The sequence below is a fragment of the Rheinheimera sp. EpRS3 genome (assembly GCF_001513785.1).
Taxonomy (GTDB): domain Bacteria; phylum Pseudomonadota; class Gammaproteobacteria; order Enterobacterales; family Alteromonadaceae; genus Alishewanella.
Window position 1 is genome coordinate 1 of record NZ_LNQS01000013.1, and the last position, 57671, is coordinate 57671.

46 protein-coding genes, 1 tRNA gene, 1 pseudogene and 1 riboswitch (1 of these 49 running past the window's edge) are annotated in these 57671 nt (G+C 49.6%); of the genes and pseudogenes, 27 read left to right on the top strand and 21 right to left on the bottom strand.

Going from position 1 to position 57671, the window contains the following annotated elements:
• Positions 1 to 340 precede the first annotated feature (340 nt).
• The 9 genes and pseudogenes from thiH to AR688_RS19330 form a co-directional block, all read right to left on the bottom strand.
• Entirely contained in the window at positions 341 to 1453 is a 1113-nt protein-coding gene (gene thiH / locus AR688_RS19295) for a 2-iminoacetate synthase ThiH (RefSeq protein ID WP_068238109.1), read from the bottom strand.
• On the bottom strand, positions 1450 to 2217 hold the full coding sequence (locus AR688_RS19300) for a thiazole synthase (RefSeq protein WP_068238113.1): 768 nt from the start codon (positions 2215 to 2217) through the stop codon (positions 1450 to 1452). The genes thiH and AR688_RS19300 overlap by 4 nt, the downstream gene beginning before the upstream one ends.
• A gap of 2 nt (positions 2218 to 2219) precedes the next feature.
• On the bottom strand, positions 2220 to 2420 hold the full coding sequence (gene thiS / locus AR688_RS19305; protein ID WP_068238115.1) for a sulfur carrier protein ThiS: 201 nt from the start codon (positions 2418 to 2420) through the stop codon (positions 2220 to 2222).
• Positions 2404 to 3903: a thiamine phosphate synthase gene (thiE, locus tag AR688_RS19310; protein ID WP_068238117.1), complete on the bottom strand. Its 1500-nt coding sequence runs from the start codon at positions 3901 to 3903 to the stop codon at positions 2404 to 2406. The genes thiS and thiE overlap by 17 nt, the downstream gene beginning before the upstream one ends.
• A gap of 16 nt (positions 3904 to 3919) precedes the next feature.
• Positions 3920 to 5671 (bottom strand): annotated as a pseudogene (gene thiC / locus AR688_RS19315) (phosphomethylpyrimidine synthase ThiC); the annotation flags it as partial.
• 97 nt (positions 5672 to 5768) lie between these two features.
• A riboswitch (TPP riboswitch) is annotated at positions 5769 to 5879 on the bottom strand.
• A gap of 157 nt (positions 5880 to 6036) precedes the next feature.
• Positions 6037 to 7470 carry an exodeoxyribonuclease I gene (gene sbcB, locus AR688_RS19320; RefSeq protein WP_068238119.1) on the bottom strand — a complete coding sequence of 478 codons (1434 nt, stop codon included), beginning with the start codon at positions 7468 to 7470 and terminating at the stop codon, positions 6037 to 6039.
• A gap of 72 nt (positions 7471 to 7542) precedes the next feature.
• Positions 7543 to 7716, bottom strand: coding sequence for a hypothetical protein (locus AR688_RS20300; RefSeq protein WP_156420364.1), 174 nt, complete (start codon positions 7714 to 7716; stop codon positions 7543 to 7545).
• 96 nt (positions 7717 to 7812) lie between these two features.
• Positions 7813 to 10323 (bottom strand): EAL domain-containing protein, encoded by a 2511-nt coding sequence (locus AR688_RS19325; RefSeq protein ID WP_068238122.1) that lies wholly within the window; start codon positions 10321 to 10323, stop codon positions 7813 to 7815.
• A 100-nt stretch (positions 10324 to 10423) separates the two neighbouring features.
• A complete protein-coding gene (locus tag AR688_RS19330; RefSeq protein ID WP_068238125.1) occupies positions 10424 to 11257 on the bottom strand; it encodes a LysR family transcriptional regulator in 834 nt (277 codons plus the stop codon).
• 109 nt (positions 11258 to 11366) lie between these two features.
• On the opposite strand from AR688_RS19330, the gene AR688_RS19335 reads away from it, so the two are divergent.
• Genes AR688_RS19335 through AR688_RS19345 form a run of 3 tightly spaced genes read left to right on the top strand, consistent with a single transcriptional unit; the run spans position 11367 to position 15807 of the window.
• Positions 11367 to 12545 (top strand): acyl-CoA dehydrogenase, encoded by a 1179-nt coding sequence (locus AR688_RS19335; RefSeq protein ID WP_068238127.1) that lies wholly within the window; start codon positions 11367 to 11369, stop codon positions 12543 to 12545.
• Between the two features lie 35 nt (positions 12546 to 12580).
• Positions 12581 to 14791, top strand: a complete 2211-nt coding sequence (locus AR688_RS19340; protein WP_068238130.1) for a thiamine pyrophosphate-dependent enzyme — start codon at positions 12581 to 12583, stop codon at positions 14789 to 14791.
• Positions 14788 to 15807, top strand: coding sequence for a malonyl CoA-ACP transacylase (locus tag AR688_RS19345; protein WP_068238132.1), 1020 nt, complete (start codon positions 14788 to 14790; stop codon positions 15805 to 15807). Before AR688_RS19340 ends, AR688_RS19345 begins: the two co-directional genes overlap by 4 nt.
• A 4-nt stretch (positions 15808 to 15811) precedes the next feature.
• On the opposite strand, the gene AR688_RS19350 is transcribed toward AR688_RS19345, so the two are convergent.
• Positions 15812 to 16915 carry a tetratricopeptide repeat protein gene (locus AR688_RS19350; protein WP_197412293.1) on the bottom strand — a complete coding sequence of 368 codons (1104 nt, stop codon included), beginning with the start codon at positions 16913 to 16915 and terminating at the stop codon, positions 15812 to 15814.
• Positions 16916 to 17164: 249 nt separating this feature from the next.
• On the opposite strand from AR688_RS19350, the gene AR688_RS19355 reads away from it, so the two are divergent.
• The 4 genes from AR688_RS19355 to AR688_RS19370 all read left to right on the top strand — a co-directional run bounded on the left by AR688_RS19355 (position 17165) and on the right by AR688_RS19370 (position 22998).
• Entirely contained in the window at positions 17165 to 18166 is a 1002-nt protein-coding gene (locus AR688_RS19355) for an isoaspartyl peptidase/L-asparaginase family protein (protein ID WP_068238147.1), read from the top strand.
• A 75-nt stretch (positions 18167 to 18241) separates the two neighbouring features.
• A complete protein-coding gene (locus AR688_RS19360) occupies positions 18242 to 18661 on the top strand; it encodes a CBS domain-containing protein (RefSeq protein WP_068238149.1) in 420 nt (139 codons plus the stop codon).
• Between the two features lie 68 nt (positions 18662 to 18729).
• On the top strand, positions 18730 to 22617 hold the full coding sequence (hrpA, locus tag AR688_RS19365; protein WP_231732197.1) for an ATP-dependent RNA helicase HrpA: 3888 nt from the start codon (positions 18730 to 18732) through the stop codon (positions 22615 to 22617).
• Positions 22618 to 22698: 81 nt separating this feature from the next.
• Positions 22699 to 22998 carry a PilZ domain-containing protein gene (locus AR688_RS19370; protein WP_068238154.1) on the top strand — a complete coding sequence of 100 codons (300 nt, stop codon included), beginning with the start codon at positions 22699 to 22701 and terminating at the stop codon, positions 22996 to 22998.
• 65 nt (positions 22999 to 23063) lie between these two features.
• Here AR688_RS19370 and AR688_RS19375 read toward each other — a convergent pair whose 3' ends face one another.
• Positions 23064 to 23633, bottom strand: a complete 570-nt coding sequence (locus AR688_RS19375) for a YceI family protein (RefSeq protein WP_068238157.1) — start codon at positions 23631 to 23633, stop codon at positions 23064 to 23066.
• Between the two features lie 70 nt (positions 23634 to 23703).
• Positions 23704 to 24918, bottom strand: a complete 1215-nt coding sequence (locus tag AR688_RS19380) for a class I SAM-dependent rRNA methyltransferase (protein ID WP_068238160.1) — start codon at positions 24916 to 24918, stop codon at positions 23704 to 23706.
• A 106-nt stretch (positions 24919 to 25024) separates the two neighbouring features.
• On the opposite strand from AR688_RS19380, the gene AR688_RS19385 reads away from it, so the two are divergent.
• Positions 25025 to 26020 (top strand): NAD(P)H-quinone oxidoreductase, encoded by a 996-nt coding sequence (locus tag AR688_RS19385; RefSeq protein ID WP_156420365.1) that lies wholly within the window; start codon positions 25025 to 25027, stop codon positions 26018 to 26020.
• A gap of 83 nt (positions 26021 to 26103) precedes the next feature.
• Positions 26104 to 27573 carry a hypothetical protein gene (locus tag AR688_RS19390; protein ID WP_068238166.1) on the top strand — a complete coding sequence of 490 codons (1470 nt, stop codon included), beginning with the start codon at positions 26104 to 26106 and terminating at the stop codon, positions 27571 to 27573.
• A gap of 42 nt (positions 27574 to 27615) precedes the next feature.
• Here the strand turns inward: AR688_RS19390 and AR688_RS19395 are convergent, their stop codons facing one another.
• Together AR688_RS19395 and metG are read right to left on the bottom strand one after the other, a co-directional pair.
• Positions 27616 to 29034 carry an MFS transporter gene (locus tag AR688_RS19395; protein WP_068238169.1) on the bottom strand — a complete coding sequence of 473 codons (1419 nt, stop codon included), beginning with the start codon at positions 29032 to 29034 and terminating at the stop codon, positions 27616 to 27618.
• Positions 29035 to 29082: 48 nt separating this feature from the next.
• On the bottom strand, positions 29083 to 31131 hold the full coding sequence (gene metG, locus AR688_RS19400) for a methionine--tRNA ligase (RefSeq protein ID WP_068238271.1): 2049 nt from the start codon (positions 31129 to 31131) through the stop codon (positions 29083 to 29085).
• A 131-nt stretch (positions 31132 to 31262) separates the two neighbouring features.
• Here metG and apbC point away from each other — a divergent pair, with 131 nt between their 5' ends.
• The 5 genes from apbC (at position 31263) to AR688_RS19425 (ending at position 36852) form a co-directional block, all read left to right on the top strand.
• Positions 31263 to 32327: an iron-sulfur cluster carrier protein ApbC gene (gene apbC / locus AR688_RS19405; RefSeq protein WP_068238171.1), complete on the top strand. Its 1065-nt coding sequence runs from the start codon at positions 31263 to 31265 to the stop codon at positions 32325 to 32327.
• Position 32328: 1 nt separating this feature from the next.
• Positions 32329 to 32919, top strand: coding sequence for a dCTP deaminase (dcd, locus tag AR688_RS19410; RefSeq protein ID WP_068238172.1), 591 nt, complete (start codon positions 32329 to 32331; stop codon positions 32917 to 32919).
• 283 nt (positions 32920 to 33202) lie between these two features.
• On the top strand, positions 33203 to 35320 hold the full coding sequence (locus AR688_RS19415) for a hypothetical protein (protein WP_156420366.1): 2118 nt from the start codon (positions 33203 to 33205) through the stop codon (positions 35318 to 35320).
• Between the two features lie 60 nt (positions 35321 to 35380).
• Positions 35381 to 36274 (top strand): DMT family transporter, encoded by an 894-nt coding sequence (locus AR688_RS19420; RefSeq protein WP_068238175.1) that lies wholly within the window; start codon positions 35381 to 35383, stop codon positions 36272 to 36274.
• Positions 36275 to 36276: 2 nt separating this feature from the next.
• Entirely contained in the window at positions 36277 to 36852 is a 576-nt protein-coding gene (locus AR688_RS19425) for a glutathione S-transferase family protein (RefSeq protein ID WP_068238176.1), read from the top strand.
• Positions 36853 to 36869: 17 nt separating this feature from the next.
• Here AR688_RS19425 and AR688_RS19430 read toward each other — a convergent pair whose 3' ends face one another.
• The gene (locus AR688_RS19430) at positions 36870 to 37418 is read right to left on the bottom strand and encodes a YaeQ family protein (protein ID WP_068238276.1); all 549 of its coding nucleotides are present in this window, start codon (positions 37416 to 37418) and stop codon (positions 36870 to 36872) included.
• A 169-nt stretch (positions 37419 to 37587) separates the two neighbouring features.
• Between AR688_RS19430 and AR688_RS19435 the strand changes: the two genes are divergently transcribed.
• The 3 genes from AR688_RS19435 (at position 37588) to AR688_RS19445 (ending at position 40415) form a co-directional block, all read left to right on the top strand.
• The gene (locus AR688_RS19435; RefSeq protein ID WP_068238177.1) at positions 37588 to 38868 is read left to right on the top strand and encodes an MgtC/SapB family protein; all 1281 of its coding nucleotides are present in this window, start codon (positions 37588 to 37590) and stop codon (positions 38866 to 38868) included.
• 97 nt (positions 38869 to 38965) lie between these two features.
• Positions 38966 to 39535 (top strand): hypothetical protein, encoded by a 570-nt coding sequence (locus AR688_RS19440; protein ID WP_068238180.1) that lies wholly within the window; start codon positions 38966 to 38968, stop codon positions 39533 to 39535.
• Between the two features lie 127 nt (positions 39536 to 39662).
• Positions 39663 to 40415, top strand: coding sequence for a MipA/OmpV family protein (locus AR688_RS19445; protein WP_068238183.1), 753 nt, complete (start codon positions 39663 to 39665; stop codon positions 40413 to 40415).
• A gap of 1 nt (position 40416) precedes the next feature.
• Here the strand turns inward: AR688_RS19445 and AR688_RS19450 are convergent, their stop codons facing one another.
• Positions 40417 to 41457: an extracellular catalytic domain type 2 short-chain-length polyhydroxyalkanoate depolymerase gene (locus AR688_RS19450; protein ID WP_231732198.1), complete on the bottom strand. Its 1041-nt coding sequence runs from the start codon at positions 41455 to 41457 to the stop codon at positions 40417 to 40419.
• 90 nt (positions 41458 to 41547) lie between these two features.
• Positions 41548 to 43224: a gamma-glutamyltransferase gene (ggt, locus tag AR688_RS19455; protein WP_068238186.1), complete on the bottom strand. Its 1677-nt coding sequence runs from the start codon at positions 43222 to 43224 to the stop codon at positions 41548 to 41550.
• A 175-nt stretch (positions 43225 to 43399) separates the two neighbouring features.
• Between ggt and AR688_RS19460 the strand changes: the two genes are divergently transcribed.
• On the top strand, positions 43400 to 45103 hold the full coding sequence (locus tag AR688_RS19460) for a methyl-accepting chemotaxis protein (protein ID WP_068238189.1): 1704 nt from the start codon (positions 43400 to 43402) through the stop codon (positions 45101 to 45103).
• 90 nt (positions 45104 to 45193) lie between these two features.
• Entirely contained in the window at positions 45194 to 45901 is a 708-nt protein-coding gene (locus AR688_RS19465; protein ID WP_068238192.1) for a hypothetical protein, read from the top strand.
• A gap of 114 nt (positions 45902 to 46015) precedes the next feature.
• On the opposite strand, the gene AR688_RS19470 is transcribed toward AR688_RS19465, so the two are convergent.
• A tRNA-Pro gene (locus AR688_RS19470) sits at positions 46016 to 46092 on the bottom strand.
• 156 nt (positions 46093 to 46248) lie between these two features.
• Here AR688_RS19470 and AR688_RS19475 point away from each other — a divergent pair.
• Both AR688_RS19475 and AR688_RS19480 read left to right on the top strand, forming a co-directional pair.
• Positions 46249 to 47223 (top strand): DUF4382 domain-containing protein, encoded by a 975-nt coding sequence (locus AR688_RS19475; RefSeq protein ID WP_068238195.1) that lies wholly within the window; start codon positions 46249 to 46251, stop codon positions 47221 to 47223.
• A 103-nt stretch (positions 47224 to 47326) separates the two neighbouring features.
• Entirely contained in the window at positions 47327 to 48199 is an 873-nt protein-coding gene (locus AR688_RS19480) for a DMT family transporter (protein WP_068238198.1), read from the top strand.
• A 27-nt stretch (positions 48200 to 48226) separates the two neighbouring features.
• Here the strand turns inward: AR688_RS19480 and AR688_RS19485 are convergent, their stop codons facing one another.
• Positions 48227 to 49741 carry a leucyl aminopeptidase gene (locus AR688_RS19485; protein WP_068238200.1) on the bottom strand — a complete coding sequence of 505 codons (1515 nt, stop codon included), beginning with the start codon at positions 49739 to 49741 and terminating at the stop codon, positions 48227 to 48229.
• A 176-nt stretch (positions 49742 to 49917) separates the two neighbouring features.
• Here AR688_RS19485 and AR688_RS19490 point away from each other — a divergent pair, with 176 nt between their 5' ends.
• The 3 genes from AR688_RS19490 to AR688_RS19500 are packed head-to-tail and all read left to right on the top strand — an operon-like array spanning position 49918 to position 52149.
• Positions 49918 to 51048: a 1-acyl-sn-glycerol-3-phosphate acyltransferase gene (locus AR688_RS19490; protein ID WP_082694852.1), complete on the top strand. Its 1131-nt coding sequence runs from the start codon at positions 49918 to 49920 to the stop codon at positions 51046 to 51048.
• Positions 51045 to 51920: a hypothetical protein gene (locus tag AR688_RS19495; protein WP_068238201.1), complete on the top strand. Its 876-nt coding sequence runs from the start codon at positions 51045 to 51047 to the stop codon at positions 51918 to 51920. Before AR688_RS19490 ends, AR688_RS19495 begins: the two co-directional genes overlap by 4 nt.
• On the top strand, positions 51904 to 52149 hold the full coding sequence (locus AR688_RS19500) for a DUF2960 domain-containing protein (protein WP_068238202.1): 246 nt from the start codon (positions 51904 to 51906) through the stop codon (positions 52147 to 52149). The genes AR688_RS19495 and AR688_RS19500 overlap by 17 nt, the downstream gene beginning before the upstream one ends.
• Positions 52150 to 52266: 117 nt before the next feature.
• On the opposite strand, the gene cspE is transcribed toward AR688_RS19500, so the two are convergent.
• The gene (gene cspE, locus AR688_RS19505) at positions 52267 to 52476 is read right to left on the bottom strand and encodes a transcription antiterminator/RNA stability regulator CspE (protein WP_027670166.1); all 210 of its coding nucleotides are present in this window, start codon (positions 52474 to 52476) and stop codon (positions 52267 to 52269) included.
• Between the two features lie 309 nt (positions 52477 to 52785).
• On the bottom strand, positions 52786 to 53904 hold the full coding sequence (gene ald, locus AR688_RS19510; RefSeq protein WP_068238206.1) for an alanine dehydrogenase: 1119 nt from the start codon (positions 53902 to 53904) through the stop codon (positions 52786 to 52788).
• A 148-nt stretch (positions 53905 to 54052) separates the two neighbouring features.
• Here ald and lrp point away from each other — a divergent pair, with 148 nt between their 5' ends.
• The 3 genes from lrp to lolA all read left to right on the top strand — a co-directional run.
• Positions 54053 to 54550 (top strand): leucine-responsive transcriptional regulator Lrp, encoded by a 498-nt coding sequence (gene lrp, locus AR688_RS19515; RefSeq protein WP_068238207.1) that lies wholly within the window; start codon positions 54053 to 54055, stop codon positions 54548 to 54550.
• Positions 54551 to 54671: 121 nt separating this feature from the next.
• Positions 54672 to 57128, top strand: a complete 2457-nt coding sequence (locus AR688_RS19520) for a DNA translocase FtsK (protein ID WP_068238208.1) — start codon at positions 54672 to 54674, stop codon at positions 57126 to 57128.
• Positions 57129 to 57671, top strand: the 5' portion of a protein-coding gene (gene lolA, locus AR688_RS19525; protein ID WP_068238209.1) for an outer membrane lipoprotein chaperone LolA. The gene runs 69 nt beyond the window's last position; only the first 543 of its 612 coding nucleotides appear in the window; its start codon is at positions 57129 to 57131; the stop codon falls past the right edge of the window. It begins immediately after the preceding gene.

The following is a 57671-nucleotide window of genomic DNA, read 5'->3' on the forward strand; positions in this document are numbered from 1 at the left end:
GACGATGGTAGTGTAGCATTCGCTATGCGAGAGTAGTTCACCGCCAGGCTCCCAAATAAACAGACCCTTCGTGAAAACGAAGGGTTTTTTTATTTGTATTGCCGATGGGTTATCTGCCCGAGCGAGCGAAAAGCTATGCGACAAAAATGTCCGGAACGTTTTACACTCGCAACATTCATGTCGCTCGCCTTCGGCAGCATAGCTGTGCAAAACGGCTATCGTGCCGTTTTGTGAGACAGCTTCAGCTGGCCGCGAAGCGGCGAACCCCATGGAGGGGGTGAGCAATGTAGTTCACCGCTATTCGACAGAGTTGGCCTTTTTGCTTTTTATCTGCTTACCTTCATCGACCTAAAAAGCTGTCCCAATCTTTCCACACTGGCTGCAAACCTTGTTGTATCAACGCCTTGGCAACCTGTTTAGGTGAACGAGTGTCGTCTATGCTGAACTGCTCGAGGTTTTCCGGTTCAACACTGTAACCGCCGGGTTGGGTTTTTGAACCGGCGCTGACACTGGTGATAGCCAGTGGTACCACGTGCTGGCGGAGCACGGCAGACTCGCGGGTAGACAAACTGATTTCCAGCTCGGGTGCAAATAAGCGAAAGGCACAAATCAGCTGGATCAGTTCTTTGTCACTGATTGGATTTATTACCTCGTTACCAACACTGCAAGGGCGTATTCTGGGCACGGATAAGCTAAAACGGCATTGCCAGTACTGTTTTTGTAAAAACTGCAGATGCTGCGCCAGCAAGATGGCATCGGTACGCCAATCGCTAAGGCCAAGTAAAATACCCAGGCCGATTTTATCTATACCAGCCTGACCAACCCTGTCCGGTGCATCCAGGCGCCAGTGGATATCGCTTTTCTTGCCCTTTAGATGATATTGCTGATACGCCGTAGCATTATAGGTTTCCTGATACAGCATTACCGCATCTACGCCAAGGTTTTTCAGCCTGGCATATTCTGCGGTGGTTAGTGGCTGCACTTCTAACTGCACACTGCTGAAGTAACGCCTTATCAATGGCAGCACATCGCAAAAATAGTCGATACCAACCTTGCGCTCATGCTCACCGGTTACCAGCAGCACCTGATCTATTCCCATTGCTTTAATAGCCCGGCATTCCTGTTCTATTTCGGCAGAGTTTAAGGTGCGCCGTTTTACTTTTTGGCTCAGGGAAAAGCCGCAGTAGGTGCATTCGTTAGCGCAAAGGTTAGAGAGATACAAAGGCGCATAAAACTGTACGCTGTGGCCAAACCTTTGTCGGGTCAGCTGCTGAGCTTTGGCTGCCAGCACAGGTAGCAAAGGTAAAGCGGCCGGAGACAGTAGCGCTTGTAAGTCACTGAGTATTAAGCGAGGTTTATGCAGTGCCGCTTGCACCTGAGCCGTTGAAAAATTGCGGCTTTGCAGCTGGAATGCTTGCCAGCTTTGTTGCTGCCAATAGGCACTAAAGCTCATAGTGCCGCCAAGAAATCAGTGAGCGGGCTTGAAGATGCTGCGTGTGACTGTGCTGCCGATAAACCGGCGTTATAAGCCATACGCCCGGCGCTTACTGCTTGTGCAAAGGCACCGGCCATAGCAACCGGATCATAGCTGGCAGCAATGGCGGTATTAACCAATACGGCAGCAGCGCCCAGCTCCATTGCAGCGGCAGCATGTGAAGGTGCACCCAGGCCGGCGTCGATAATTACCGGCACTTTGGCCTGTTCGATAATAATTTCCAGCATAGCGCGGGTTTGCAAGCCCTGATTAGAGCCAATGGCGGCACCCAGCGGCATTACCGCGGCGCAGCCGGCTTGCTCCAGCCGTTTACATAAAACAGGGTCGGCGCTGCAATAGGGCAGTACGACAAAACCCAATTTAACCAGTTGCTCAGCTGCCAATAAGGTTTCGATAGGGTCCGGCATTAAATAACGCGGATCAGGGTGGATCTCCAATTTCAGCCAGTTGGTTTGCAGCGCTTCATGTGCCAGCTGTGCAGCAAAAATAGCTTCTTTAGCTGTTTTAGCACCAGAGGTATTAGGCAGCAATTGAATATTCATTTCACGCAGTGGGCTGAGTAAATCATCTTGCGGCTGCTCCAACTGCAGGCGCTTAAGTGCCAGGGTAATCAACTGACAACCGCTGGCTTGTATTGCTTGCTGCATAAGGTTGGGGTTGGCAAATTTACCACTGCCCAGCAGTAAGCGGCTGCTAAAGCTTTTGTTAGCTATGTGAAGCATGGTCAACCTCCGGTTACTATCTGAAACAGTTGCACCTGAGCATTATTTTGCAACTGATGCTTGCTCCAGTGTTGTTTAGCGATGACGACATTATTTATTGCCACTGCCAGGCCTTCAGTTTTTAGCTGTTGCTGCTGCACAAGCTCCGCTACGGTACAATTTGTGGCAAGCTGAATAGGGGTGTCGTTAAGCATGATGCGCATAATAGTGCTCCACTCGATGTTTAAGCAGTAAAAATGCCTGCTCCGGTTCAGCTTGTGCCGTGATGGCAGACACAACGGCAACACCGGAGACACCACATTGCATTACAGCCTCAAGTCGTTGGGTATTAATACCGCCAATTGCAACAGTCGGAATGTCGTCGCAAAGCGCAGCATAGTATTTCAGGCGTGTTAAACCTTGCGGCTGCGATGGCATCTGTTTGGTTTGTGTAGCAAAGATATGCCCCAGCGCAATGTAAGAGGGGCGCAATTGATATGCCCGCAGCAGTTCTTTATAACTATGGGTAGAGATACCAAGACGTAAACCCGCTGCTGCTATTGCATTAAGATCAGCCTGTGCTAAATCTTCCTGCCCAAGGTGAACACCATAAGCACCGTATTTAATGGCCAGCTGCCAGTGATCATTAATAAATAGCCGTAGTTTATAATCACGGCTAAGCAACACTGCTTCTGCTATCTGCAGTTCAATCTCATCTGGCGTGCCTTGTTTTAGGCGCAATTGAATTACATCGGGTTCAAGTGGCAGCAAACGCTTTAACCACTGCACGCTGTTAATCACCGGATAAAAGCCGACAGGTGTACTGATGCCGGCAAAGCTCAGCGCTCCGTACTGTGTATCCTGCGGCAGTTTTAACTGGGGGAAATAGCACCGTTTTGTTGGCCAGCTATGGTGTTGCAGGCAACCCGCACCTTTGCCCGTGGCATAACTATGGTTTAAAGCCTGTTGCAAATAAGCACGGGCAACGATGATGCTATCAGCAAGTTCATAGCCATAAGCGTATGCCGCAGCGATAGCGCTGGACAAAACACAACCGGTGCCATGGCTATGCAGTGTATTAAGCCGGGGCTGTTGCAAGCTAAAGTGCTGCTCTGGGCTGAAGTAATGGTCGGTTACCGTGTCTGTCTCTGCAGAGTGACCGCCTTTAACCAATACGGCTTTTACACCGCACTGCAACAGTTGATTTGCCTGTTCATTGCTGCTTGTGAGGGGCATGTCACTGAGTAATGCCAGCTCTGGCAGATTTGGCGTGATGAGGTCAAGCAGCGGCAGTAGTTGCTGTCGCCAGATGCTCAGTATGCTTTGGCTGATAAAGTTATAACCGCTACTGCTACTTAACACCGGATCGGCTATCAGCAGAAATTCATGCTCAGCTTTGTGCTGCATCAGCCAGATTGCTAATTGTTCCAGTAAGCCTGCATCTGGAATAAGACCGATTTTAATCACTTTGGGCGACATATCCTGCAATAGGCAATTTAGCTGAGTGACAAACAGCGCTGGGCTGACGGTTTCATAGCCGACGACTTCCGTGCTGTTTTGTGCTGTTACGGCGGCAATAACACTGCAGCCATGACAACCCAGTGCAGCAAAGGTATGCAAATCAGCCTGTATACCGGCACCGCCGCCACTGTCTGAGCTGGCAATAGTCCAGACGATGGGTTTAGTTTCAGTTGTTGATTCATGCATCGGTTGCTGCCTCTTGCTGCTGAATTTGCTGGTTAAGCCGCATTGAGCAAAACTTGGGGCCGCACATGGAACAAAATGGCTCGGCATCGGCGCCTTCATGGCTTAGCGTTTCATCGTGATAAGCTTTGGCGGTGAATGGGTCTAGTGCCAGGTTGTACTGATCCTGCCAGCGAAACTCGTAGCGGGCTTTAGACAATGCATTGTCTCTTTGTTGCGCTGCCGGATGGCCTTTGGCCAGATCTGCGGCATGGGCAGCAATTTTGTATGCAATAAGGCCTTGTTTTACATCTTCTTTATTTGGCAGGCCTAAATGCTCTTTCGGGGTGACATAGCACAACATGGCACAGCCAAACCAACCAATCATTGCAGCACCGATGCCGGAGGTAATATGATCATAGCCAGGTGCGATATCGGTAGTGAGAGGGCCTAAGGTATAAAACGGTGCTTCATGGCAGTGTTTTAGCTGCTCAGTCATATTCTGCTGAATCAGCTGCATTGGTACATGGCCCGGGCCTTCAATCATTACCTGTACATCATAACGCCAGGCAATTTTAGTCAGCTCACCTAAGGTACGCAGCTCGGCAAATTGCGCTTCGTCATTGGCATCGGCAATACTGCCAGGGCGCAGGCCGTCACCCAAGGAAAGTGAAATATCGTAGGCAGCACAGAGCTGACAAATCTGTTCAAAGTGCTGATATAAAAAACTTTCCTGATTATACAGTCTGGTCCACTGCGCCATAATAGCGCCGCCGCGTGAGACGATACCGGTAATGCGGTTAGCGGTTAAGGCCACATAGTCTTTTAATACACCTGCATGAATAGTGAAGTAATCGACACCTTGTTCGGCTTGCTCTACCAGGGTGTCGTAAAACACCTGCCAGTTAAGCTGGCTGACATCACCTTTTACTTTCTCCAGTGCCTGATAAATCGGTACTGTACCAATCGGCACCGGGCTGTTACGTAAGATCCAATCCCGCGTTTGATGAATACGCCGGCCGGTGGATAAATCCATCACGGTATCGGCGCCCCAACGGGTCGCCCACACCAGCTTTTCCACTTCTTCTTCAATACTGGAGCTGACCGAAGAGTTGCCGATATTGGCATTCACTTTTACTTTAAAATTACGGCCGATAATCATCGGCTCCGCTTCCGGGTGGTTAATATTGGCCGGAATAATAGCGCGGCCGGCCGCGACTTCCTGGCGCACAAACTCCGCGGTGATTTGTTTGGGTATAGCAGCACCAAAGCTTTCGCCCCGATGGCTTCTGACGCCATCATTACCGGCCGCCATATTTTCCCTCAGCGCGATAAAGTGCATCTCCGGTGTAATAATACCGGCGCGGGCATAGTGCAGTTGGGTGACCGTTCTACCGCCTTTAGCGCGTAGAGGCTGATGGTCAAATTCGGTGATTTGTTCGTCCAGCGCAATATCAGCAAACGGCGACTCGGGCGAGGGTGCCACATCGCCGCGAGCGGTAATCCAGTTAAGGCGTAATTTAGGCAGGCCTTTTAGTACATCTAACTGCTGCGCCGGATCGCCATAAGGGCCAGAGGTGTCATATACTGGCAAACTGGGGTTAGCTTGCTCGCTGCCGTCAGTCAGGCGGCTGGGGCTAAGATGTATATCCCGCACTGGCACCCTGACGCTACTTTGCTCACATTCAAGGTAGCGACGGCTGGAGCCGGGAAAGGTTTCGCCTTGCAGCGCCTGAATATAGGCACGGGCATGGGCGCGTAAATCACGTTTTGATAAAGGTGTAGCAGACATAGCAAGCTCCGGTTAACAAGTTGAGGTTGCTTGTCCGGAGTGGGGGCAGGTGATAACAGGTGGCAAAACCGCCAGGCGGATTACTACTGTGTTATATGCTGTATTTCCCCTTGTTTCCCTTCGCAGGTATTAGCCTGATCAGGTTCAACGGATCCCGTTTTCACGGTCTCAGCCCGCTGTAAACAGCTGGGCACTCCGACAAGATGGTGCTAAGTATTCATGTATTCCTGACGGAATTCAAGACTTAGATGTCAAACGTGAACGAGGTTGGAACCCCATTAGCACAGCCACAGAGTGTCTGAGCCCTGCTGCAGGCATTAGGGCGAGTTGCTGTGGCGAGCACAATGGGTGTTGCAACCGGTGTTTTATAAATTCTGAACATACAAATACAGCGACTTTAGAATTTTCATCTTCTGCTCATCACTGGCATGCTCATGCGCCAGATTTTCCAGCACCAGACTAAAATCTTCCATCGTCAGGTTAGGGGTATCCACGCCATGCATTAGCTTATCGGTGCGGTAGCGCTGCCATTTCTGTTGTTCGCTGTCGGTCAGGGTGGCCGGATAATTACGGGCGCGGTATAAAAATAGCAGGCTGTTTAGCCGCTCATCACTAAACACAGGTGCGCTAACGGCTAATTGCTCCGGTGGCAACTGATGCAGTTGCTGCATTTTTTGCTTATCGCCATCACTTATAAAGCCACTATATAACTGATAATCCGGGTTTGTTTCGGCCGGAAACTCATTTAACTGCTGATACAGTTCAATCGCTTTAGCTTGTGTTGCCCGATGTTGGCGCAAAAAGTCTAAATGTTTAAGACACTCTGCACGGTCGATGCCAAATACCGCTGCACGCTCTTCAGTCAGTGTTTTCGCCGGTGCTAATACAGGGCATTTATTCAGATGAATAAGTTTTAAACCCAGCCGCTGTTCGCCGTCAGCCAGATCTGCCGTTTTGGTGTACAGCTTTTGCTGTAAGGTGGCAATATCGTCTTCAAGTAACGGTGTTGGATCTGCCTGTAGGTTATAGCAAATCACAGCATTTTTATTAGTCGGATGAAACGCCAGTGGTACTATCCAACTGACACAACCCTGAGTGGCGGGAAACTTAGACGACACATGCACCAGTGGCGTCATGCCTGCGACATCAATTAATTCAGCCACTTTGGCTTTTTTACGCAGCTCAAATAAATAACCAAACAGCTTGGGCTGCTTTTCTTTTATCAGTTTGGCCATAGCAATGGTAGCGTACACATCGGATAACGCATCATGGGCATTTTCATGTGCCAGACCATTGGCGCGGGTTAACTCTTCCAGTTTAAAAACAGGGCTGCCATCCTCGCGTACTGGCCAGTTAATACCTTCCGGGCGTAAGGCGTAACAGGCGCGCACCATATCGATAAGGTCCCAGCGGCTATTACCATTTTGCCATTCGCGGCCATAGGGTTCATAAAAATTGCGGTACAGGCTGTAGCGGGTTACTTCATCGTCAAAACGCAGGTTGTTATAGCCCAGCACACAGGTATTGGGCGTGCTGAAACGTTGCAAAATACGCTGCATAAACTCAGTTTCGGCCAGGCCTTTTTTATTGCAGAGCTGCGGTGTCAGGCCGGTAATTAATGCCGCTTGCGGGTGTGGCAGATAATCGTTTGTCAGTTGACAATACCAGACATCAGGCTCACCAATAATATTCAGCTCAAGATCGGTACGAATGCCGGCAAACTGAGCAGGGCGGTCACGTTTGGGATCAGCGCCCCAAGTTTCGTAGTCGTGGAAATAAAAAGACAAGGGTTCGGACATAGTTCAATACTTTAAATTGGCTTGGGATGGCAACAAAAAAACCGATCATAACATCAGAGCAGGCTTATCGCGTTACTTATCATCATCCATTAAACTTTCCAGTGCAGAGCCCGGATCTTCTTCACCACAAACAGAGCCGTCATCAGGGCAGGCTGCTTCTGCATCCCGGTGCGATAAGGGCTTGCGTCGTTTGGACTGATCAACAGGTGGGCGGTTCTGGGGTTCAGTATCGGCAGGAAGCGTCATAGGGTTATTTTACCTTAGCTAAAAGTGCTTTAAGTATACGCAACAGCCTCAGCTATGCAATGCTGGCTTACGCTGAGGCTACCGGCTTAATAGTTTTCAGCCAGATAACGCCTGGGTAAAATCCTGCGCTGGGCGTGGTGGCGAAACCAGGTAACCCTGGCCTTTATCACAGCCTGCGTGCAGCAGAAAATCCAGCTGTTGCTGATGTTCAATACCCTCAGCAATAACATCGAGCCCGAGCGCTTTACCCATAGCAATAATGGCACTGACAATTTGGCAGGCGCTGATATTGCCCGGCAGATCCTGCACAAAGCTCTGATCAATTTTTAACGTATCTAATGGCAGGCGGCGTAAGTATGACAGTGAGGAATAGCCGGTGCCAAAGTCGTCGATAGATAATTTAAACCCCAGGGCTTTAAGTTGAGTCAGTTGATACAGCGTTTGCTCTGCCTGCTCCGGGATCAGGCAGCTTTCGGTCAGTTCAAGTTCAATCAGCTGTGGCGCTATATCTGCCAATTGCACTATCCGGTGCAACCTGGTAACAAACTCAGCATCTGCCAGTTGCAGGGCCGAGATATTCACTGATACAGGAATCGCCAGCTGTTGCCATTGCTGCAGTTGCAGACACACCCGTTGCAATACCTGCTCGCCCAGAGCGGCAATTAAGCCAAGCTTTTCTGCCAGCGGAATAAACAATACCGGCGATACCGTGCCAAGCTCACTGTGCTGCCAGCGAACTAAGGCTTCAAACCCCACTAGTTGTTTTGTTGCCAGTTCAAATTTGGGCTGATAATGCACATCTAGTTGCTGCAACCGCAGGGCCTCGCGCAGTGCTTGTTCCAGCTTTAATTCATCGGCATTTTGCTGCCCGGCGCTGGCCTGATAAAAACAATACTGATTACGGCCACCACTTTTGGCCTGATACATAGCTACGTCGGCATGTTTTACCAGTTGCTCTGCCGTGCTGCCATCTTGTGGATACACTGCAATGCCAATGCTGGTGGTAAGGAAAAACTCCTGGCCAAGTAAACGCACCGGTTTTTCTATTTGGGAGATCATGCGTTTAGCCAGGTACTCGACTGTTGAACCATCTGTTACCTCGGGTAGCAAGATAGTAAATTCGTCGCCGCCAAGCCTGGCAACCGATTCGCCCTCGCGCACGGTAGCGCTGATCCGGCTGGCCACTTCTTTTAATGCCTGATCACCCGCCTGATGGCCCAGAGTGTCATTAATACGTTTAAATAAATCCAGATCCAGAAACAGCACGGCGAGTTTATGCTTGTGCCGGTGCGCGTTAGCTAAACTCAGCTGCAGCCTGTCTAGAAACATGCGCCGGTTAGCCAGGCCGGTTAACTCATCAATATAAGCCAACTGGTGGATTTTCTGCTCTTGCTGCTTGCGCTCGGTAATATCGCTGAAAATAGCGGCAAACTGGCTTATTTGCTGCTCTTCATTGCGTATAGCTGTGATCGTAAGCCACTGCGGATATTGCTCACCGTTTTTTCGTTTGTTCCAGATCTCGCCTTGCCAGCGCCCTTGTTGTAGCAATACCTGCCACATACTGCGATAAAAGTCAGGCTGGTGCCTGCCAGAGCTTAATAAGCGCGGGCTGTTGCCAATAACATCCTGCATGCTATAGCCGGTGATATGACAAAAACTGGGATTTACTGACTGAATAATACCGTCTTTATCGGTGATCATAATGCCATCTAACGAGGCATCAATAACCTTATGCGCCAGCCGCAAATAATCGGCAGAGGTGCGCAGCGCCACATCACGCGCCAGCAGTGCGGTTCTGAGCTGGTCAACATAGGCGTATTCAACGTTACGCAAAATGTTGTTAAAAGATAATAAGCCAATCAGCAGGCTATCGTTGTGCACAGCAATATGCCGCAAGTGGTTGTCTGTCAGCAGTTTTACGGCCTGCAATAGCGTGGCCGTAGAGGCTATGCTCAGCAGCGGTGTTGTTGCCAGCTCTCCCACTGTCAGGCAGTTGCTATGCTGCGCCAGAAAATGGATCAGATCCTGTTCAGTAACAATGCCATTGCGGCCGTCGTTAAACTGCACAATAGCGGCTTCGGTATTGAGCTGTTGCATTTGCTTTACTGCTTGGGCCAGCGGCATAGCTGCTTTTAATTGCAAGGGCGCTGCAGTAATACAGGAGCTGACATCACGAAATTGCAGATAAAATTCAATTTTTTGCTGCCGGACAATATCGCTTTGGGTTAGCAGGCCAGCCGCGTCGCCGTGTTTATTCACCACCAATAAGCGGCGGATACCATGCTGCAGCATAGTGCTGGCAGCACTGCTAAGCCTGCTGCTATCGGTAACACTGCGCACTGGCGAGCTCATCACTTGTGTCAGTGGCGTATCGGCTGCTTCCGGGCGGCTGAAATCCAGTTTCCGGGCATCGGCTGCGGTCCAGATGCCACACACTTTGCCGTTGTGCGCAGCGGTGATCAAAATACAGCTGATAGCATGCTGGCGCATCAGCTTGGCTGCTTCGCGAACCGTTTGTGTATTGTTACAGCAAACGGGCTTTTTAAGCAGGACAGAAGCAATGATCGGATCGTTATCCTGATCTTTAGCGTGAGACACAACAGACATAGAACAACCTGCAACCTATGGCGGACAAAGCCGGTACTTTATCGTGATTGCCGCTAAGCGGTATTGCGTCAGATCAAGCTGGCGATTTTAAAATTTAGGTTTAAGGTACGGGCTGGCACAGCTGGCGTAACACGGCCAGTGACGCAGACGTCTGATTTTTTCCGTAGGCCAGCCCCAGTTGTCGTTCCAGTTTAAGCTGGGCGATAGGGCGCAAAACTATATCCTGGCGTTGTAGCAAGGTGTCGAAGTTTGGTACTAAAGCACAGCCGACACCGGCGGAAACCAGGCCCAGCGCATACTCAATGGTTTGAATATCCGCCCGCACATCGGCTTTTATGCCGCGGCGCACCAGCTCAGGATACAGCGTGTTCCAGGCATCGCACGGGGTACGTTTTATCAGCGGCAGTTGTTCAAAGTCAGCTAAATTCACTTCAGCTTGTAAGCTAAGCGGTGTACCGGGCGGCATCGCCAACAAATAGCTGTCATGCCAGAACGGCTGAAATGCTTCACCGGCTTTTAACGCCTGCGGGGTAATGATACGGGCATCACAATGCTCATCAGGTTCTACCAAATGCAGTTCCAGCCCCTGCACATTGTTGCTGAATTCACGCAATAGCTGGCTCATCCGCTCTACACCTAAAGCACGAATTAAACCAAGGCGGAACTTTACCCGTGCCACCGGTTGGCTGAATGACGCTTTAAGTGACTGCAACTGGCTTAGCAGGCGCCCGGCATGACCATACAGCTTTTCGCCATCTTCGGTTGGTGTTACGCCTTTAGGTAACCGGACAAACAGTGTAACTCCCAGCTCTTGTTCCAGTTGGCGCAGCGCTGCTGACAGCGATGGTTGGGCTACGCAGCACAGGCGGGCTGCGGCGCTGACACTGCCTTGTTCGTACACGGCAACAAAGTAACTGAGCTGGCGAATATCCATAGTTATAAACTATACCTGATACAGAATTATTATATTTTAACTCTATATCAAAGCAGGCTAATCTGGCCATAACAAAAATTATTTCGCTGGTTTTATTGAGGAATTTGCTATGACACGTGCACATTTTGACTGGCAGGACCCGTTTGCGCTCTCTGCCATGCTAACGGAAGAAGAACGGATGATCCGCGACAGCGCGCAGCAGTATTGTCAGGATAAATTGCAGCCACGCGTGCTGATGGCAAACCGGGAAGAGCATTTTCACCGTGAAATTATGACTGAGCTGGGGGAACTGGGCTTACTTGGCGCCACCTTACCGGAAAAATACGGCTGCTCGGCAGTAAACTATGTCTGTTATGGCCTGGTGGCGCGTGAAGTAGAGCGGGTAGACAGTGGTTATCGTAGTGCGATGAGTGTGCAATCTTCCCTGGTAATGCACCCCATTCACGAGTACGGCAGTGAAGCGCAGCGGATGAAATATTTGCCCAAGCTGGCTAGCGGTGAGTGGGTAGGCTGCTTTGGTTTAACTGAGCCGGATGCAGGTTCTGACCCGGCAGGTATGCGTACTACGGCGAAAAAAACCGCCGGCGGTTATGTATTACACGGCAGCAAGATGTGGATCACTAACTCGCCGATTGCCGATGTGTTTGTGGTGTGGGCCAAACTGGACGGTGATATTCGTGGCTTTGTGCTGGAAAAGGGCATGAAAGGTTTAACAGCGCCGAAAATTGAAGGCAAGTTCTCACTGCGGGCCTCTGTTACCGGCGAAATTGTGATGGACAATGTTGAGGTACCGGAAGATGCGCTACTGCCTAATGTCAGCGGTTTAAAAGGGCCCTTTGGCTGCTTAAACAAAGCCCGCTATGGTATTGCCTGGGGTGCGTTAGGCGCCGCAGAGTTTTGCTGGCATGCGGCACGGCAGTATACGCTGGACCGTCATCAGTTTGGCCGGCCGCTGGCAGCTAATCAGCTTATTCAGAAAAAACTGGCCGATATGCAAACTGAAATCAGCATTGGCTTACTGGCCTGCTTACAAGCCGGGCGCCTGATGGATCAGAATTTACTGGCGGCGGAGACAATCTCGCTGATTAAACGTAATTCGTGTGGCAAGGCGCTGGACATAGCCCGTATGGCGCGCGATATGCACGGCGGCAATGGTATTGCCGATGAGTACCATGTAATTCGCCATGTGATGAACCTGGAGGCGGTAAATACTTACGAAGGCACTCACGATGTACACGCGCTGATTTTAGGCCGGGCGCAAACCGGCTTACAGGCGTTTAGCGGCTAACAAGCCTGACATTTTACTGAAGCGGAGTAAGCCTTATGTCAGAAGCCGTGCATCCCTGGGTTAATGAATATCGTCAAAGATTAAGTAGCGGCAAATTGCCGGTACACAGCAGTCGCCACAGTATTGATTTTGCTACCCTGTATCAGCTGTGGCACAGCCAGCTGTGCAGCCGGTTGCTGGATTTACAATCACGCTTGTTGCAAGCCAAAGGCCAGAGTTTTTATACCATTGGCAGTGCCGGCCACGAGGGTAACGCAGCGGTTGCTGCAGCGTTACGCGTTACCGATCCGGCATTTTTGCACTACCGCAGCGGTGCCTTTTTTATCGAACGTAGTAAGCAATTACCGGGCAGTACGCCGCTATACGATATGCTGCTGTCATTTTGCGCCAGCAGTGAAGACCCGATCTCAGGCGGCCGGCATAAGGTACTGGGCAGCCTGGCACTGAACATTCCACCGCAAACCAGTACCATAGCGTCACAACTGCCTAAAGCTGTAGGTGCTGCTTTTGCAATAGACTTAACCCGGCGGTTGGGGTTAAACGGCCAGTGGCCACAGGGCGCTATAGCGCTGTGCAGTTTTGGTGATGCCTCGGCAAACCATTCTACGGCCCAGGGCGCAATTAATTCAGCCTGCTGGGCCGCTTATCAGCAAGTGCCGTTGCCGGTAATGTTTTTGTGTGAAGATAACGGCCTGGGTATTTCTACGCCAACACCCAGCGGCTGGATAGAGCAGGATTTAGCCGACAGGCCTGCGCTGAAATATTTTGCCGCCGACAGCCGCGATTTGGCACAAACTTACGCCATAGCTAAACGTGCAGCCGACTATGTACGCAGTAAACGTAAACCGGCAGTGCTGCACTTATCCACTGTGCGGCTGTTTGGCCATGCCGGTGCCGATGCAGAAGCGGCATACAGAAGCAAAGCACAAATTGATGCAGAGCTGGAGCTTGATCCTTTGCTTAGCAGCACGGCCGCGCTGCTGGCCAGCGGGGATATTACTGCAGAACAATTATTGATACAGCTGGACAGGCTGGTGGCGCAAATTGCCCGCGTTGCTACAGTTGCCAGCAGCCGGCCTAAACTGACGACTGCAACACAGGTAATGGCATCCATTGCGCCAGCGCGGCAGGCTCTGCCTGTACCTGCATTACCAGTTGCTGAAGCGCGACAGCAATTATTTGCTTTCGACCAACATAACACCGGTAAAAAGCAACATTTGGCCAAGTTATTAAACTGGGCGCTGCATGATGTGCTGGCGCAGTACACTAATACTGTGGTATTTGGCGAAGATGTTGGTAAAAAGGGGGGCGTTTACGGCGTTACCCAGCATTTGGTGCATGCCTTTGGCAGTAACCGCGTCATTAATACGTTGCTGGATGAGCAAAGTATTTTGGGTATGGCCATTGGTCTGGCGCAACAGGGCTTTATCGCTATTCCGGAAATTCAGTTTCTGGCTTATGTACACAACGCGGAAGATCAAATCCGCGGTGAGGCGGCCACCTTGCCGTTTTTCTCTAACGGCCAGTACCACAATGCAATGGTAATACGTATTGCAGGCCTGGCTTATCAGCGCGGTTTTGGCGGCCATTTTCATAACGACAACTCCTTTGCTGTATTTCGTGATATTCCCGGCGTTATTTTATTGTGTCCGTCTAATGGCCATGATGCTGCCTTGTTGCTTCGTCAGGCGGTGCAGCTGGCGCATCAGCAAAAGCGCCTTGTAATATTGCTTGAGCCCATAGCGCTGTATATGACGCGTGATTTAACCACCGCCGGTGATGGCTTATGGCTTAGTGATTATCCGGCGCCGGATACGCCTTTACCCGACTTGGGCGAACCGGCAGTATTTGGTGATGGCGAGCAGCTGGCTATTATCAGCTATGGTAATGGCTATTATTTAAGCCGCCAGGCAGAGCTGGCATTAAATGACCGTGGTATACGGTTACGCGTACTGGATTTGCGCACCCTGGTGCCACTGCATATAGATTTAATTATCAAAGCATTAGCAGGTTGCAGCAAAGTGCTGATTGTAGATGAGTGCCGCCGTCGGGGTTCACTCAGTGAAGAGCTGTTTACCGCACTTCATGAAGCTAAACCGGGTTATTTTCATCTTAGCCGTTTATGTGCACAAGACAGCTTTATCCCATTGGGCGCAGCAGCTTATGCGGTATTGCCATCGGCGCAGCAAATTATTGACCAGGCACTTCAGTTACTGGATGAAACCACGGTGGAGGTAGTGCGATGAAAAAAACAGCCTTAGTGGTATGCCCTGGCCGTGGTACTTATAACAAAGCTGAGTTGGGATATATCAGTAATAATACTAACAACACTGGTTTGCTGGCGCAGTTTGACCAGGTCAGATCCGGGCGTGGTTTAGCAACGGTAAGCGGGTTAGACCAGCAGCCTGCTTTTAGCCGCAGCGTACATTTGAAAGCAGACAATGCCGCTGCGTTAATTTTTGCGGCAGGTGTCTGTGATTACCACAGTATTAACAGTAATCATTTTGATGTAGTGGCTGTTACTGGTAATTCTATGGGCTGGTATACCGCGCTGGGCTGCGCCGGTGTACTGACACCTGCAAGCGGTATGCAACTGGTAACTGATATGGCGCTATTAACAGCAGATGGTGCCGGTGCGCAATTTATTTACCCCGTTATCGATGATAACTGGCAACCAGATAATAACCGCATTGCGTTGGTGCAGCAGCAACTGGCCATTCACAGCGTTGAGTTATATATGTCTATTGTGTATGGCGGTTATGCGGTAATAGCCGGCAGTGAACAGGCAGTAAAAGCGGCAATGACAGCACTACCGCCTTGTGATGAGCGTTTTCCGATGTTATTGGCGGGCCATGCCGCGTTTCATACCGGCTTTATGCAGGGGGCATCGGATAAAGCGCTGTCGCTGTGGCCAGCAGCGAGGTTTAATCAGCCGCAACTACCATTGATCGATGGCCGCGGCCAGATATGGCCTAATTTCGGTAGCGATTTAGCCGCATTGCAACGTTATACACTGCAACATCAGGTGTGTCAGACCTACGATTTTAGTAAGGCGCTGCAGGTGGCAGTAAAGGAGTTTGCGCCACAGCATATAATTCTATTGGGCCCCGGCACCAGCTTAGGTGGAGCCGTAGCACAAAGCCTGATTGAGATTAACTGGCAGGGGCTTAGCTCAAAGCAGGACTTTATCGCTGCTCAGCAAAGCGAACACCCTTACGTATTAAGTATGGGGATAGCCGAACAGCGCTTATTGCTTGGCTAGTTTACTAATAAGCGCTGGTGAGCTGATTTAATACCGCCAGTTTATGCCGGTAGCGCTGCTGATCATAAGCCGAAGGGGCATTGCGTGTTGCTTTTAGCATATAACTGGCTGCCTGCTGGTTGTTTTGTATGGCGTAGTAACTTCTGGCCAAACCAAAGTAGGCTTCATGGTTCTTATCATCCAGTGCCACAGCTTTTTCATAGTGGCTAATGGCAGTGTCGTAACTTTGGCCCTTATACGCTTCGTCTCCCAACATCAGATGGTAGTATGGGTTAGTGCGCCGTTTAGCCATAACACGTTTTTCCAGCGGTTCAGCTTTGGCTATTTCACCGCGCTGGCGGTGCAAATAAGCCAGATTTGCCAGCGTATTGGTGGAGCTTGGATCCAGTGTTAAGCTTTGCTGATAACTGCGCTCGGCCAAATTGTGCATTTGATTGGTACGGTACAATACGCCTAGGTTTGACCAGCTTGGCGCATAATAAGCATCCGCTTCAATAGCCGCCTGATAGTAACGATAAGCCTGAGCATCATTACCACTGGCAAAAGCCACCGCCGCTTTATTGTTGTAAAACATAGCAACAATGCGATTTACACTAATGGCATGTTCCGGAAATTGTTGCTTCAGGCTGTACGGATCAAAATCAACTACTATATCTTTTGCCAATAACACAAAGCCCGGTGCTCCCCTGAGGGCTCTGCCGTGTTGCAGGCGCAGGTTAACATGGCCGTTAAGCCAGGTTTGGCTGAGCTCACTGGTCCAGTATTCGGGTATTTGCACATCCTGAAACACCGCCGTCATGCCGAGCTCTTTTGCCATGCTGTAGGCCAGTATCGACAAACTCAGGCAGTTAGCACGCCCGGCCGCGATCGTTTCACTTGCGGTTTTGGTGGCGGCATTGTCATAAAGTAAGCCATCCTGAGCGTAAGACAAAATAAGCTTTAGTACACTGGTGGTACGCTCTTCAATTGAATCTGTAGAGCTAATCAGCCGTAACAGCTCAAAGCGGGTGTGTTGCGGCAACGCAAAAATTTGCTCTGCTGTTTCAGGCTCAGTCACTTCACCTTTTAGTGCTGGCGCTACCAGCAGTTGTTCTGGTGGAAATAACATAACAGGCGCAGTGGACTGACAGCCACTTAACAGCACTATTATTGCGATTGGGTATATCCACACCGGTAACTTCATAAACCACCCAGCCTGATTGCATCGTGATAAATATAGTTCAGGCCGGTAAAAATACCGCAGTGGCTTTGTAACAAAGCACGACGACAACAGGCATGAAAGCTTTACATAAAGTTGCTCCGCAGCAGGATATAAAGTACAAAGGTGCGATAACACACTCTGCTGGGAGTTAGAACAATGAAACAACTACTGCTTTTTATACTCATGCTAAGTTCTGCCAATGCCCTGGCATCAAAAGCGCCGATAGGCATAGTGATCCACGGTGGCGCCGGTACCATAAATCGGGACAGTATGACGCCAGCACAGGAACAAGCCTACCATGCCATGTTAACCCACGCGGTAAACCAGGGTTATGCTGTGCTGGAGCGTGGCGGCTCCAGTTTAGATGCAGTAACGGCAGCAGTAACGGTATTGGAAGATTCGCCGTTGTTTAATGCAGGTAAAGGTGCGGTTTACACCTTTGATGAAAGCCACGAACTGGATGCTTCTATTATGAATGGCCGGGATCGCAGCGCTGGAGCGGTTGCCGGTGTCACTAATGTAAAAAACCCAATATTGCTGGCACGGGCGGTAATGGAAAAATCAGACCACGTTATGCTGTCAGGTAAGGGCGCAGAGCAATTTGCCAAACAGCAGAAACTGGAACTGGTAGATAACAGCTATTTTAATACAGAGTTTCGCTACGAGGCGTTACAACGGGCAAAACAGGCTATAGCACCGCAGCCGCATCAGGCGGCAGTACCTTATGATCCGGCCTGGAAAATGGGTACTGTAGGAGCTGTTGCAATAGATCGCAAAGGCAATTTAGCTGCAGCCACCTCAACCGGCGGTATGACTGCCAAACGTTATGGCCGTATTGGTGATGCGCCCATTATTGGCGCTGGCAACTTTGCCGACAATAAAAGCTGTGCGGTATCGGCTACCGGCCATGGCGAGTTTTTTATCCGTTATCAGGTAGCCAGTGATATTTGTGCTAGAGTGAAATATCAGCGAAAAACTGCTGCTGTAGCAGCAAAAGAAGTAATGGCCGAATTGAAGAAAGTGGGCGGTGATGGCGGCGTTATCGTGGTCGATAGCAAAGGGCAGTTAAGCTGGACCTTTAACACTGAAGGAATGTACCGGGCACTTAAAGCTGAAGGCGGGCAGGTTATCAGCGAAATCTTTGCTGCCAAAAGCTGATTTTGCAGCAAAGCGGCTAAATTCGGCTAACCTTAATATGAGCCTGATGCTCAGTAATACAGTGCAGGGGGAAGCATGGATTTATTAAAAGTGGCAGATTATATGAACCGGTATCCGGTTACGTTTACTGCTGATATGCCGGTAGAAATGGCCGTAGCCCGCCTGATTAAAGGGCGGCAAACCGGTGGGCCTGTTATTGATGAACAGCGCAAAATAGTCGGTTTTATCTCCGAGCAGGATTGTCTGCAACGTATGCTGATGTCGACTTATCATGATCAGCAAGCGTCAAGAGTAGCGGACGTGATGAACCCGGCAGTGTTAACGGTAAAAGGCTATGATGGCATTATCGATTTAGCACAAATTATGCTTAAAGCTAAACCTAAGTTGTACCCGGTGGTAGACGACGACGGCTATTTACTTGGCATTATTACCCGCTCAGATGTACTCGGAGCTATAGATAAAGAGCTACATTCGCATTATGGCAAGGTAGGATAGCGTTAAGCGCTGGATTTTTACCTGCTGCTCTTGGTAGCATGGCGCCCTCTGTTAACGAGGGCGTTGTTTTGTCTGAAGCTGTTATCTCTGTACCTGAACTTATTTCCCGTATTCCCGCTTGTCTGTTAAAAGACCAGTTTCGCCTGCGCCGCCGGTTACATAACTGCAAAAATCTGGCAGATGACGCAAAAAGCACACAATTAACGCGTATTGCTACCGATATTGACCGCTCTGAGGCACAGCGTGCGGCCAGACTGGCTGCGTTGCCTAAGGTAAGCTATCCGCCACAACTGCCGGTATCGGAAAAGAAAGACGACATTAAAGCCGCCATTGCCGCCAATCAGGTGGTGATTATTGCCGGCGAAACCGGCTCGGGCAAAACTACGCAAATTCCGAAAATCTGCCTGGAGTTAGGCCGCGGTGTAGCCGGTATGATAGGCCATACTCAGCCGCGGCGCTTAGCCGCACGCAGTGTCTGTGATCGTATCGCTGAAGAGCTACAGTGTCAGGTCGGTAACCAGGTCGGCTATAAAATCCGCTTTGGCGATCACACCAGCGACAATACTTTCGTTAAGCTGATGACCGACGGTATTTTGCTGGCCGAAATTCAGCAAGACCGGTTTTTAAACCAGTACGACACCTTAATTATTGATGAAGCGCACGAGCGCAGCCTGAATATCGATTTTTTGTTGGGTTACCTAAAACAGCTGTTGCCGAAACGGCCGGATCTCAAGCTGATTATTACCTCAGCGACGATTGACCCACAGCGCTTTTCAAAGCACTTTTTTAATGCGCCGGTAATTGAAGTTTCCGGCCGTACTTTTCCGGTAGATACGCGTTACCGGTCGGTAAGCGAGCAGGACGACAAAGACGCCGACCAGCTGCAGGGCATTTTTGATGCGGTAGACGAGCTATACCGCGAGCCGCCGGGTGATATTCTGATTTTCTTAAACGGCGAGCGTGAAATCCGCGACACGGCTGATGCGCTGGAAAAGTTAAAACTGCCGCATACGGAAGTATTGCCGTTGTATGCCAGATTAAGCGCGGCCGAGCAAAACCGCATTTTCCAAAGCCACGCCGGCCGGCGCATCGTGCTTGCTACCAACGTGGCAGAAACTTCGCTGACGGTGCCCGGTATTCGTTATGTGATCGATCCCGGCACCGCGCGCTTATCGCGCTACAGCTATCGCTCCAAAGTACAACAATTGCCGATAGAAGCTATCAGCCAGGCCAGTGCCAACCAGCGTAAGGGCCGTTGTGGCCGGGTGGCCGCCGGTATTTGTATCAGGTTGTACAGTGAGGACGATTTTAACGGCCGGCCGGAATTTACCGACCCGGAAATACTGCGCACTAACTTAGCGTCCGTTATTATGCAGATGCTGGCGCTGGGCCTGGGTGATATTGAAGCCTTCCCGTTTTTACAAAAGCCGGACAGCCGCTTTGTCAACGACGGTGTAAAGTTGCTCGAAGAGCTGGGCGCTATTCCGTTAAATCGCAATAAGCAGGGTCTGCAATTAACGGAGTTGGGTAAAAAGCTGTCGCGCTTACCGATAGATCCACGCCTGGCACGCATGGTACTGTTTGGCGCTGACAACGGTGCTTTGGCTGAGCTGTTGGTGCTCGCCGCTGCACTGTCCATTCAGGATCCACGTGAGCGGCCGTTAGACAAGCAGCAAAAAGCCGATCAGTGTCATGCCCGTTTTGCCGATCCGGATTCAGACTTCGCCGCCTGGCTTAAGCTGTGGCAGTACCTGCAGGAGCAACAAGAGCAGTTAAGTAATAACCAGTTTCGCCGTCTGTGCCGGCAGGAGTTTTTAAACTACCTGCGGGTGCGTGAATGGCAAGATCTTACCGGCCAGCTTACCCAGCTTATGCAGGAGCAGGGCTATCAGCAAAACCAGCAAACGGCCGGCTATCAGGCCATCCACCAGGCAGTGCTAAGTGGCCTGCTCGGTCAGGTGGGTTTTAAAGACTCAGAAGCCGATTACTTAGGCCCGCGGCAAACGCGGTTTTATGTGTTTCCGGGCAGCCATTTATTTAAGCGCAAACCCAAATGGGTGGCGGCAGCTGAATGGGTAGAAACCAGCAAGCTATATGCCCGTACCCTGGCCAAAATTGAACCGGAGTGGATAGAACCGCTGGCAGAGCATTTGGTAACGCGCAGTTACAGTGAGCCGCACTGGGAGAAAAAGCGCGGTGCGGTAATTGCGTACGAGCAAGTCAGTTTGTACGGCTTGGTTATTGTGCCCAGGCGCGCTGTGCTATACAGCAAAATAGACCCGGCAGTGTGTCATACGTTGTTTGTGCGCGAAGCGCTGGTGAACCAGGAACTGGGTACTAACGACAGCTTTTTGCAACACAACCAGCGCTTAATTGATGATGTTACGGCGTTGGAAGAGAAATCACGCCGGCGCGATATTCTGGTTGATGAAGATACCCTGGCGGCGTTTTATCTTGAGCGCGTGCCACAGTGGGCGAATAACCGGATAGATTTCGCCAAATGGTGGAAGAAAAAGCGCAGCGAAGATGCCTCTTTTCTTAACTTTGATCCCGACAGCCTGCTGAACCGCGATGCCAGTGATATTACCGCCGATAAATTCCCTGAGACCTGGCGTCAGGGCAATTTAACCTTGCCGCTGGAATACCATTTTGCTCCGGGCGAGCCGGATGATGGTGTCAGCGTGATTATTCCGCTGGCGCTGCTAAATCAGCTGGATGATAACGGCTTTGACTGGTTGATCCCGGCGCTGCGCCACGAGTTGCTGGTAGCATTAATTAAATCGCTGCCCAAGCAATACCGGCGTAATTTTGTGCCGGCACCCAATTATGCTGATGCATTAATGCAAACGCTGAATCCGGATGAAGGTAAGTTGCTCGAGGTTATCACCATGCGCTTAAAGCGGATGTCCGGCGTAACCATTCCGGAAGACGCCTGGGATTTAACCAGCCTGCCGCTGCATTTAAAAATGAATTTTAAAGTGGTGGATGACAAAGGCACCACCTTGCGCCAGGGCCGCTCGCTGGGTTTACTAAAACAAGGCTTGCAGGGCGAAGTGCAACAAAGCTTAAGTCAGGTAGCCGAGCAGGGCATAGAGCAGGATCAGTTAACCCAGTGGAGCTTTGGCCAGCTGCCGCGCGAGTACGTAAAACTGCAGGCCGGCTATGAAATTAAAGCTTTCCCGGCTTTAGTGGACGAGCGTGATTCTGTGGCAATAAAGCTGCTGGATAACCCGCAACAAGCTCTGGAAACCACAAAGCAGGGGCTGCGGCGCTTATTGCTGTTGAATATTCCGTCACCGGTAAAATATCTGCAGGAATCGTTACCAAACAAAGCCAAGCTGGGTTTGTACTTTAACCCCTTTGGTCGGGTGTTGGAGCTGATAGATGATTGTATCGCTGCCGGCGTTGATGCTTTAATAGCGCAAAGCGAGCTGCCGAAGAATGAACAAGATTTTAATCGGCTCAGAGAGAAAGTGCGCGCGGAGCTGGGTGATAACGTAGTGGCGATAGCGCTTAAAGTGGAGCAAATATTAACCCTGTGTCACGACATCCAAAAGCGCTTAAAAGGCAAAGTTGATTTAGCCCATGTGCAATCACAAGGCGATATTAAGCAGCAGCTAAACGAGCTTATTTTTAAAGGCTTTGTCAGTAGCCATGGCGCTGCGCGGCTGGACGATATATTACGTTATTTACAAGCTATGCAAAAACGGCTGGAAAAACTGCCGGTCGATCCGCAGCGTGACCGTTTATTGATGCACGAGTATCAAAAAGCTTTTGATAGCTACAGTAACCTGCTGGGTAAATTTGCTGGCAGCAAGATATTACCTGAGCCGGTGCAGGCAATTTACTGGATGTTGCAAGAGCTGAAAGTGTCTTTACATGCACAGCAGTTGGGCACGCCGTACCCGGTGTCGGTGAAAAGAGTGCTGCATGCAGTGAATGAAGCGAAGGTGTAATAACGACGATATGTTAACGCCTACTTTACACCAGCGATGGAAAGTTCTATAACTAACCCTGACGTAGTTAAGGGAGGTATTATGCTGACAAAAGGCGACAACCGGCATTATTTCAGGATGATGGTCAATGCTGACGTAAAACTGATGATTAATGATCCTGAAACCGGGCGGGTGATAGATGGCATTTGCCGTGATTTAAGTGCATCAGGTATGTCAATTGAAGTGGATGAACCGCTGGAAATGGGCACCTTGATCCGGGTGCGGCTTGATTCTGCCAATGCCAGCATACCGCCGCTGGATGCCAGCGCAAAAGTGATGCGCTGCAGCCAGGAAAGTGAAGATATTTATCAGTTGGGTTTAGCTTTTATGGAGCTAAATTAAACTTAGCCAATAAAAAAAGCAGCCAAAGCTGCTTTTTTGCATTAGGGCTTAGCCAAACTAAGCTTTTACTGTTGGTTAAAGCGCACAGTAAAACTAACCGGTACTAGGGCGTCAATACTCTTAAGTCCTGCCAGCTCCTGCAATTTTGCTACACCGTCAGTGAGTTTAAAGCTGCCGGTATTTAGCATCAGCGGAGCTTCTGTTACCGCTTGCAGTGTATTAGCACTGAGTTTGGTAATACGCAGTTTGGCATTTAGCGCCACCGTTTCTGTGGCGATGGTAACGTTCAGTGGTAGCTCCAGCAGCATGCTGTCGCGAACTGCCAGTTTTGCTACTGCATCTTGTTTAAGCTCTGCAGATACCGTAATGGCCGCAAATTGCTCCGCCTGCAGTACATACTGCCATATGCGTTCGTTACGAATAGGGATCAGTGTATCCAGGCTGCTCACAGGAATACTGATACTCACCTTGCTGCCATCCCAGTTGCCGCTTAACTGCTTAAACTGATGCGTTTCAGCGACCACATCATTTTTGACTGAGACGAAATGCAAAGCTGACTGGCTATTATCCAACTGCCAATTCGCTGCAGAAACCAGGCTGCTACTCAGTGCTAAGGCAAGTGCTAATACTTTCATGCTGTTTCTCCGGTAATAACAAACTGGTATCAGCATACCTTAAGGGCTGGCTGATACCAAGCTTATGGTTTTAATAGATTTTACACACTAAGCCTTTCAGGTAACTGCCTTCCGGGTAGAAACTGGCGATAGGGTGATCACAATCCTGGCTCAGTTTTTCAATAAACAGGCAGTCACGCTTGGCATCCAGTGCGGCATCGGCAACAATTTTCTGAAACAGGCTGTCTTCCATCAGGCCAGAGCAGGAGAATGTCAGTAATAAACCGCCGGGTTTTACAATTTGCATCGCAACCATATTAATATCTTTATAACCGCGGCATGCTCCCATAAGCTGCGCTTTGCTTTCGGCAAATTTTGGCGGGTCCAGGATCACCATATCAAACTGCTTACCTTGCTCGCGGTACTGGCGCAACAGTTTAAATACGTCAAATTTAACATTATCAATTTTTGACAGATCAAGTTGATTAAGTTCAGCGTTTTTCAGGGCAGTGCTCAGCGCCAGATCAGACAAATCAGCATTGGTTACCGCCAGCGCACCGCCTTGCAGTGCGGCTACACCAAAAGTACCGGTATAGCTAAAGCAATTCAGCACAGTTTTATCTTTGGCATAACGTTTGGCAGCGGCCCGGCTGGCACGCTGATCCAGATAAAAGCCGGTTTTATGGCCCTGCATTACATCAACCAGCAACGACATACCGTGTTCTTTAATCACGACTTCACCGTTATCACGCGGCAAATGCAGCCAGCCGGTAACCGGTTTTAAGCCTTCTTTTTTGCGCACATCAACATCAGAGCGCTCATAAATACTGTGCTTTGGAAACAACGCTATCAGAGCCTGCACTATGGCATCACGCCAGACATCGGCACCGGCAGATAACAGCTGGCACACCAGTATGGTGTCGTATTTATCGATGGTAACACCGGGTAAACCGTCAGATTCTGCCGCTACCACCCTTAAACCCGTGGTGTGGCTAAGATCAAACAGCTCAGTGCGTAACTGCCAGGCGCGGGCAATACGGCGCTGGAAAAATGCCGCGTCGATTTGCTCTTGCGGGTTAAAGCTCCAGATCCGCGCCCGTATTTGTGACTCGGCAGAGTAAGCGCCATAGCCCAGCCATTCACCTTTGCTGCTGACTACCTCAATCGTCTGGCCATTAGCAGGGTTGCCACTGACACTTTTCACTGCTTTGGAGAATATCCACGGATGCAGCCGTTTTAATGACTTCTCCCGGGTTTCCTGCAGAGTTACTCGGGGTAATACAGATGAGACTGATGGCTTATTCATGGGCGTTTACACACTGTGCTAGACTAAAGGCCGCATTGTAGAGAAGCGCTGCCCAAAGCTAAAGCACAATTTAAGCTAAAGCAGCCAATTTGCTAAGGAGTTAGTTTTGGTTAACATCCCCGCCACTATGCAGGTTATTGCCGTAGAAAACGCAGGTAAAGACAGCACATTGCGTATCGAACAGCGTGCAGTACCACAACCGTCAGCAGAACAACTGCTGGTTAAGGTAGCCGCAGCCGGTATTAACCGGGCAGATTTAATGCAGCGTCGTGGCTTGTACCCGCCACCAGAGGGTGAAAGCGACATTTTGGGGCTGGAAGTGGCTGGTGTGGTTGTCGCTGCCGGGCCACTGCATAAAAGCTGGTTAGGTAAAGCAGTGTTTGGTTTAGTGCCGGGTGGGGGTTATGCCGAATATGCGCTGCTACATGCCGGCCATGCCATGGCGGTGCCGGCAGGCTATAGCATGGCAGAAGCTGCAGCGACGGCAGAAGTCTTCTTAACTGCTTACCAGTTGCTGTGCAGCATCGGTAACCTGCAGAGCAATCAGCGGGTGCTTATTCACGCCGGCGCCAGTGGAGTGGGCACGGCGGCCATACAACTGGCAAAAGCCATTGGTGCAAAAGTGGCTGTTACGGCCAGCAGCGCTGATAAGTTGGCGGTGTGTGCAGCACTGGGTGCCGAGCTGGCGATAAACTATAAAACAAACGCTTTTGAACAGGAACTAGCCAGCCACTGGCCACAAGGCGTGGATCTGGTGTTGGATCCGGTAGCTGGAGATTATATCAGCCGCGAAATTCCGTTACTGGCAATGGATGGCAAAATTGTACTGTATGCCATGATGGGCGGGCACGACATACCACAACTTAATTTAGCACCTTTATTTAAACGCCGCGGCCAACTGATATGTTCGACCTTGCGTAACCGCAGTAACCGGTATAAAACTAATCTTACCAAGGCGTTTAGTCAGGCTTTTGCCAGCATGCTGGCGCAGCGCCAGATACAGCCGGTGCTGCAACAACAATTTGACTGGCGCCAGGCACAAATTGCACATCAGCTAATGGCCAGTAATGCCACCATTGGCAAGCTTGTGTTAACATTCTGATTTGCCGAAAACCTTTACCTGCCCACACAACATTTTGTGCCAGCCGGGCAGCGAGCATATTGTAACAAGGACGCCTTACCAGAATGACTTTAGGTAGCATCGGAAAATCAACGTACAGTAAGTTGGTGTCAACACTGATTAACCGTATTTGTGATACGACAGCAGTAGCCGACTCCATGTACGAGCAGGCGGTGCAGTATTTTCAGCAGGCGGTAGCGCAACAGGCTGAAAAAACAGAGCTGGAGCAACAGGTATTTTTGTTTGAAAACCGGCAGAAGCAGGTAAACAAGCGCGATCTGGCGCTGGTTGAGCGTAATTTGCAGCAAGCGCAAAGTGAGAGGCAAACCTTTCAGCAGGCCCGAAGTGAAGAAGCCAATGCCCGCATGGCGGCACTGAAAAAGATTTGCCTGGATGTTCTGGAGTTATGTCAGGGCGAATCACAGGAAGATACCCACATGAACAGTGCCAAATTACTCGGTACTATTCAGCTGTTGTCGCCCACCGAAGGCAAGCATATTGCCGCCAGTAATCAAAAAAGTAAGCATTTATATAAAGCCATTTTGTCACTGCGCTTGCTGGACAAACTGCTAACCGATGGTGAGCTGAATAATGCTTATGTACAGCAGCGTTATCAGGCCAGCAAAGGTTTAAAAGCCGGCAAAGGTGAGTATGACCCGTTTCGCGATGATGTGCAGATCCCGCTGTTAATGGCAGCACTGCTGCAGGATATTGGTAACTGCCACCCTGAAGCACAACTGATATTAAAAGGTGCTGATGGTAAAGCCGACGAGTTTCGCGTGCTTGAGAATGACGAGCGGCTGGCGTTGCTGCAAATTAGTTATCGCGAAAGCCTGAAATATGTTACTCAGGGTCTTGGATTGGATAAATACAGCGGTAATTCCAGAGAAGAGCGTGACCAGTTTATTAAGCTCGAAGGCGAGCGGCAGAACTTTGTCCTCACCTTGCTGAAAAATGCTATTAAACCGGAACACGGTATTGGCAATGTGCTTAAAATTCCGCAAATTTATACCTCGGTTGTATTGTCGACCAAAAGCAGCTTTGCCTATGAGACCTTGCCTAAAGTTGCACTGGTGCTGGAAAAGGGGGTTGAGAAGGGCGTATATAGCAAGGTCGCGGTAGATGCCCTGCTCAGTATTACCGGTATTTTCCCGCAGGGGTTTGGCATAACCTATATTCCGAAAGATTCCGACCGGCAAGATCTGGATCGTTACGAATATGCCATTGTTACCGGGCTGTATCCGGCTGATATCCGCCAGCCTATCTGCCGGATGGTTACCCGTAACCTTACTTATAACGTGTCTGCCCAGGGCTGTATTGTCAGTGTTGAAAACAACCTGTATTACCCGCAAGCGCGCAAAAAGCTGGAGCGGATCAGCGAAGAGCGCTTACTGGAAATTCTGAGCAAACTGGTATCAAACTTTGAAGAGCGCAAAAACATGCCGTTGCTGCCTAAATTCTGGCGCCCGGATGAATATTTCTCTTATGTTAAAAACCAGAACCTGTGGAACAAAGTGGTTATGCACAGTAACTAACACAGTTACTAGCAAATAAGCAGCACAGCAACAAAACCGTCATCAGACGGTTTTGTTTTGCTCAGTATTGCGGGGATAGTTGTCAGCGGGCTCGCCGGGATCAAAATGATCTTCCGTCTGTTGCTCTTGTTCAATATCCTCATCATAGCCGGCAGGTACCTGCTGATAAGCGGCAATAAAGTCTTCGTCGCGCATTTGTGCCACAACTACTTCTTCGTCAACACGCGGATCAAGCGCTGCTGCCAGTGGTGATGATACCAAATCACCCGAGCCCATTTTAAACTGGGCATTTTGCTGTTCGTCCATCATCCGCTTAACCATTTTTTGTGTGTAATTTACCCGGATCAGCCGCAAAAACAGTGTTAGAGCACAGCAACTGATAAAGGCATACAGCATAGCCGGGCCAATTAACTGCATCAGTGCCGATGCCAGCAGCGGGCCAAAACAGGCGCCCAGGCCAAAAGTCAGTAATACCGTGGCAGATAAGGCTACCCGATCGTTTTGCTCCACGTTTTGGTTGGCAAAAGCAGAAGCAATAGGATAAAGCGTAAACGCTAGCACGCCGTAGCAAAAGGTGGCAATCAGTAAAGCAAAACCAGATAACGGCAGCAGAGCCATTAACAGTGTTAGAACCGTCAGTATTGCTGCATTAAAACGCAAAATACGGCTGCGCGGAATACGGTCTGAAATTTTGCCCATTGGCCATTGGGCTAGCAGGCCGGCCAGTATGGTTACCGACATAAACAGCGTTACCTGGCCTGTATCCATGCCCTTGCTGGCAGCATATGCTGGCGCCAGGCCATAAAAGGCACCTGCCATCATGCCTGCTACCGTCACCGCAGTTAGCGACTGTGGCACCAGTTTCCAGAACGCCAGAATTTTTAGCGGCGCCGGTTGCAGTGGTGCCGGGTGAATACGTGTTGTTAGCGCAATTGGCACTATACACAGCGAGTAACACATACTGATAATCAGCAGTGGCGCTATGCCAAGCTCAGGAAACTGGCTTAGCATTACCTGGCCGCCAATCATGCCAAGATAAGAGGTGATCATATAAAAGGCGAATACGGTGCCACGCTGCGAACTTTCGGTTTGCTCGTTCAGCCAGCTTTCCAGCACCATATACTGGCACATCATGCCCATGCCCACGATAACGCGCATAACCAGCCAAACCTCAAGCTGGTTGATCAGCACATGGCTCATGGCGCAGGCACTGACAATAGCTGCGCTGGCAACAAAAGCACGAATATGGCCAACCTGAGCAATAACTTTATGACCAAGCTTAGAGCCCAGCACCAGGCCAAGGTAATAGCAGGACATTAAGGCGCCAATCCAGATAGAATCGACATTTTGCTGTGCCAGCGATAAACCCAGGTAAGTTGACAACGAACCCTGAGCCACCAACATTAGCAAAGTGGTAAGAAATAATGCACTAAAGCTGCGATAAGGGTGTTTACTGGACATCCGTTGCCTTTTTAAAAAATACAGGCAGCCAAAAGCTGCCTGAAACCGTTACTTCACGCGCATACCGGGCTGGGCACCGTCATCCGGTGACAGAATAAACAAGTCGCTGCCGCCAGGGCCTGCGGCTAACACCATGCCCTCGGATAAACCAAAGCGCATTTTGCGTGGCGCCAGGTTTGCCACCATCACGGTTAAGCGGCCTTCCAGTTGCTCAGGGCTGTAAGCCGATTTAATGCCGGCAAACACCTGGCGTACTTCGCCGCCGCCAATATCCAGTTGCAGTTGCACCAGTTTGTCGGCGCCTTCTACCGCGCTGGCTTTAATAATTTTGGCTACGCGCAAATCAATTTTGGCAAAATCATCAATACTGATGGTATCGCTAATTGGCTCGCGCTCTGTGCTTACGGCTTTTTCTGCTTTAGCGGCAGCTTTAACCGGTGCTGCCGTTTGCACTTGCAGATTCTCTTGCGATGCATCCAGCATGGCGGTTACTTTTACCGGGTCAACCCGCTGCATCAGCGCTTTAAACGGGTTGATTGCATGGTTGGTTAACGGCTGCTGATAGTTGTTCCAGTTCAGTTCACTGTTTAAGAAGGCTTCCGTTTCTGCTGCCATCAACGGCAACACCGGTTTTAAATAATGCATTAATACCCGAAACAGGTTAATGCCCATTGAGCAGACGTCATGCGCTTCCTGCTGTTTGCTGTCATCTTTTACCAGCACCCAGGGCGCCTTGGCGTCAATGTATTGATTAGCTTTATCGGCCAGCGCCATAATGTCGCGTATAGCACGGGCAAACTCACGTTTTTCAAAGCTGTCGGCAATGCTTTCCCCTGCGGCAGTAAATTCTGCCAGCAGGGCAGGCTCTGCCACGGTAGCCGATAACTTGCCATCATAGCGCTTAGTAATAAAGCTGGCACAGCGGCTGGCAATATTCACCACTTTACCGACTAAATCGGCATTGACCTTCTGGCTGAAATCATCCAAGTTTAAATCCAGATCAATAATGCTGCTGCTTAGCTTAGAAGCAAAGTAATAGCGCAGGTATTCCGGGTTTAAATGATCAAGATAAGTGCGTGCTTTAATAAAAGTACCGCGCGACTTGGACATTTTCGCGCCGTTTACGGTAACAAAGCCGTGGGCGAAAATGGCGTTGGGTTTGCGCATACCGGCGCCGTGCAGCATGGCCGGCCAAAACAGGCTGTGGAAATAAATAATATCTTTGCCGATAAAGTGGTATATCTCGGCGTCAGAATCCAAGCGCCAGAAGCTGTCAAAATCGATACCGGTTTTATCGCACAGATTTTTAAAGCTGGCCAGATAACCGATAGGCGCATCTAACCAGACATAAAAGAATTTGCCTGGTGCATTGGGTATTTCAAAGCCAAAGTAGGGCGCATCACGGCTGATATCCCACATTTGCAGGCCATCTTTAAACCATTCCTGCAGTTTATTGGCCATTTCATCCTGTAAGCTGCCGCTGCGTGTCCAGTCTTGCAACATCTGGCTAAAGGCCGGTAAATCAAAGAAATAATGCTCAGAGTCTTTTAATACCGGCGTGGCGCCGGACACTACAGAGCGGGCATTTTTAACTTCAGTCGGGCTGTAAGTCGCACCACAGACATCGCAGCTGTCGCCGTTTTGGTCCAGGGCGCCGCATTTGGGGCAATCGCCTTTAACAAAACGGTCGGGCAAGAACATTTGCTTTTCCGGGTCAAATAACTGGCTGATGGTTTTGCGCTTAATGTAGCCGCCATCATTGAGTTTATTGTAAATCTGGCTGGCAAATTCGCGGTTTTCTTCGCTGTGGGTCGAGTGATAATTGTCAAAGCCAATGCCGAAACCGGCAAAGTCGGCCTGGTGTTCAATATTGGTTTTGGCAATCATTTGCTCAGGCGTAATGCCCTGTTCCTGCGCTTTGAGCATAATAGGCGTGCCGTGCGCGTCATCGGCACAGACGTAATAGCATTCATGGCCGCGGGCTTTTTGAAATCGGGCCCAGATATCGGTTTGAATGTATTCCAGTAAGTGGCCTAAATGGATAGGGCCGTTGGCATAGGGTAAAGCGCTGGTAACGAGTATTTTGCGTGTCGACATTAAGCGGTGCTCTTTTGCATAAATAACTGAAAAAATTTCACTAAATGATACACTAGCCGCCATCGATCCGCACCCGCCAAGGTACGGATCTGCTAAAAAAACGTGTTAACGCCTGAATTTGGAATTTGCTGATGTTTAACTGGTTTAAATCCGCCAAAACCGACACTTTGCCAGAAGCTGCCCAGCAGTTGCTGCAACACTGGCAACTGCCCGATAGCGGCGCGCCTTTAGCGCTGCTGCTCGATAGCGTTAGCCTGCAGAAAAACAATCTGCGTATCAGCCTGAAGCTGCCGTTGTTATCCATAGCGCAGCCGCTGCAGCAGGCGTTGCGTGATGCCGGCTTTAGTTATCAGTTAACGCTGGATTACCAACTGACAACAGCGCCGGTATTTAAAGATATTAAGCAGATTATTCTTGTTGCGTCGGGCAAGGGCGGGGTGGGCAAATCTACAACTGCGGCTAATCTGGCGGTAGCACTGGCGCTGGAAGGCGCCAAAGTTGGCTTGCTGGATGCCGATATTTATGGCCCGTCTATTCCTGTGATGCTGGGGCTGAGCGGTGAGAAAATCAGCTCGCCGGATAATAAGTTAATGCAGCCCAAGTTTGCCCATGGTGTGTATTTGCAATCTATCGGTTTTCTGGTTGACCCACAGCAAGCCTCAGTCTGGCGTGGCCCTATGGCCAGCCAGGCTTTGTTGCAACTGCTGAACGAAACCTTGTGGCCAGAGCTGGATTATTTAATTGTTGATATGCCACCGGGCACCGGTGATATTCAGCTGACTATGGCGCAAAAACTGCCGGTAACCGGTGCTGTGGTGGTTACCACGCCGCAGGATGTGGCACTGTCGGATGCAGAAAAAGCCATAAGCATGTTTCGCCAGGTGAATATTCCGCTGTTGGGCCTGATTGAAAATATGAGTTTTTATCAGTGCAGCCACTGCGGCACACGGGATGATATTTTTGGTACCGAAGGTGGCATCTTATTGGCAGAGCGTTATCAGGTGCCGGTGCTGGGCCAGTTGCCGCTGCAAAAACAGATTCGGGAGCAGGCCGATGCCGGGGTGCCGATAGTGCTAAAACAGCAGCCAGTGGCACAAATTTACCGTACAATCGGCCGGCAATTAATGCTGGCATTGCATTGGCACGCTGCTGCGCAAGCGGTCGGCCAACCTGAAATAATAATAACGGACGATTAAGATGAGACTGTGTGACCGCGATATAGAACGCTATTTAGCCGAAGGTAAAATTAGCATTACCCCGTTGCCAGACGCCGACATGATAAGCGGCGTTAGTGTTGATATTCGCTTGGGCAATAAATTTCGCGTCTTTGTCGCCCATACGGCTGCTTACATTGATTTAAGCGGCCCGCGCGCCGAAGTGGATAAAGCGCTAAACAGCGTAATGAGCGATGAAATATACATAGCTGATGGCGATAAGTTTATTTTACACCCGGGCGAGCTGGCACTGGCAATGACGTTGGAATCGGTCACCTTGCCGGATGATATCGTTGGCTGGTTAGATGGCCGCTCGTCACTGGCGCGTTTGGGCCTTATGGTGCATGTTACTGCACACCGGATTGACCCGGGTTGGTCTGGCAATATCGTGCTGGAGTTTTACAACAGTGGCAAGTTGCCGTTAGCGCTTCGGCCACAGATGAAAATTGGTGCGCTGAACTTTGAGCTGATGACAGGCCCGGCTGAGCGGCCATACAACAAACGCTTGGATGCGAAATACCAGCAGCAAACCGGTGCTGTCGCCAGCCGTATTGGCCATGATGATAAAGGCTGAGCGCTGAGCATAACGTAAAAAGCCCACGCAAAGCGTGGGCCAAAAGCTATAAAGCAAAAATGAAGCCGGATGATTATGCAATAAAGCTGCATAGCTTGGCAATGTCGGCTGGCTAAATTTCCACATTACATTTTTTCCCGCCAGCTGGGTTGGCAGCCTATTGGGGCAGCCAATAAAGTTGCCAGCGGGTACATTTTGTATCTGGCAGCACATTAAGCACTTGGTAAATAGTGTGGCGCTGCATTATGCTAAATTGATTTTTTCGTCTCAGGGAGCGACGGCCGTGGCTGACAACACTACACAACATAAATGGCGTTTTTTCCGCTCTGGCGGTTTTGATCAGGTTGCGCTGGAAACCGGCGCCGACTTGCAACACCTAAGCGAGCTTGATCCTAAACTCTGGACAGTGCTGAGCTGCCCAACCTCCGGGCTGGAAATTGACAGCCGCACTCTGGCGCTATTAGATCTCGACACTGACGGCCAGATACGGGTACCGGAAATACAGGCCGCAGTAAGCTGGTGTTGCCAGCGCCTTACCGATGCCGACCTGATGTTTCAATCAGCGGGTGTGCCACTAGATGCAATATCTGACGCTGATGAAAACGGCGCGGCCATCAAAACGGCCGCTTTGCGTGTACTGCAATACACCGGTAAAACAGCCGACGACAGTTTGCAGGTTGACGATTTTACTGATAAATCCCGTTTGTTTTCGCCGGATCATCTCAACGGTGATGGCGTGGTTATGGCCGAGCTGGCCGCTGATGATGACGTAAAACAGCTGATCAGCGATATTGTCAGTGTATTAGGCGGCGTGGCTGATCGCAGTGGCGGTAAGGGCACTGACACCGAGATGCTAAGCAGTTTTATGGCTCAGGCGCAGGCCATAGTCGATTGGCATAAAGCCGGAGCCGCAGAGTCTGAAGACTTACAGCCATTGGGTAGCGATACCGCAGCTGCCGTGGCGGTATTTGACAGCGTGCAGGCAAAAGTCGATGACTTTTTTGTCCGCTGCCAGTTAGCCGCATTTGACAGCCGTGCTGCCCAGGCATTAAACCCTGAGGCCACCGTGTACGCCGTGCTGGCAAACCGCGCGATAGGCCAGGGCGACGATGATATTGCTGCTTTACCGCTGGCCGAGGTAGGCGCGGGCCTGGCATTACCATTAGGGCAGGGTATTAACCCGGCCTGGGCGGAGAAAATTCAGCAGTTATGCCAGGTAGTTGTTAAGCCTCTGCTGGGTAAAACCCCAGACAGTTTAAGTTTTGCCGATTGGTCAGCTATTTCGGCCAAACTGGCAACGTGGCGCGCCTGGCAGGCGGCCAAGCCCGATTCAGCATTACATCAACTTGAGCTTGAGCGTCTGGCCACCATAGTCACCAGTGATACTTCAGCGCGGCTTGAGCAGTTAATCGCCCTTGATTTGGCTGAAAAAACCTTTGCCGATAATGTCGATGCAGTAGAGCGTCTGGTGCACTATCAGCGCAATCTGGTTACCTTGTTGCGAAATTATGTGTCGTTAAGTGATTTTTATCAGGGCGAAAATAAAGCCATTTTCCAGGCCGGTACCCTGTATCTGGATCAACGCAGTTGCGAGTTGGTGTTGTATGTGGCGGATATGGCCCGCCACGCCAGTATGGCACCGTTCAGTGGTTGTTATCTGGTGTATTGTACCTGTACACGTCACGGTGAAGCGGCGGTAAATATTGTTGCTGCGCTTACCGGCGGCGATGTCGATGAGCTGATGGTGCCCGGGCGCAACGGTATATTTTATGACCGTAAAGGCCGGGACTGGAAAGCCAGTGTTATAAAAGTTGTGGCGCAACCCGTTAGTATCCGCCAGGCCTTTTGGTCACCCTATAAACGGGTAGCAGCTTTTATTGAAAGCCAATTACAAAAATTTGCCGCATCGCGTGATAAAGATATTGAAGCCAAAACCACCAGTGGTGTTGCCAGTGCGGCCGCAACTCCTGCTGCGGCGACGTCTGGTTTTGATATTGCTAAATTTGCCGGTATTTTTGCCGCTATTGGCTTGGCATTGGGAGCTTTGGGTACCATGCTCGCTGCTGTGGTTGCCGGTTTGTTTTCGCTGCAGTGGTGGCAGGTGCCGTTAGTGCTGCTTGGCGTTATGCTGCTAATTTCATGCCCTTCTATGTTAATGGCTTTTATGACACTACGGCGGCGTAATCTTGGGCCTTTACTGGATGCCAATGGTTGGGCGGTTAACACCCGGGCAAAAATTAATGTGCCCTTTGGTGCGGCGTTAACCGGCTTGGCTAAGTTACCTAAAGGCGCTAAACGCTCATTAAAAGACCCCTATGCTGAGAAAAAACAACCCTGGGGCTTAATACTTCTGGCGCTACTGTTAATCGCCGCTGCAAGTGGGTATTGGTTGTACTGGTAAGTGCAGTGGCCAGTAATTAAAGATACACAGTAGTAATAACTGATAAACAGGACAGTGAAGGTGAATTCAGGCAGTATTATTCGTTTATTTTCGCTGGCCGCTATCTGGGGCGCGTCTTTCCTGTTTATGCGTATTGCAGTGCCGGAGCTTGGCCCGGCCTGGCTGATGTTTGGCCGGGTGCTGCTGGCGGCGCTGTTTCTGGCACTGGTTGCCGTAGCGTTTAAACGCAGCTTGCCAATACGTGGCTACGCTGGCCATTTTATGCTGCTGAGCTTTTTTAATACGGCCTTGCCGTTTCTGTTATTTGCTTATGCGGCACAAACACTAACCGCATCTTTACTGGCGGTGCTTAATGCCACGGCACCGCTGTGGGGTGCCTTAATTGGCTGGGTGTTTTTTCGCCAGCGCATGTCAGTAAAAATTGCTGCCGGTTTACTGCTGGGGATCTGCGGTGTGGCCATACTGGTAGGTTTTGATGCTACAGCAAATAGCAACGCCTTACCGGCTATAGCTGCAGGCGCGGGGGCCGCCTGCTGTTATGGTATTGCTACCTGGTATACCAGGCTGGCTAAACCGGTACCGGCTTTTACTAATGCGCATGGCAATATGTGGGGAGCCTGCCTGTGGTTATTGCCATTGCTATGGTTTATACCTTTGCCGGTAGCTGAACCGGCCAGCCAAAGCTTGTATGCTGTGCTGGCGCTGGGAGTAGTTTGTACCGGTGTGGCCTATATGTTGTATTTTCGGCTGGTGCAGGATTTAGGCGCCACACCAACATTAACCGTGACCTTTTTAATTCCGGTATTTGGCGTGCTGTGGGGCCACCTGTTTTTAGATGAAACTGTCGGCTGGCATACCCTGGCCGGTGCTGCCATTGTTATTACCGGCACCATGCTGGTAACCGGTTTTAGCCTGAATTCATTACGCGCTGCAACAGCGCCTGTTAAGGAGTAAATATGAAACTATATGGTTCACAAACTTCACCTTATGTGCGGCGCATTCGCTTATTGCTGGCTACTACCGCGCATGAATTTATTAACCTGAATATTTTTGCCGGTGAAGGGCGGCAAACACTGGCAGCCATTAACCCGGCCCTGCGTATTCCAATGCTGGACGATGCGGGCCAGGTTATTTTTGATTCAGGCGTGATCTATCGCTATCTGGCACCCAAGCTGGGTATAGCGCCGCTTAGCTGGTATCAGGAAAACCAGCTAACGGTGATTAATGCAGTAAGCGATTCTTTAGTAATGCTGCTGCAATGCAGCCGCAGCGGTTTTGACACCAATGACGATAAGCTGTTTTTTAATTTACAGCGTGAGCGGGTAGCCACCTCTTTGTATGTGTTGGAACAACAGGCTGACAATGGTGAGTTTGCTCAATGGGATTATGTCGCTATGGCGCTTTATAGTCTGGTAGACTGGACCTTGTTCCGTGAGCTGATGGAGTTTGATGATTATCCGGCACTGCTGGCATTTTTGGCGCAAAACAAAGCGCAGCCGGTGATTAAAGACAGCGATCCACGCCTGGGGTAAGCAGGCGCAGGCCGGTATTACTGTGCTGCTTTTAGCAGCACAGGTTCAATTAGTACACTTTGCTCTGCATCTGACAGCCAGATCTGGCCTTCGCTGATATTGCATTGCAGGTTCATATTACGGCTTACCAGTTTCGCCATCGCTTTTACCGATTCTTCGTTAATCTCCAGCACGGCCAGGTTTTGGTACCGCTCCAGCGGCTGCTGAATGTTTTTCCACCACACCGGCACACTGCGCCCGCCATAACAAAACAATTGCACCTGTTTAGCCCGTCCGGCGGCTTTACGCAGCCATTTTTCATCGCTTTGGCCAAATTCTACCCACAGGTTAATCTCACCACTGAGGGTTTTGTCCCATAGCTCCGGTTCATCGTCTTCTGCACTTAAGCCTTTGGTAAAAGCCAGTGTTTCGCTGGCATTGATAACAAAAGCTAACAGACGCACCATCATGCGCTCGTCATTTTCTGATGGATGCTGCGCCAGTGTCAGGCTGTGATCCTGATAATAATGCCGGTCCATATCTGCAATTTGCAGCTGAACCTTAAACACGGTGGCTTTTAGTGCCATAAGCAAACTCACTAACAATATAAAGGCGGCGAGTGTAACGCGAACCGCGGTTTTGCTCAATTTAGCTGTTTGCTCAATTTAACTGTTTGCTGCGGTTGCATCTGCCGCGGCCGGAAAAACTGCGCTATGCTGTGGCCCATAATAGCTAAACGACTGAGTTAAATCGAAAGTGTCTGAATTTGATATTGATATGGTGCAAAACTTTTTAATCGCCTTGTTGCTGGGAGCTTTAGTTGGCATTGAACGGGAAAAACACCGCCGTGACGAGCATCCTGGTGGTTTTGGCGGCTTACGTACATATATTTTATTTGCCCAGGCGGGCGCGGTATCGGCCTGGTTATCACTGCATCTGCAATCGCCCTGGTTATTTGTTATTACGGTGCTGGTGGTAGCACTGGCGGTACTCACAGCTTACATACTGGAAAACCGTCACAACCCAACGGCGTTGGGGTTAACCAGCGAAATTAGCGCTATTACCGTGTGTTTACTCGGTGGCGCGGTCATGTTTGGCTACGCCGAGCTTGCCGTTATGCTGGGTATACTGACATCGGCCATTCTTACCTTTAAACGGCCGCTACACACTATGGTCAGTAAAATCGGCACCGAAGATTTATACGCCGGGGTAAAGCTGCTTATTGCCAGTTTTATTGTGCTGCCATTACTACCTAACGAACCGATAGACCCCTGGCAGGCGCTTAACCCTTACCGGCTTTGGTTGCTGGTGATCCTGATTTCTTCTATGTCGCTGCTGGGTTATGTTGCCGTGCGCTGGCTTGGTGCGGCCCATGGCGCCGTGGTTACCGGTATCAGTGGTGGCCTGGCGTCATCTACGGCGGTTACCCTAAGTTTTGCCCGCAGCAGCAAATTTGAGCCCGATCCGTTAGCTGCCGATACTCAGGCCTGCGGGATATTACTGGCCTGGCTGGTAATGTTTATCCGTGTGCTGGTAACAGTAAGTATTGTGTATAAACCTTTGCTGGCGCATTTATGGCTGCCGTTTAGCGTGATGGCAGTGGCTACCGCTATTATGGCTGCCATTTACTATCACCTTGGCCGCAAACGCTACCAGGCGCCGCAGCAAAGCACCGTTAAAGTGACTAACCCTTTTAGCCTGATTGCCGCAATGAAGTTTGGTGCGCTATTCGCTGTTATTTTGCTGCTGGTAAAGCTTACCGAGCAATACGCTGCCACTGAAGGTTTATATTTGCTGGCCGCTGTGGCTGGTTTAACCGATGTGGATGCCATAACTTTGTCGATGGCAGATTACGCCCGGCGTATACCAGACGGCATAGCACTGGCTGCAGGTGCGGTTACCGTAGCGGCACTGAGTAATACCGTTGTTAAATGCGCCCTGGTATTTATATTGGGGGGCAGGGCGCTGGCGAATAAGTTGTTAGCTGCCACGCTGGTAATACTGGCATTGGGGCTGGCAGTGTTGTTTTTTGTTTAAAGCTAGGCTTTCGTTTAAGCAGTGCGACACAAACCTTCAGGCTGGATTAAGCCTTAGCCTGTTCAGATGGCGTGATAACTTTAATTCCGGAGATAGTATGATTAAGCGAAATAGCGTTGCCGGTTTGGCATTGCTTAGCCTGTTTGCAGTGCGTGCAATGGCGGCAACGGTGCTGACAGATGCCAACCTGGACCAGTTTGAAGCCATGTTGCCCAAGTTGCAGCAGTTAGAGCAAAGGCCGCAGAACAAGCAGTTTAATTTGCAGCAACACTGTGACTGGCCTCGCCACTACCGCGAAATTAGCGCCCAGGAAAAAGACTCAGCTTATCAGACACAAATTGAACAACTGGCAAAAGAGCATGGTTTTACGCCGGTACAATTGGTTGAGTTAAGCGCCAAAGTCACCTGGCCGGTGCTGGACAGTGTGCAGCCAATGCTGGAGGTATCGCGCCAGGCATTAATGTTTTTACCGGCAGCGCAGCGGCAAAAAACGGAAAAAACCATTCAACAGGGCCAGCAGTATTACCAAACGCTAACCGGCTGTTTAACCGCAGACGATAAAACCGCACTGGCTAAACACCATGATCGCATTATGCAAATGGCCAAACGGCTTGGCGGTGTAGAGCAAATATTGCCGCCCGGCATGGCAGCACAAAATAAGTTTTAACGCTGGTTGATCTATAGGTATTTGGGTACAGTAATGCTGTTATCAACACAATAAGTGTTATATCCGGGTTATTGTCGCAGCTTAGTCGCTACCCAATCGCTATTTAGTCGCAACCTAAGGTTTTCAGATGAAATTGAGTCATTATGTTTTAGCCAGTGTTATCAGTACCGGCATGGTGTGTGGTACTGCAATGGCACAAAGTGGGGCACCACAAGGTTTTTCCTATGGTGTGGGTGTCGGGGTTAATCAGGAAATATATCAGGGCTACAGCAACCGCACTATCCCGTTACCGATCATTGGTTATCAGGGCGACAGGCTGACGGTATACGGGCCTTTTGTCAGCTATAAACTGCTGGATCTGGGTAATATCAGTTTTAGCGCCAAGCTGGCCCCGCGGTTTGCCGGTTTTGATGAATCTGACAGTGCGGTGTTTAGCGGCATGGCCAAGCGTAAAGATTCAATTGATGGCGGTATTGGCATGCAGCTGCGCCAGGATAGCTGGAAGTTTGAAGCCCAAACCGTATTTGATTTGTTAGGCAACTCTAACGGCCAGGAATCAAAGGTATCAGTGGGCTACAGTTACCGTGCCGGGCCAGTCATTATTGAGCCTCAATTTGGTGTCAGTTATTCCGATGGCAAACTGGTCGATTACTACTACGGCGTACGCCCGGATGAAGCTACAGCACAGCGCCCGGCTTATAAAGCCGATGGGGCCGTTAATTATAATGCCGGTGTTTCTGTCAGTACGGCGTTGTTTTTTGGTGGTATGACAAGGCTTGGTGTAGAGCATCACTGGTATGGCAGCAGCATCAGTGACAGCCCGTTAACAGATCGTGATACCGGGCTGTCGGCGTTTTTATCCTGGTCGCGGCTGTTTTAACTTAATCTGTTAAGGCCTGCACTAACTGGTGTATGGCCTTAAGTTGCATCCCTTCTTTGGTCGCATAATCTGCTCCGGTATAACCCCACCAATCCCAACAAGCATTAGGGTTAAACGGATTTATGCTGCTGGCAGTAGTTTGCGGGTATAACACCACGATATTATTGCTGTCGGCATAATTATTCAGCCCGCTGCCGCTGACATAGGCCTGGCCTACGCTGGCGGCATTTTGCTTACAACCATGAAAACTAACATGTAACCGGCAACTTTCACCGCTGGCACAGCTTTGTGGTATGTACAAATAACCGGTTTCAGCTAAGGTGTCTTTGGCGGCAGCGGCCAACTGATGTTGGTTAAATGGCATTAACTGGCCGCTACTGGTAGCCGTTTTAGTTTTAACGCTGCCCAATAAGTGCTTAAGCAGCTCGCCTGCGGCATCATAATTACAGCTAGCCAGAAAGGGCGTCTCAGAGACATCGCAACTACCCAAAGCAGTATTGTCTGTCGGAAAGGTATGGCTAAAAGCTTTATCCGTTATCAGCGCAATATTGCCGGCATCCACCCATTGCTGGTACTGCTGGTTAAGTACGCCAGCAAGGCCCGGATATACGGTGGTGTCTTTACTGCCGTGAAAAATCCATACTTTGTCATCTTTAAGTGCTGTAACCGGCGCCAGCTTGCCAGCGGTGCGCTGTGCGGTTAAATATTGGTTTATTGCGCTCATGTCTGGCGAGCTGCTGGCTTTATTAAAGCAATGTTCCAGTGCCAGGCCTAAACTGTTTTGCGCACAATACACCGGCCCACCGGCCAGCATGGCTACGCCGCTAACCTGTTCGGCAAAGGCGAGATGGTACTGGCCAGCCATATAAGCGCCGCTGGATAAACCCGACAAGGTGATCTGCTCTGCCAGCTGCAGTTTGGGCAATGCTTGCTGTGCTGCCAGCGGTAAGGTAACAGCAGATAACAGAGTAAAACTCGACAGCTTAAGTTTGTGCATAAAGGCTCCGGCAATGGCGGGGTAATTTACTACTGAATTTTGCATAAAAGTGACCCGGCAACAATAAGGCTTTAGTACAGCACTAAAGCCAAAGTAAAAAAAGTAAAGCTAAAGCCTTATTGCCAAACTGTGGTGTTAATGCAGGTTAATTACCTTAGCTACGCCACGCGAACGAGGATCGGCAGCAGCGGTGACTTTGCCATCAAATACCTGAATTGCCTGAATATCGCCAAGATTCCAGCCCTGGGTAACCAGCTGATAGCCTTTGGCTTTTAGCTCATCCTGAACGGCTGTACTAAGGGGCGCGTAAGGCTCCATAGTGATCTGATCTTTGGGCAGCAACTGATGATGAAAACGTGGCGCGGCCACTGCTTCACTTAGCGGTAACTGGTAGTCATATAAATTCGTCATTACCTGAAAAATTGAGGTGAAAATGGTCGAGCCGCCCGGCGTGCCGATCACCAGCTCTATTTTGCCACCTTTTAACAGCAGACTGGGGGTCATCGACGACAACATACGCTTACCGGGCGCAATCGCATTGGCGTCGCTGCCCACCACGCCAAAAGCATTCGGTACCCCGGCTTTAGCAGAAAAGTCGTCCATTTCGTTATTCAGTAAAAAACCGGCGCCTTCTACTACTACGCCGCTGCCAAAATCCAGGTTCAGGGTATAGGTGTTAGACACGGCATTACCGTCTTTATCCAGCACCGAAAAGTGCGTGGTATTGTAGCCTTCCAGCCCCGGTTTTACCGCCGCTGTGGCAGATATCGCTGCAGGGTTTATTTCAGCGGCGCGTTTATCTAAGTAAGCGCTGTCGAGTAACTGTTGCTGCGGTACTGTAGTAAAGTCTGGATCGCCCAGATAATCGGCGCGATCAGCAAACACGCGTTTTTCTATTTCAGCAATTAAATGCACATACTGGCTGCTGTTAAGTGCAACATTCTTAAAGTCTGCGCTGCGCCGCTGCTTTAACGCCAGCAACTGGCTAAGCGCGATACCGCCGGAGCTTGGTGGGGCTGCAGTGACCAGTTGGTAATCGCGCCAGGGGGTAATAACCGGCTCGCGCCAGCCGGCTTTATATGCAGCTAAGTCATCAAGAGTGATCAGGCCACCGCCGCGTTGCATTTGCGCTACCAGTAATTTAGCCGTTTCACCCTGATAAAAGTCGGCCGGGCCATGTTCAGCAATACGTTTAAGTGTGGTTGCAAGCTCGCTTTGGATAAAGTTTTCGTTGGGCTGCATAGCGGCAAAGTAGCGGGCAAAATTGGTTTTGCCTTCCAACTGGCTAAGTAAATCAGCGCGATACTGATACTGGTTTTCTGCTACGGTAAAACCGCTTTGTGCATAGTAAATAGCCGGTTGTACCAGCTCTGCCCAGGGCAGGCTGCCAAAACGCTGGTGGGCCTGCCATAAGCCCATAACAGTACCCGGTACACCACTGGCTTTATGGCCAATTAAACTTAGGTTTTCAATAACCTGTTTTTCTTCATCCAGATACATATCGCGATGTGCAGCAGCAGGGGCTATTTCACGGTAATCGAGAAAATAGGCTTTACCGTCAAACCACAGTGTCATAAAGCCACCGCCGCCAATATTACCCGCCTCGGGGTAAGTTACTGCCAGTGTAAAGGCGGTAGCTACTGCAGCATCAACCGCATTGCCGCCTTTTTTTAATATTTGCTCTGCAACCAGGGCACCGTACTGATCCGGCGAAGCCACGGCAGCCTGGCCTTTAAGGCAAGCCTGCGCCGCGGGTGCAAGTACAGCCAGGCTGAACAATAAATAAAAGCTAACGCGATACAAAAACTGCATAACACACCACTCCGGTAAGAACCAGTTATCAGTTCTAACGTGGTTATTTGTTAATTACAAGATGTGACAGCTTATAAAGCTCAGGCTATGCTGATAAAGTGAAAAAAGCTTTGACTCTGGCAGTGAAATTAACTGCTAAATCAGGAACATCGAAGTAGATAAAAAAGGATACATCATGGGATTTTGGAAAACAGTCGGCGGGCGTTTGTTAAGCATTCCTTTACTGGCATTGCTTGGTTTTGTGGTACTTGGCGCAGTGGCATTAAATGCACTGCAACACAGCCTGACAGAAGGCAGAGAAAACAGGGTAGTAGCCGTAATTGACAGTGCCCTTAGCCTGGTAAAGCATTATCAGGCGTTGGAGCAAAGCGGCAGCCTGAGTAAAGAGCAAGCACAGCAACAGGCCATGGCCGCCATTAAAGCCATACGTTACGATGGTACCGAATATATCTGGATTAACGACACCGGCCGGCCCATTCCCAAAATGATTATGCACCCGACAGTGCCAACCTTAGACGGCACCGTGCTGGACAGGCCAAATTTTAATTATGCTACCTTAATGCGCAACCGCGATGGCAGCCAGCAGCAAACCTTAAATAATGCCAATCTGTTTGTCAGCTTTGTTGATGTTATTCAGCGCTATGGCGATGGTTTTGTTGAATATCAGTGGACAAAGCCATTAAAAGGCGGCGGGGTAACCGAAGAGCGCTATACCAAGCTGTCTTATGTGGCAAAAGACGATAACTGGGGCTGGGTACTGGGCTCAGGTATTTACATCGATGATGTAAAGGCTGCTTTTTGGGCCGTTGCGCTGCAAATCGGGGCGGTGGTGTTAATCGTTATTCTGTTAACAGTGGGCGTATCGTTGTTTATCCGCAGTTGGTTACTGCGCTCTCTCGGTGGTGAAGTGGCTGACACCAAGCTTTTGGTACAGCAGGTTGCCGCAGGTGATTTCTCGGTACAGTTTGCTCTACGAAGTGGTGACAACGACAGCCTGCTGGCCGCCCTTAGCATTTTGGTTAATCAGCTGCGCAGTATTATCAGCCAGCAAATATCGATGGCCGAACAACTGGCGATGCAATCTGAAGCATTAGACGACAGCAGCCAGCAAACACAGCAAATTTTGCAAAATGTAATGGATCAAACCGCGCAGGTTGCTACTGCGGTAAACGAAATGACTGCCACCTGTGAAGATATGGCCCGTAGCGCCACTACCGCCGCCAAAGCCGCCCGTGATGCTGACACCGAAACGCAAAACGGGGTAACCTCAGTTGGCCAAACCATTACCGCTATTGATGCGTTAAAGCTGAAGTTAGAGCAGGTATCTGAGGTAATTGCGCAGTTATCCAAGCGCGGTGAAGAGGTTGGGGCAGTAACCGATGTTATCGGTGCCATTGCTGAGCAAACCAACTTACTGGCACTAAACGCCGCCATTGAAGCTGCCCGCGCCGGTGAAATGGGCCGCGGTTTTGCCGTGGTAGCCGACGAAGTTCGCACCCTGGCCAGCCGCTCGCAGGCCTCTACGCAGGATATCAACAAGCGTATTCAGGGTATTCAGCAAGATTCAGCCAACGCCGTGCAATCTATGGCACAAAGCAAAGCCGAAACCGAGCAAACAATAGTCTGCTCGCAGCAAGCCAATGAGGCGCTAAAACGTATTAATACCGCGGTATCCAGCATTACAGACGTTAACGATCAACTGGCCAGCGCTACCGAAGAGCTGGCAGTGGTGTCGGGCACCATCAATGAAAATATGGAGAATATCGCCACTGCAGTAGAAAGCACCACGGCAAAATCGACTGAGCTTTCAGTAGCCAGCCAGCAACTGCGAAAAATGGCCAGTGATATGAAAAAATCGCTGAGTGGTTTTAAACTCTAAACCAATATAGGTAAGTGCAGAAACAACCAAACCCCCGCAAAGCGGGGTTTGGTTTTAAGGAATTAACAGCCGGTACGAGAGGGAAGTTGTATGAAACTGTCTAGCATCTTTGTTTATGTACTAACCATTTTATGGCTTGTTCTCGGTGGTTATTATATTTATCACACTTGGCCAGCGGTGATGGAGCTGCAGCCAAATGAAATTGGCGATAGTTTGGCAGGTTTCTTTGCACCGTTGGCTTTTTTCTGGCTAGTAGCTGGTTACATACAGCAAGGGAAAGAGCTGCAGCAAAACACTGAAGCTCTTCGTTTACAGCATGAAGAGTTAAAAAATTCAGTGGAGCAACAAAAGATTATCGCAAGCTCCGCTAAAGCTGAGATGGCATTACTGAGCGAAGATTATAGTGCGCAACGAAAAAAGGAATTAATCGCGGCACAGCCCAAGTTTGAACTTGCTTACTTGTTTGATAGGGGCTCAGAAATAGGAGGTAGGAAAAAATGCTATAAAATTAAGCTGCTTAACATTGGGCATGCAGTTACAGATCTAAAACTTTACCACGTCAGGGAAAAAGGCTTATTGCAAGTATCTGATGATTTATTACTAGCTCAATTCCAAGTGTTTGAAACTGGTAAAAATTGGGAGAGGGAGTTTGATAAACCTATTTCAGAAACTGAATTCACGATATTAGCAACTTATAACGACGGGCTAAGAAACAGAGAAAGCACTAGTTTTCATATTGAGCCACATGATGATAAATGGCGTGTAGTAATTGATGATAGTTTGAATTGTACTAGCTAAACTGCGAATCCTTTTCTGTCAAACCAAAATTAGGGCTGAATTGGGGGCTTAGCTTTTAGCTGAATTACAGATACAAAAAAACCTGTTAAAAAACAGGTTTTTGTTGGAATTTAATGGTCGGTACGAGAGGATTCGAACCTCCGACCCCTTCACCCCCAGCGAAGTGCGCTACCAAGCTGCGCTACGTACCGACTTAGCGCGTATCATAATGATTCCCCGCCAGAATGCAATGCTGTATCGCCTGACTGCAGCAATTTTCGCCAGTTTAACAATAGCCTGCTGAGCAATTAAGTAACCATTCAGTCTTTACTGCTATTAGTTAGGTTGCACTAATGGAGGACAAATTAATGAAACAGACAATACTGACAAGTGCAGTACTGGCATCGTTGTCGCTACTGGTCGCGTGCGGCAGCGACTCAGATGATGATGATTTACAGCCACAGATGACCCGCTTTAGTTTGGCAGTAAGCGATGCACCGGTAAATGAAGCTAAAGTCGTTATGCTGTGTTTTAGTGAAATTGAGTTAACCGGCAATGGCGTAGGCAATCAGAGTTTTACGGTAGGAGATGATGATGCGGCGGCAGAGGCGAATGATGAATGCCGTGACGCACAGGGCACTATTATTCCTAATACCCGCGGGGTAGATTTACTGCTGCTGGATGGGGCTAAGTCTGAAGCGCTGTTAACCGATGCGGATATTGAGGCTGGCAATTATGGCCAACTACGGCTGGAAATTGCCCCCGGCAGTTATGTAGAGCTGGAAGATGGCATGCGTGAGCCGTTACAGGTGCCGTCAAATGAATTAAAGCTGGGCAGTTTAACGCTGGTTGAGGGCGGGAACGCTAATTACACACTGGAGTTTGATTTACGTAAGGCACTGATTAACCCGCCGGGGCAAAATGCTTACTTAATGAAACCAACCGGCTTGCGCCTGGTTAATAACACTGAAGTTGGCCATTTAACCGGCCAGGTAGCTGAGGGGGTGCTGATCAATAATAATTGCGCTGTGGCCCCTTCGGATGCCTCTGTGCCGGTAGCTGCGGTGTATTTGTATCAGGGCGCAGATCGGCCGCTGGATGAGTTAGCGGATAACGGCGGCGATAATACCTATCAGCCTTATGCCAGTACTAACGTGTACTTTGATGGTGTAAGTGAATACCACTACAGTATTGGCTTTATTCAGGCCGATAATTACACCGTAGCGCTAAGCTGTGATGTAGACGACAACCCTGAAGCGGCCGACGATATCGGCTTTTTGCAGGCGAAAAATGTTGTAGTAAGCCCTACAGCAACACCGGTTGAAGTGGACTTTATGGATTAAACACCCCATCAGCTTATTGAATGGCCGCTATTACTGCGGCCAGCTATCAACTTTTACGCTTTCTTGCTAGCATAGCCGTCTTTACGTCTTCAGGTGTGGCGCTGTGCTGTGGATCCCTTTTACCTTGCTGGCTGCATTTATGCAGGCCTGGCGCAATGCGTTTCAAAAACAACTAAGTAAAGACGTTAGCGTAGCCGGTGTTACGCTGGCGCGTTTTATCTGGGCTTCGCCTATAGCGGCGCTTTATTTATACCTGTTATATCAGTCGCAACCGGTGGCTATGCCGGTATTTAGCGGCCATTTTGCCGGTTTTATTGTTGCCGCTTCTCTGGCACAAATACTGGCTACAGCCCTTATGGTAAAACTGTTTAAGTTAAGAAACTACGCCATAGGTGCCGGCCTGGCAAAAAGTGAAGCCGTGTTGGCGGCGGTGCTGGGCGTAATGTTTTTTAGTGAGTCGTTAACCGCACTGGGCTGGTTTGGCGTGGCTTTAGGCGGTTGTGCGGTATTTTTACTCAGTGGTGCCAGTTTACGCCAGTTATCCGTGCCGGTGTTGTTGCTGGGCCTTGGCAGCGGTTTAGCGTTTGCGCTGACATCCTTGTGGGTACGCCAGGCCAGTTTGGTGCTGGGCTTGCCATTTCCCTATGGTGCTGCCTGGGTATTGCTGCTGGTTATCATGCTGCAAACGCTGTTGCTGCTGCTGTGGTTAACGTTAAAAGACCGGCCCACGTTAACAGCTTTATGGCAGCGACCGAAACTAACCATACTGATTAGCCTATGCAGTTGCGTCGGCTCTGTAGGTTGGTTTACCGCCATGAGCCTGGAATCGGTGGCACTGGTAAAAACACTGGGGCAGGTTGAAGTGCTGTTTATGCTACTGATTTCTGCTTTTGTATTTAAAGAAAAACTGCAAAAAGCTGATCATTGGGGCTTGGCACTGATAGTGCTGGCCGCTATTGCGGTAATGTGGGCCTGAGGCAAACGCCTCAGGCTGTTGTGTTATTTATGGCTGGGTTAGCGCCCATTGGGTTAGCAGTTGTACGCCGTAACCGGTTGCCCCTTCAGGGGTAATACCGCTGTTGCTACTGGCCAGGGCATTACCGGCAATATCAATATGTGCCCAGGGCGTGCTGCCAACAAACTGCTGTAAAAATAGCGCTGCGGTTGAGGCACCGGCACTGCGGCCGGTATTGCGCAGGTCAGCAATACGGCTTTTTAGCTCTGGCAGCATGTCGTCGGTAAGGGGTAAGCGCCACAGTTTCTCGTTAACCTGCTCGCCGGCCTGTTGTAATTGCGTCACCAGATTATCGTTTTTGCTAAATACACCGGCATAATAAGCCCCCAGTGCAGTAACTTTAGCGCCGGTCAGGGTAGCAATATCTACCATAGCACGTGGCTTATAGTGTTTTTCAGCGTACCAGAGCGCATCGGCCACGACCATACGGCCTTCAGCATCGGTGTTAATCACTTCAACACTAAGGCCGGCAGCCGTATTAACCACATCACCCGGCAGGTAGGCGCGGTCAGAAATCATATTTTCTGCCAGTGCCATTACCGCCACCACATTTACCGGCGCTTTTTGTTCAGCTAAAGCGGCAATAGTGCCCAGTGCTGCAGCGGCACCGGCCATATCGCTGGTCATACGGATAATAGAATCTGCCTGGGTTTTCAGGTTATAACCGCCGGTGTCAAAGGTAATACCTTTACCGATAATCGCCAGTGGTGCCTGCTGGCTGCCTTGCCAGTGGGCAATAACCAACCTTGGTGGGCGGGCACTGCCGCGGCCAACGGCTAAAATGGCGCCCATATTGTTTTTTTGCAGCGCGTTTTCATCGAAAATGGTAACTTTTACGCCCAGTTTTTTCAGCTCATTGGCTTTATCAGCAAAATTAGCCGGTGACAGCCCCATAGCCGGCTCGTTAGTGAGATCCCGCGCCAGAGTTACACCATTGGCAACGGCAGTTAACTGGGCGTGACGGCGCTGTGCTTCGCTGGCATTGGCGACAACAAAGTTTAGTTGCTGGCTTTGGGGATCCGCTTTGGCATCAGCAGGTTTAGCTTTGTAGCGCGTAAAGGTATAAGCACTTAAGGTTGCGCCAAAAGCCAGTTGTGCTGCCAGTTCAGTATCAGCCAGGCTGCTGTTAATCTGGCTGGCATCAATAACGACATTTTTTGCCGCCGATTTAGCCAGCAAGCGGGCAAGATCAGCACCAGAGCTTGCCGCATGGGTCATGCTGTGTTCTGCCGCATTGCCAACGCCCAGCACGACTACGCGCTTATAGCTGTCGTATGGTGCGCCAGGGCTTAGCCATTGCAGGCTCTGGCCGGTTTTACCGCTGAAATTTTCGCTGCTGGCCAGTTGCTTCAGAGCATCCTGCTGTAATGGCGCATTGCTGGCGCCAAGTATTATTAATGTATCAGCAGCGGTACTAGCCTGCTCGGTAAAGCGGATATCAAAGCCGCTGGCGTAAGTGGTGCTGCTTAACAGCAACAATGCTGCGGTAATTATTCGGCGCATATTATAGGGTCCTTGTGTGGTTTTTTTAGTATTGTCTGGAGCAAATTCAGCTGATGCAACGGTAATGCGATAGGCTGTTCGCAGTATGTTATAAAACAATTGGTTGTCGGCACTGGTGAATTTTGATTAACTCAGTAAAATAGTTCGCTCTTTGAGCCTCATACGTAGTGATCCCTGTGTCAGACCAAGATTTATATGCCGATATCCGGCCGTACAATGATGATGAAGTCGCGCCGGCAATAGCCCGTTTAATTGCCGATGACGAGTTTATTCAGGCTATTTTGCATTACCGCTTTCCGCATTTATCCGGCCCGTTCGGTTGGTTGCTGTCGCCTATGGTGAAATTTGCCTTAAAACGGCGCTGGGCCAAATTAAACAGTGTGCATGCTGTGCAAAAGCAGGTTGCCAGTTTTATGGACCGGATGATAGACAACACCACCAATAAAATTACTGTTTCGGGTTTAGAAAACCTGACTGCCGGCCAGGCTTACCTGTTTGTGTCTAATCACCGGGATATCGCCATGGATCCGGCATTGGTAAATTGGTGTTTGCACCATAACGGCTTTGATACCGTGCGCATTGCTATTGGCGACAACCTGCTGCGCAAAGCCTGTGCTACCGAGCTGATGAAGCTAAATAAAAGTTTTATTGTTAAACGTGGTGCCAAAGGCCCACGCGAAATGCTGAAAAACTTCTCGCAGTTATCGGCCTATATTAAGCATTCGCTGCAACAACAGCAGTCGGTATGGATTGCACAAAAAGAAGGCCGCGCCAAAGACGGCAATGATGAAACCGATCCGGCTATTCTGAAAATGTTTTATATGGAAGGCAAAAAACGCGGCGAAGATTTTGCCACTTATATGGCCGGTTTAAACATTGTGCCGGTGTGTTTGTCGTACGAATACGACCCCTGTGATATCGATAAAATAAACGAGTTGTGGCAAAAGCACACCGAGGGCTCGTACCAAAAAGGCGAGTTTGAAGATATCGACAGCATTATTAAAGGCATAGTCGGTTATAAAGGCCGGGTGCATGTGGCTTTTGGCAAACCCTTAACTAGTGTGCCGGCCGAGCCGGAGCAACTGGCCGCCGTAATTGACCAGCAAATCTGGCAGCAGTACCGCTTGTTTCCGGTAAATTATCTGGCAGCAGGCCAGCAACACGCTTCAGTAGATGAGGCTGTTATCGAGCTGTGGCAGCAGCGCTTACAAACCCTGCCTGCAGGGGCTGCCCCGATGCTAAGTGCACTTTATGCCGCGCCGCTGATTAAGCAACAACTACAACAGCAAACGGAACACAGCGCTTGAGTTATCTGGTTGGGGTAACCCTGTTATGGGCGTTTTCTTTTAGCCTGATCGGGGTATATCTGGCCGGACAGGTCGATGCTTACTTTGCTGTTTTGCTGCGGGTAGTACTCGCCTTGCTGGTGTTTATACCCTTTATGCGCCGGTTACCCTGGCAACTGGCCTGCAAATTGTCAGCCCTGGGCGCTGTGCAGCTTGGGCTGATGTACTTGTTTTATTATCAGTCATTTATATTGTTAACTGTGCCGGAAGTATTAATTTTTACTATTTTTACGCCGGTATACATCACCTTACTTTACGATGCGCTGCAACGCCGTTTTCAGTATCGCTTTTTGCTGGCAGCGTTACTGGCTGTTATTGCGGCAGCGCTAATGCGCTATAAAGGCTTAACTGAGGAGTACTGGCTCGGTTTCGCCGTAGTGCAGGGCGCGAATCTATGCTTTGCCATCGGCCAGGTAGGTTACAAAGTGCTGCTGGCCAGGCAGCCGGTTAAGTTGGTACAGCATCAGGTCTTTGGCTGGTTTTATCTGGGAGCACTTATAGTAGTGCTACCGGCCTGGTTGTTACTGGGCACTGCGCAGTATCCACAGCATAACACTCAATGGGCAGTGTTACTGTGGCTTGGTCTGGTGGCATCCGGTTGTGGTTATTACTGGTGGAATAAAGGCGCTACGCTGGTAAGCAGCGGTATGCTGGCAGTAATGAATAATATGCTGATCCCCGCCGGTTTGCTGGTGAATATTTTACTGTGGAACCGCAATGAAAATTTACTGACCCTGGCGGCAGGCTCGGTGTTATTAGTACTATCCTGTATGTTGTGTAAGCCTGTACGCAGCGCAGTTAAACCTGGAGTGGCAGATGGCCAGACAAATTAGTTATACCTTTAACAAGCAGCGCAAAGTGATTAATTTCAGTTATGACAAGCACCATGATATGTACGAAGCCGTAGCTGCCGCTGAGGGCATAGATTTAACCCGCTTTCTGGCGATGGAGCAGCAAGTGGCAATGACCGCCAAGCGTGGCGCAGCAGTAAAAAACTACCGGCAACAAGAGTTTGCCCGTATGGGGTTTGCTGATATCGCTTTTGTCAGAGAAGAGCAGTAGGATTTGCCCTGAAGGTAGTATAAATAGGGCGCCTGTATCTGGCGCTTATTTTTTTATATTAAATTACAGGCAATAAAAAAGGACACCGCGGTGTCCTTTTTTTAGCAAGTGCTTAAATTACAGAACTGTAACGTTAGCAGCTTGTGGGCCTTTTTGGCCTTGTTCGATTTCGAAAGCTACGCGTTGGCCTTCGTTTAAGGTTTTGTAACCTTCAGTTTGGATTGCACGGAAGTGAACGAATGCGTCAGCGCCGCCGTTATCCTGAGTAATGAAACCGAAACCTTTATCAGCGTTGAACCACTTTACTACACCAGTTACTTTAGCCATGAATGACTCCTAAAAATTTTAATAAAACTAATTGACGCTTAATTGCGCTTTTAGCCTGACTGTTACCTTACTTATGCGGCCAAACGTGCGTGAATCTTCAGGACATGACTTACAATGAAGCTGTGTAGCGAAGTTTTCATAAACATTTTGTTACATAGGTCTGCTTTACAGGCCGGGAAGCACTATAACAGGTCTGGAACGAATGTATATAGCAAAATGCAAATAAACCGTTGTCTGGTAATAAAAAAGCGTAAAAAATAAAAAAGGCCGCAAAAGCGGCCTTAATAAAAGTTGATTATTTATTCAGCATTAAGCATTTAAAGCCGCTTTAGGTTCAACAAAGCTAAAGCCTAACGCTTCTGCAACACTTTGGTTGGTCACATGGCCGTTCATTACGTTCAGGCCGTTCAGTAAATGCTGATCATCCAGCAGTGCCTGCTTATAACCTTTATTAGCTAAACGCAGAATAAACGGCAGGGTGGCGTTATTCAGCGCAAAGGTAGAGGTGCGTGGCACAGCGCCCGGCATGTTAGCTACACAGTAGTGCACAACGTCATCCACTATATAGGTAGGTTCAGCATGGGTAGTTGGCTTAGAGGTTTCCACACAGCCGCCCTGGTCGATAGCAACATCAACAATAGCTGAGCCGGGCTTCATCCGCTTGATGTGGTCTTTGGTAACCAGTTTAGGTGCCGCAGCGCCTGGTACCAGTACACCACCGATCACTAAGTCAGCTGCCAATACTTCTTGCTCCAGCGCATCAGCCGTAGAGTAAATAGCTTTTACTGCACCGTTAAACTGGGCATTAATACGGCGCAGTACATCAACACTGCGATCCAGTACGGTAACGTCAGCACCTAAACCCAGTGCCATTTGCGCAGCGTTAGTGCCAACCATACCGCCACCGATCACAACAACTTTAGCCGGAGCAACGCCCGGTACCCCACCTAATAACATGCCGCGGCCACCGCATGATTTTTCCAGCGCGCGGGCACCGGCCTGAATTGACATCCGGCCAGCCACTTCAGACATTGGCGCTAACAGCGGTAAACCGCCGCGGTTGTCAGTAACAGTTTCATAAGCAATACAAATCGCTTTAGATTTGATCAGATCCTGCGTTTGCGGTAAATCGGGCGCCAGGTGCAGGTAAGTAAACAGGATTTGGCCTTCGCGTAACATAGCGCGCTCTACGGCTTGCGGCTCTTTTACTTTAACAATCATCTCGGCTTTGGCAAAAATCTCTGCTGCAGTACTCATTACTGTAGCGCCGGCAGCGGTGTAATCGTCGTCGGTAAAGCCAATGCCCATACCGGCGTTGGTTTCAATCAGCACGCTGTGCTTGTTATTTACCAGTTCACGCACACTGGCCGGAGTCATACCGACACGGTATTCATGGTTTTTAATTTCTTTTGGTACGCCAATGATCATAATGTTATGCCTTTTTCTGAGGTAAATGTTGGCTTAGGTAAAATTTGTGCGCAGTATACTGCTAATTTTGTAGAATTAATGCTTGTTTTATGGCTCTGCAGTAGTGCAAAATTCTGTTTAAATTTAAAAAGCGAATTTTTTAGCTGCTATGTACTCTTTAAGTAAAAGTATCAAGAAGTTAGACAGGATAGATCGCAAAATACTGCTGGAGTTACAGCGTGACGGCCGTTTAGCCAACGTAGAATTGGCGCGCAGGGTAGGGCTAAGCCCGACACCCTGCCTGGAGCGGGTGCGTAAGCTGGAAGCTGAGGGCGTGATTTTAGGTTACAGTGCGCAAATTGACCCACATAAAGTGGGCGCCGCGTTACTGGTATTTGTCGAAATTACCTTAAGTAAAACCTCACCGGAAGATTTTGACGAATTTAGCAAAGCCGTACAAAAGCTGGAGGAGATTCAGGAATGCCATCTGGTATCCGGCAGCTTCGATTTTTTGCTGAAAACACGGGTGGCCAATATGGCAGCATATCGGGAACTGTTAGGTGAAACCCTGCTCAGATTACCCAGCGTACGTGAAAGCCGCACTTATGTGGTGATGGAAGAGGTGAAACAAACCACTTTTGTTGCAATAAGTGCGATAAGCAGCTAATTCGCGGTTCAGCCGTGCTTCACGGATGCACTTTTACAGTGTCTCTGGTATCTTAGCCTGCAGTACTACACTCTGGTGCGCTTGAACAAAAAACGATGATAAAAAAGGTAGGGCCTCTCATTTGCAAAACCGAGCTTATTTTCCGCTAAACGGTGTACAGCGCTTGCTGGAAGTCGGATTAATTGTGTTTTCCGGCTTCGCCTTATTTCTGTTACTGGCACTATTGTCTTTTGACCCGGCCGATCCAAGCTGGTCGCAAACCGGTTACCAAACCAGCATTCATAACTATGCCGGGCCAATAGGTGCCTGGCTGGCTGATTTATTGTTATTCAGTTTTGGCTGGATTGCTTATCTGATGCCATTTTTGGTGGCCTTGGCCGGTTATCTGTTGTTTAAGCGTTTTCACGATGTAATGAGCCTTGATTATCTGATTTTGGGCCTGCGCTTGATTGGCCTGGTGTTAACACTGCTAACGGCAACTGCAATAAGCAGTATGAATTTTAATGATATTTTTTATTTTTCTTCCGGCGGTGTTATAGGCGATGTTGTTAGTGGCGCCTTGCTGCCGTACTTTAATTTTATAGGCACTGTTTTACTGTTGTTGTGTGGTTTTGCTACCGGCTTAACGCTGATGACAGGCATTTCCTGGCTAACCGTAGCCGATGCGCTGGGGGCGGCCTGTTACAGCGCAGCGCAGTTTGCTATGTCTGTGCCGCAGCGCTTACGTGAACGTAGTAAAGACGACTATGACCCCTTTGCTGCCGAACCGGAGCAAGACGAGTTTGACGATGAGCCTGCAGTAATATCTGAAAAACCGCGTAAAACACCGCAGCTGAATAAACCGGTGGCAGATACCTTACCGATCACACCGCTAAATGCCAAAACCGAAGCTAAGGCGTTTTACAGTGTTGATACGCTGGCTGACGAGGAATTGTCATTCAGTGCTATTGATGAACCTGATGCTGCGCGCTGGAGTGACACCCTGCAACAACTTGATTTACCGCCAGACTCTGAAATTGAAACCATTCTGACTGAAATTGCAGATGAAGAAGATGACAGCGAGGAAGTATCGCATTTGATGGAAGAGTTACCATCACTGGCGTTACTGGACCGGCCGGACAAAGCAGTAAACCCGATAGACCCGGCCGATTTAGAGCGGGTGTCACGTTTGGTAGAGGCGAAGCTGCTTGATTTCAATGTCGACGCTAAAGTAGTAGGTGTGCACCCTGGCCCAGTGGTTACCCGTTTTGAACTGGATTTAGCACCTGGTGTTAAAGTCAGTAAAATTACCGGCCTGGCCAAAGACTTGGCGCGTTCGTTATCTGCTATCAGTGTGCGGGTAGTGGAGGTTATTCCGGGTAAGTCTTTTATCGGTTTAGAGCTGCCAAACCAGCACCGTGAAATCGTGCGTTTATCTGAAGTTATTGGCGATGAGATATTTGAAAGCTCTAAATCACCACTGACAATGGTATTGGGTAAAGATATTGCCGGTAAATCGGTAGTGGCTGATCTGGCCAAAATGCCGCATTTACTGGTGGCTGGTACGACCGGCTCGGGTAAATCGGTTGGCGTAAACGTAATGATTTGCAGCCTGTTGTATAAATCGACGCCGGATGATGTGCGCTTTTTAATGATTGACCCCAAAATGCTTGAGCTGTCTATTTATGAAGGTATTCCGCATCTGTTGACAGAAGTGGTTACCGACATGAAAGATGCCGCCAACGGCTTACGCTGGTGTGTTGGCGAGATGGAGCGGCGCTACAAATTAATGTCTGCGCTGGGTGTGCGTAACCTAAAAGGCTATAACGCCAAAGTAAAAGAAGCGATTGCAGACGGTGCTCCGTTAAAAGACCCGTTGTGGCGCCCGTCAGATAATATGCGTACTGAAGCGCCATTATTAGAGAAACTGCCGTCAATTGTGGTGGTTATCGACGAATTTGCCGACATGATGATGATTGTTGGTAAAAAAGTAGAAGAGCTGATTGCCCGTATAGCGCAAAAAGCGCGGGCGGCGGGTATTCACCTGATCTTAGCTACTCAGCGGCCGTCGGTAGATGTTATTACCGGTTTAATTAAAGCCAATATCCCCACCCGGATAGCGTTTCAGGTGTCATCGAAAATTGACTCCCGCACTATTCTTGACCAACAAGGCGCAGAAAGCCTATTGGGGCAGGGCGATATGCTGTATCTGCCACCAGGCTCTGGTGTTCCAAACCGGGTGCACGGCGCCTTTGTGGATGACCACGAAGTGCATGCTGTGGTTGCCGACTGGAAAAAACGCGGTAAGCCAAATTATATTGCTGAAATTTTAAGTGGGGAAACCACCGAAGAAAATCTGCTGCCGGGTGAAACCCTGGAAGGTGAAGATGGTGAAGCCGATCCGCTGTATGATCAGGCCGTGGCCTTTGTTACTGAAAGCCGCCGTGCTTCAGTGTCCGGTGTACAGCGCAAGTTTCGTATAGGGTATAACCGTGCCGCCCGTTTGGTTGAACAAATGGAGCACAGTGGTATTGTCAGTGGCCCCGGCCACAATGGTAATCGTGAAGTGATGGCACCACCGCCACCAAAAGGATATTAAATGCTACGTAGTTTGCTAGCGGTTATTGTGTTGTGTAGTTCTGTTTCTGCTGTGGCGCAAAATGCAGAGCAGACGCTACAGCGTAAACTGGCCAGTATTAAAAGTTTTTCTGCCAGTTTTGAGCAACAGGTGTTTGATGCACAAAAGCAGTTGCTGCAACAGGGCAAAGGCGAGCTGATGATTAAGCAGCCGGCACTGTTCCGCTTTGAAACCACTGAGCCTGAGCCAAACCTGTTTATTGGCGATGGCCAAAGCCTGTGGTTTTATAATGAAGCGTTGGAGCAGCTAACCATTTATGACGCTGCCAGCGAGGTAAACCGTACTCCGTTCGTATTGCTCACGTCAACTAAGCCTGAGCTTTGGGCGCAGTATAACGTAGAGCAACAGGGTGAGCAGTTTGTGATCCGCTCCAAAGACGCCGATAGCCCGGTAAAACAATTAACTCTGAGTTTCTCCGGTGCGGCATTATCCAAAATGCAGGTACTGGATATGAACCAGCAAACCAGCGAATTTAATTTTACTTTAATGCAGCTGAATATTGAG

Bases quoted from the DNA above. Each gene is read 5' to 3' on its own strand.
- AR688_RS19390 (WP_068238166.1), top strand. From the start codon at position 26,104: ATGACTTTAGGTAGCATCGGAAAATCAACGTACAGTAAGTTGGTGTCA.
- AR688_RS19445 (WP_068238183.1), top strand. From the start codon at position 39,663: ATGAAATTGAGTCATTATGTTTTAGCCAGTGTTATCAGTACCGGCATG.
- cspE (WP_027670166.1), bottom strand. From the start codon at position 52,476: ATGGCTAAAGTAACTGGTGTAGTAAAGTGGTTCAACGCTGATAAAGGT.
- thiS (WP_068238115.1), bottom strand. From the start codon at position 2,420: ATGCGCATCATGCTTAACGACACCCCTATTCAGCTTGCCACAAATTGT.
- AR688_RS19370 (WP_068238154.1), top strand. From the start codon at position 22,699: ATGCTGACAAAAGGCGACAACCGGCATTATTTCAGGATGATGGTCAAT.
- AR688_RS19425 (WP_068238176.1), top strand. From the start codon at position 36,277: ATGAAACTATATGGTTCACAAACTTCACCTTATGTGCGGCGCATTCGC.
- AR688_RS19360 (WP_068238149.1), top strand. From the start codon at position 18,242: ATGGATTTATTAAAAGTGGCAGATTATATGAACCGGTATCCGGTTACG.
- AR688_RS19325 (WP_068238122.1), bottom strand. From the start codon at position 10,323: ATGTCTGTTGTGTCTCACGCTAAAGATCAGGATAACGATCCGATCATT.
- AR688_RS19465 (WP_068238192.1), top strand. From the start codon at position 45,194: ATGAAACTGTCTAGCATCTTTGTTTATGTACTAACCATTTTATGGCTT.
- AR688_RS19380 (WP_068238160.1), bottom strand. From the start codon at position 24,918: ATGAATAAGCCATCAGTCTCATCTGTATTACCCCGAGTAACTCTGCAG.
- metG (WP_068238271.1), bottom strand. From the start codon at position 31,131: ATGTCGACACGCAAAATACTCGTTACCAGCGCTTTACCCTATGCCAAC.
- AR688_RS19450 (WP_231732198.1), bottom strand. From the start codon at position 41,457: ATGCAAAATTCAGTAGTAAATTACCCCGCCATTGCCGGAGCCTTTATG.
- AR688_RS19300 (WP_068238113.1), bottom strand. From the start codon at position 2,217: ATGCTTCACATAGCTAACAAAAGCTTTAGCAGCCGCTTACTGCTGGGC.
- AR688_RS19440 (WP_068238180.1), top strand. From the start codon at position 38,966: ATGATTAAGCGAAATAGCGTTGCCGGTTTGGCATTGCTTAGCCTGTTT.
- AR688_RS19350 (WP_197412293.1), bottom strand. From the start codon at position 16,915: ATGTTATTTCCACCAGAACAACTGCTGGTAGCGCCAGCACTAAAAGGT.
- AR688_RS19340 (WP_068238130.1), top strand. From the start codon at position 12,581: ATGTCAGAAGCCGTGCATCCCTGGGTTAATGAATATCGTCAAAGATTA.
- AR688_RS19430 (WP_068238276.1), bottom strand. From the start codon at position 37,418: ATGGCACTAAAAGCCACCGTGTTTAAGGTTCAGCTGCAAATTGCAGAT.
- AR688_RS19330 (WP_068238125.1), bottom strand. From the start codon at position 11,257: ATGGATATTCGCCAGCTCAGTTACTTTGTTGCCGTGTACGAACAAGGC.
- ggt (WP_068238186.1), bottom strand. From the start codon at position 43,224: ATGCAGTTTTTGTATCGCGTTAGCTTTTATTTATTGTTCAGCCTGGCT.
- AR688_RS19460 (WP_068238189.1), top strand. From the start codon at position 43,400: ATGGGATTTTGGAAAACAGTCGGCGGGCGTTTGTTAAGCATTCCTTTA.
- ald (WP_068238206.1), bottom strand. From the start codon at position 53,904: ATGATCATTGGCGTACCAAAAGAAATTAAAAACCATGAATACCGTGTC.
- AR688_RS19355 (WP_068238147.1), top strand. From the start codon at position 17,165: ATGAAACAACTACTGCTTTTTATACTCATGCTAAGTTCTGCCAATGCC.
- dcd (WP_068238172.1), top strand. From the start codon at position 32,329: ATGAGACTGTGTGACCGCGATATAGAACGCTATTTAGCCGAAGGTAAA.
- AR688_RS19395 (WP_068238169.1), bottom strand. From the start codon at position 29,034: ATGTCCAGTAAACACCCTTATCGCAGCTTTAGTGCATTATTTCTTACC.
- thiH (WP_068238109.1), bottom strand. From the start codon at position 1,453: ATGAGCTTTAGTGCCTATTGGCAGCAACAAAGCTGGCAAGCATTCCAG.
- AR688_RS19475 (WP_068238195.1), top strand. From the start codon at position 46,249: ATGAAACAGACAATACTGACAAGTGCAGTACTGGCATCGTTGTCGCTA.
- sbcB (WP_068238119.1), bottom strand. From the start codon at position 7,470: ATGTCCGAACCCTTGTCTTTTTATTTCCACGACTACGAAACTTGGGGC.
- AR688_RS19335 (WP_068238127.1), top strand. From the start codon at position 11,367: ATGACACGTGCACATTTTGACTGGCAGGACCCGTTTGCGCTCTCTGCC.
- AR688_RS19485 (WP_068238200.1), bottom strand. From the start codon at position 49,741: ATGCGCCGAATAATTACCGCAGCATTGTTGCTGTTAAGCAGCACCACT.
- apbC (WP_068238171.1), top strand. From the start codon at position 31,263: ATGTTTAACTGGTTTAAATCCGCCAAAACCGACACTTTGCCAGAAGCT.
- AR688_RS19500 (WP_068238202.1), top strand. From the start codon at position 51,904: ATGGCCAGACAAATTAGTTATACCTTTAACAAGCAGCGCAAAGTGATT.
- AR688_RS19345 (WP_068238132.1), top strand. From the start codon at position 14,788: ATGAAAAAAACAGCCTTAGTGGTATGCCCTGGCCGTGGTACTTATAAC.
- AR688_RS19375 (WP_068238157.1), bottom strand. From the start codon at position 23,633: ATGAAAGTATTAGCACTTGCCTTAGCACTGAGTAGCAGCCTGGTTTCT.
- AR688_RS20300 (WP_156420364.1), bottom strand. From the start codon at position 7,716: ATGACGCTTCCTGCCGATACTGAACCCCAGAACCGCCCACCTGTTGAT.
- lrp (WP_068238207.1), top strand. From the start codon at position 54,053: ATGTACTCTTTAAGTAAAAGTATCAAGAAGTTAGACAGGATAGATCGC.
- thiE (WP_068238117.1), bottom strand. From the start codon at position 3,903: ATGCATGAATCAACAACTGAAACTAAACCCATCGTCTGGACTATTGCC.